The sequence below is a fragment of the Nocardioides psychrotolerans genome (assembly GCF_900113685.1).
In the GTDB taxonomy this organism is placed as follows: domain Bacteria; phylum Actinomycetota; class Actinomycetes; order Propionibacteriales; family Nocardioidaceae; genus Nocardioides; species Nocardioides psychrotolerans.
Map to the genome: position 1 here is coordinate 57,672 of NZ_FOQG01000007.1, position 54,884 is coordinate 112,555.

Annotated in this window: 59 protein-coding genes and 1 pseudogene (2 of these 60 cut by a window edge); 21 read left to right on the top strand and 39 right to left on the bottom strand. The window is 70.7% G+C overall.

Going from position 1 to position 54,884, the window contains the following annotated elements:
- Positions 1-230 carry the start of a fatty acid desaturase family protein gene (locus BM204_RS10185; RefSeq protein ID WP_091112778.1) on the bottom strand. The gene continues 964 nt to the left of window position 1, outside the view, so the window shows 230 of its 1,194 coding nt (coding positions 1-230); the start codon lies at positions 228-230; its stop codon lies off the left edge, out of view.
- Positions 231-239: 9 nt separating this feature from the next.
- Positions 240-1,313, bottom strand: a complete 1,074-nt coding sequence (locus BM204_RS10190; protein ID WP_091112781.1) for a ferredoxin reductase — start codon at positions 1,311-1,313, stop codon at positions 240-242.
- Between the two features lie 115 nt (positions 1,314-1,428).
- On the opposite strand from BM204_RS10190, the gene msrB reads away from it, so the two are divergent.
- Positions 1,429-1,833, top strand: coding sequence for a peptide-methionine (R)-S-oxide reductase MsrB (gene msrB, locus BM204_RS10195; RefSeq protein WP_091112784.1), 405 nt, complete (start codon positions 1,429-1,431; stop codon positions 1,831-1,833).
- Between the two features lie 18 nt (positions 1,834-1,851).
- On the opposite strand, the gene BM204_RS10200 is transcribed toward msrB, so the two are convergent.
- The 9 genes from BM204_RS10200 to BM204_RS10240 form a co-directional block, all read right to left on the bottom strand.
- Positions 1,852-2,499: a hypothetical protein gene (locus tag BM204_RS10200; protein ID WP_091112786.1), complete on the bottom strand. Its 648-nt coding sequence runs from the start codon at positions 2,497-2,499 to the stop codon at positions 1,852-1,854.
- A 68-nt stretch (positions 2,500-2,567) separates the two neighbouring features.
- The gene (gene hemQ / locus BM204_RS10205) at positions 2,568-3,287 is read right to left on the bottom strand and encodes a hydrogen peroxide-dependent heme synthase (protein WP_091112788.1); all 720 of its coding nucleotides are present in this window, start codon (positions 3,285-3,287) and stop codon (positions 2,568-2,570) included.
- The gene (gene hemG, locus BM204_RS10210) at positions 3,284-4,660 is read right to left on the bottom strand and encodes a protoporphyrinogen oxidase (RefSeq protein ID WP_091112790.1); all 1,377 of its coding nucleotides are present in this window, start codon (positions 4,658-4,660) and stop codon (positions 3,284-3,286) included. Before hemG ends, hemQ begins: the two co-directional genes overlap by 4 nt.
- 283 nt (positions 4,661-4,943) lie before the next feature.
- Positions 4,944-5,453, bottom strand: coding sequence for a flavin reductase family protein (locus BM204_RS10215; RefSeq protein ID WP_174812999.1), 510 nt, complete (start codon positions 5,451-5,453; stop codon positions 4,944-4,946).
- Positions 5,450-5,902, bottom strand: a complete 453-nt coding sequence (locus BM204_RS10220; protein WP_091112793.1) for an NAD(P)H-dependent oxidoreductase — start codon at positions 5,900-5,902, stop codon at positions 5,450-5,452. Before BM204_RS10220 ends, BM204_RS10215 begins: the two co-directional genes overlap by 4 nt.
- On the bottom strand, positions 5,899-7,050 hold the full coding sequence (locus tag BM204_RS10225) for an LLM class flavin-dependent oxidoreductase (RefSeq protein WP_091112794.1): 1,152 nt from the start codon (positions 7,048-7,050) through the stop codon (positions 5,899-5,901). The genes BM204_RS10220 and BM204_RS10225 overlap by 4 nt, the downstream gene beginning before the upstream one ends.
- A gap of 40 nt (positions 7,051-7,090) precedes the next feature.
- Positions 7,091-8,203, bottom strand: a complete 1,113-nt coding sequence (gene sfnG, locus BM204_RS10230; RefSeq protein WP_091112797.1) for a dimethylsulfone monooxygenase SfnG — start codon at positions 8,201-8,203, stop codon at positions 7,091-7,093.
- 124 nt (positions 8,204-8,327) lie between these two features.
- Positions 8,328-9,554, bottom strand: coding sequence for an acyl-CoA dehydrogenase family protein (locus BM204_RS10235; RefSeq protein ID WP_091112799.1), 1,227 nt, complete (start codon positions 9,552-9,554; stop codon positions 8,328-8,330).
- An 11-nt stretch (positions 9,555-9,565) separates the two neighbouring features.
- The gene (locus BM204_RS10240) at positions 9,566-10,576 is read right to left on the bottom strand and encodes an acyl-CoA dehydrogenase family protein (RefSeq protein ID WP_091112801.1); all 1,011 of its coding nucleotides are present in this window, start codon (positions 10,574-10,576) and stop codon (positions 9,566-9,568) included.
- A gap of 170 nt (positions 10,577-10,746) precedes the next feature.
- On the opposite strand from BM204_RS10240, the gene BM204_RS10245 reads away from it, so the two are divergent.
- On the top strand, positions 10,747-11,700 hold the full coding sequence (locus tag BM204_RS10245) for a DUF4349 domain-containing protein (protein ID WP_091112804.1): 954 nt from the start codon (positions 10,747-10,749) through the stop codon (positions 11,698-11,700).
- On the opposite strand, the gene hemE is transcribed toward BM204_RS10245, so the two are convergent.
- Positions 11,660-12,706 (bottom strand): uroporphyrinogen decarboxylase, encoded by a 1,047-nt coding sequence (gene hemE, locus BM204_RS10250; protein ID WP_091112806.1) that lies wholly within the window; start codon positions 12,704-12,706, stop codon positions 11,660-11,662. The two genes, BM204_RS10245 and hemE, sit on opposite strands and share 41 nt — an antisense overlap.
- Before the next feature lie 72 nt (positions 12,707-12,778).
- On the opposite strand from hemE, the gene BM204_RS10255 reads away from it, so the two are divergent.
- Both BM204_RS10255 and BM204_RS10260 read left to right on the top strand, forming a co-directional pair.
- Positions 12,779-13,405, top strand: a complete 627-nt coding sequence (locus tag BM204_RS10255; RefSeq protein WP_091112809.1) for a DUF3000 domain-containing protein — start codon at positions 12,779-12,781, stop codon at positions 13,403-13,405.
- Complete coding sequence (locus BM204_RS10260) at positions 13,405-14,817, top strand: ribonuclease D (protein WP_091112811.1); 1,413 nt, start codon at positions 13,405-13,407, stop codon at positions 14,815-14,817. Before BM204_RS10255 ends, BM204_RS10260 begins: the two co-directional genes overlap by 1 nt.
- Here the strand turns inward: BM204_RS10260 and BM204_RS10265 are convergent.
- On the bottom strand, positions 14,789-15,751 hold the full coding sequence (locus tag BM204_RS10265) for a helix-turn-helix transcriptional regulator (RefSeq protein ID WP_091112813.1): 963 nt from the start codon (positions 15,749-15,751) through the stop codon (positions 14,789-14,791). The two genes, BM204_RS10260 and BM204_RS10265, sit on opposite strands and share 29 nt — an antisense overlap.
- A gap of 85 nt (positions 15,752-15,836) precedes the next feature.
- On the opposite strand from BM204_RS10265, the gene BM204_RS10270 reads away from it, so the two are divergent.
- Positions 15,837-16,517, top strand: a complete 681-nt coding sequence (locus tag BM204_RS10270; protein WP_091112815.1) for an alpha/beta fold hydrolase — start codon at positions 15,837-15,839, stop codon at positions 16,515-16,517.
- Positions 16,518-16,521: 4 nt separating this feature from the next.
- Here BM204_RS10270 and BM204_RS10275 read toward each other — a convergent pair whose 3' ends face one another.
- The 4 genes from BM204_RS10275 to hrpA form a co-directional block, all read right to left on the bottom strand.
- Positions 16,522-17,946, bottom strand: coding sequence for an ABC transporter substrate-binding protein (locus BM204_RS10275; RefSeq protein WP_143099713.1), 1,425 nt, complete (start codon positions 17,944-17,946; stop codon positions 16,522-16,524).
- A 74-nt stretch (positions 17,947-18,020) separates the two neighbouring features.
- Positions 18,021-18,488 (bottom strand): type II toxin-antitoxin system PemK/MazF family toxin, encoded by a 468-nt coding sequence (locus tag BM204_RS10280; RefSeq protein ID WP_091112818.1) that lies wholly within the window; start codon positions 18,486-18,488, stop codon positions 18,021-18,023.
- 156 nt (positions 18,489-18,644) lie between these two features.
- On the bottom strand, positions 18,645-19,247 hold the full coding sequence (locus BM204_RS10285) for a hypothetical protein (protein WP_091112820.1): 603 nt from the start codon (positions 19,245-19,247) through the stop codon (positions 18,645-18,647).
- The gene (gene hrpA / locus BM204_RS10290; protein ID WP_091112821.1) at positions 19,244-23,104 is read right to left on the bottom strand and encodes an ATP-dependent RNA helicase HrpA; all 3,861 of its coding nucleotides are present in this window, start codon (positions 23,102-23,104) and stop codon (positions 19,244-19,246) included. Before hrpA ends, BM204_RS10285 begins: the two co-directional genes overlap by 4 nt.
- 61 nt (positions 23,105-23,165) lie before the next feature.
- Here hrpA and BM204_RS10295 point away from each other — a divergent pair, with 61 nt between their 5' ends.
- Positions 23,166-24,743 (top strand): FAD-dependent oxidoreductase, encoded by a 1,578-nt coding sequence (locus BM204_RS10295; protein WP_246166145.1) that lies wholly within the window; start codon positions 23,166-23,168, stop codon positions 24,741-24,743.
- Between the two features lie 168 nt (positions 24,744-24,911).
- Here the strand turns inward: BM204_RS10295 and BM204_RS10300 are convergent, their stop codons facing one another.
- Together BM204_RS10300 and BM204_RS10305 are read right to left on the bottom strand one after the other, a co-directional pair.
- On the bottom strand, positions 24,912-25,388 hold the full coding sequence (locus BM204_RS10300) for a DUF4234 domain-containing protein (protein WP_218031172.1): 477 nt from the start codon (positions 25,386-25,388) through the stop codon (positions 24,912-24,914).
- Positions 25,389-25,817: 429 nt separating this feature from the next.
- On the bottom strand, positions 25,818-26,513 hold the full coding sequence (locus BM204_RS10305) for a phosphatase PAP2 family protein (RefSeq protein ID WP_143099714.1): 696 nt from the start codon (positions 26,511-26,513) through the stop codon (positions 25,818-25,820).
- Positions 26,514-26,627: 114 nt separating this feature from the next.
- On the opposite strand from BM204_RS10305, the gene rocD reads away from it, so the two are divergent.
- The gene (rocD, locus tag BM204_RS10310; RefSeq protein WP_091113163.1) at positions 26,628-27,851 is read left to right on the top strand and encodes an ornithine--oxo-acid transaminase; all 1,224 of its coding nucleotides are present in this window, start codon (positions 26,628-26,630) and stop codon (positions 27,849-27,851) included.
- Positions 27,852-27,937: 86 nt separating this feature from the next.
- Here the strand turns inward: rocD and BM204_RS10315 are convergent, their stop codons facing one another.
- The gene (locus tag BM204_RS10315; protein WP_091112825.1) at positions 27,938-28,543 is read right to left on the bottom strand and encodes a TetR/AcrR family transcriptional regulator; all 606 of its coding nucleotides are present in this window, start codon (positions 28,541-28,543) and stop codon (positions 27,938-27,940) included.
- 40 nt (positions 28,544-28,583) lie between these two features.
- Here BM204_RS10315 and BM204_RS23435 point away from each other — a divergent pair, with 40 nt between their 5' ends.
- The 3 genes from BM204_RS23435 to BM204_RS10330 all read left to right on the top strand — a co-directional run bounded on the left by BM204_RS23435 (position 28,584) and on the right by BM204_RS10330 (position 31,570).
- Positions 28,584-30,146, top strand: coding sequence for a flavin-containing monooxygenase (locus BM204_RS23435; RefSeq protein ID WP_091112828.1), 1,563 nt, complete (start codon positions 28,584-28,586; stop codon positions 30,144-30,146).
- On the top strand, positions 30,143-30,979 hold the full coding sequence (locus tag BM204_RS10325; protein WP_091112830.1) for an SDR family NAD(P)-dependent oxidoreductase: 837 nt from the start codon (positions 30,143-30,145) through the stop codon (positions 30,977-30,979). The genes BM204_RS23435 and BM204_RS10325 overlap by 4 nt, the downstream gene beginning before the upstream one ends.
- A 69-nt stretch (positions 30,980-31,048) precedes the next feature.
- Entirely contained in the window at positions 31,049-31,570 is a 522-nt protein-coding gene (locus BM204_RS10330) for a ribonuclease FAU-1 family protein (RefSeq protein WP_143099715.1), read from the top strand.
- Here BM204_RS10330 and BM204_RS10335 read toward each other — a convergent pair.
- Positions 31,488-32,861: a threonine/serine exporter family protein gene (locus tag BM204_RS10335; protein ID WP_091112834.1), complete on the bottom strand. Its 1,374-nt coding sequence runs from the start codon at positions 32,859-32,861 to the stop codon at positions 31,488-31,490. The two genes, BM204_RS10330 and BM204_RS10335, sit on opposite strands and share 83 nt — an antisense overlap.
- A 42-nt stretch (positions 32,862-32,903) precedes the next feature.
- On the opposite strand from BM204_RS10335, the gene BM204_RS10340 reads away from it, so the two are divergent.
- The gene (locus BM204_RS10340) at positions 32,904-34,031 is read left to right on the top strand and encodes a glutamate--cysteine ligase (RefSeq protein WP_091113166.1); all 1,128 of its coding nucleotides are present in this window, start codon (positions 32,904-32,906) and stop codon (positions 34,029-34,031) included.
- Positions 34,032-34,109: 78 nt separating this feature from the next.
- Positions 34,110-34,262: a hypothetical protein gene (locus BM204_RS22635; protein ID WP_170259109.1), complete on the top strand. Its 153-nt coding sequence runs from the start codon at positions 34,110-34,112 to the stop codon at positions 34,260-34,262.
- A gap of 57 nt (positions 34,263-34,319) precedes the next feature.
- Here BM204_RS22635 and BM204_RS10350 read toward each other — a convergent pair whose 3' ends face one another.
- From BM204_RS10350 to BM204_RS10360, 3 genes are all read right to left on the bottom strand, one after another.
- A complete protein-coding gene (locus BM204_RS10350; protein WP_091112839.1) occupies positions 34,320-35,426 on the bottom strand; it encodes an FUSC family protein in 1,107 nt (368 codons plus the stop codon).
- Positions 35,427-35,448: 22 nt separating this feature from the next.
- Entirely contained in the window at positions 35,449-35,802 is a 354-nt protein-coding gene (locus tag BM204_RS10355) for a hypothetical protein (RefSeq protein WP_091112841.1), read from the bottom strand.
- Positions 35,803-35,943: 141 nt separating this feature from the next.
- Positions 35,944-36,585, bottom strand: coding sequence for an HNH endonuclease family protein (locus BM204_RS10360; protein ID WP_091112843.1), 642 nt, complete (start codon positions 36,583-36,585; stop codon positions 35,944-35,946).
- Between the two features lie 233 nt (positions 36,586-36,818).
- Between BM204_RS10360 and BM204_RS10365 the strand changes: the two genes are divergently transcribed.
- Complete coding sequence (locus BM204_RS10365; RefSeq protein ID WP_091112845.1) at positions 36,819-38,222, top strand: WS/DGAT/MGAT family O-acyltransferase; 1,404 nt, start codon at positions 36,819-36,821, stop codon at positions 38,220-38,222.
- A gap of 289 nt (positions 38,223-38,511) precedes the next feature.
- Positions 38,512-38,748 (top strand): hypothetical protein, encoded by a 237-nt coding sequence (locus BM204_RS10370; protein ID WP_143099716.1) that lies wholly within the window; start codon positions 38,512-38,514, stop codon positions 38,746-38,748.
- On the opposite strand, the gene trhA is transcribed toward BM204_RS10370, so the two are convergent.
- From trhA to BM204_RS10390, 5 genes are all read right to left on the bottom strand, one after another.
- The gene (gene trhA / locus BM204_RS10375; protein WP_246166143.1) at positions 38,740-39,453 is read right to left on the bottom strand and encodes a PAQR family membrane homeostasis protein TrhA; all 714 of its coding nucleotides are present in this window, start codon (positions 39,451-39,453) and stop codon (positions 38,740-38,742) included. The two genes, BM204_RS10370 and trhA, sit on opposite strands and share 9 nt — an antisense overlap.
- Positions 39,450-39,587, bottom strand: a complete 138-nt coding sequence (locus BM204_RS22640; protein WP_170259108.1) for a hypothetical protein — start codon at positions 39,585-39,587, stop codon at positions 39,450-39,452. The genes trhA and BM204_RS22640 overlap by 4 nt, the downstream gene beginning before the upstream one ends.
- A gap of 168 nt (positions 39,588-39,755) precedes the next feature.
- Positions 39,756-40,058 (bottom strand): putative quinol monooxygenase, encoded by a 303-nt coding sequence (locus tag BM204_RS10380; RefSeq protein WP_091112851.1) that lies wholly within the window; start codon positions 40,056-40,058, stop codon positions 39,756-39,758.
- Between the two features lie 76 nt (positions 40,059-40,134).
- Positions 40,135-40,299, bottom strand: a complete 165-nt coding sequence (locus BM204_RS10385) for a hypothetical protein (protein ID WP_218031171.1) — start codon at positions 40,297-40,299, stop codon at positions 40,135-40,137.
- A gap of 73 nt (positions 40,300-40,372) precedes the next feature.
- Entirely contained in the window at positions 40,373-40,606 is a 234-nt protein-coding gene (locus tag BM204_RS10390; protein WP_091112853.1) for a ribbon-helix-helix protein, CopG family, read from the bottom strand.
- A gap of 191 nt (positions 40,607-40,797) precedes the next feature.
- Here BM204_RS10390 and BM204_RS10395 point away from each other — a divergent pair, with 191 nt between their 5' ends.
- From BM204_RS10395 to BM204_RS10405, 3 genes are read left to right on the top strand one after another with little or no spacing between them, the layout of a single operon-like run.
- A complete protein-coding gene (locus BM204_RS10395) occupies positions 40,798-41,187 on the top strand; it encodes a recombinase family protein (RefSeq protein WP_246166140.1) in 390 nt (129 codons plus the stop codon).
- 29 nt (positions 41,188-41,216) lie between these two features.
- Positions 41,217-42,344 (top strand): tyrosine-type recombinase/integrase, encoded by a 1,128-nt coding sequence (locus BM204_RS10400; protein WP_218031170.1) that lies wholly within the window; start codon positions 41,217-41,219, stop codon positions 42,342-42,344.
- Positions 42,341-44,437: a tyrosine-type recombinase/integrase gene (locus tag BM204_RS10405; RefSeq protein WP_218031169.1), complete on the top strand. Its 2,097-nt coding sequence runs from the start codon at positions 42,341-42,343 to the stop codon at positions 44,435-44,437. The genes BM204_RS10400 and BM204_RS10405 overlap by 4 nt, the downstream gene beginning before the upstream one ends.
- A gap of 102 nt (positions 44,438-44,539) precedes the next feature.
- On the opposite strand, the gene BM204_RS22645 is transcribed toward BM204_RS10405, so the two are convergent.
- Positions 44,540-45,073, bottom strand: a complete 534-nt coding sequence (locus tag BM204_RS22645; protein WP_170259107.1) for an RNA polymerase sigma factor — start codon at positions 45,071-45,073, stop codon at positions 44,540-44,542.
- Position 45,074: 1 nt separating this feature from the next.
- Positions 45,075-45,902, bottom strand: a complete 828-nt coding sequence (locus BM204_RS22650) for a hypothetical protein (protein ID WP_170259106.1) — start codon at positions 45,900-45,902, stop codon at positions 45,075-45,077.
- Positions 45,903-46,210: 308 nt separating this feature from the next.
- Here BM204_RS22650 and BM204_RS10420 point away from each other — a divergent pair, with 308 nt between their 5' ends.
- Together BM204_RS10420 and BM204_RS10425 are read left to right on the top strand one after the other, a co-directional pair.
- Entirely contained in the window at positions 46,211-46,429 is a 219-nt protein-coding gene (locus BM204_RS10420) for a helix-turn-helix domain-containing protein (protein WP_091112859.1), read from the top strand.
- A gap of 321 nt (positions 46,430-46,750) precedes the next feature.
- Positions 46,751-47,530, top strand: coding sequence for an SDR family NAD(P)-dependent oxidoreductase (locus BM204_RS10425; protein WP_091112863.1), 780 nt, complete (start codon positions 46,751-46,753; stop codon positions 47,528-47,530).
- 92 nt (positions 47,531-47,622) lie between these two features.
- On the opposite strand, the gene BM204_RS10430 is transcribed toward BM204_RS10425, so the two are convergent.
- Positions 47,623-48,492, bottom strand: a complete 870-nt coding sequence (locus tag BM204_RS10430) for a GNAT family N-acetyltransferase (RefSeq protein WP_170259105.1) — start codon at positions 48,490-48,492, stop codon at positions 47,623-47,625.
- A 198-nt stretch (positions 48,493-48,690) separates the two neighbouring features.
- Here BM204_RS10430 and BM204_RS23530 point away from each other — a divergent pair, with 198 nt between their 5' ends.
- Entirely contained in the window at positions 48,691-49,323 is a 633-nt protein-coding gene (locus BM204_RS23530) for a maleylpyruvate isomerase N-terminal domain-containing protein (RefSeq protein WP_091112867.1), read from the top strand.
- A gap of 210 nt (positions 49,324-49,533) precedes the next feature.
- On the opposite strand, the gene BM204_RS10440 is transcribed toward BM204_RS23530, so the two are convergent.
- Together BM204_RS10440 and soxR are read right to left on the bottom strand one after the other, a co-directional pair.
- Positions 49,534-50,334: a VOC family protein gene (locus BM204_RS10440; protein WP_256215640.1), complete on the bottom strand. Its 801-nt coding sequence runs from the start codon at positions 50,332-50,334 to the stop codon at positions 49,534-49,536.
- Between the two features lie 171 nt (positions 50,335-50,505).
- Positions 50,506-50,883, bottom strand: a pseudogene (soxR, locus tag BM204_RS10445) (redox-sensitive transcriptional activator SoxR); the annotation flags it as partial.
- Between the two features lie 62 nt (positions 50,884-50,945).
- Between soxR and BM204_RS10450 the strand changes: the two are divergent.
- Positions 50,946-52,019 (top strand): questin oxidase family protein, encoded by a 1,074-nt coding sequence (locus BM204_RS10450; RefSeq protein ID WP_174812998.1) that lies wholly within the window; start codon positions 50,946-50,948, stop codon positions 52,017-52,019.
- 138 nt (positions 52,020-52,157) lie between these two features.
- Here the strand turns inward: BM204_RS10450 and BM204_RS10455 are convergent, their stop codons facing one another.
- From BM204_RS10455 to BM204_RS10475, 5 genes are all read right to left on the bottom strand, one after another.
- Positions 52,158-52,778 carry a maleylpyruvate isomerase family mycothiol-dependent enzyme gene (locus BM204_RS10455; RefSeq protein WP_091112868.1) on the bottom strand — a complete coding sequence of 207 codons (621 nt, stop codon included), beginning with the start codon at positions 52,776-52,778 and terminating at the stop codon, positions 52,158-52,160.
- Positions 52,775-53,200 (bottom strand): VOC family protein, encoded by a 426-nt coding sequence (locus BM204_RS10460; protein WP_091112871.1) that lies wholly within the window; start codon positions 53,198-53,200, stop codon positions 52,775-52,777. Before BM204_RS10460 ends, BM204_RS10455 begins: the two co-directional genes overlap by 4 nt.
- A gap of 36 nt (positions 53,201-53,236) precedes the next feature.
- A complete protein-coding gene (locus BM204_RS10465; protein WP_218031168.1) occupies positions 53,237-53,689 on the bottom strand; it encodes a helix-turn-helix domain-containing protein in 453 nt (150 codons plus the stop codon).
- A gap of 242 nt (positions 53,690-53,931) precedes the next feature.
- A complete protein-coding gene (locus BM204_RS10470; RefSeq protein ID WP_143099718.1) occupies positions 53,932-54,324 on the bottom strand; it encodes a VOC family protein in 393 nt (130 codons plus the stop codon).
- 184 nt (positions 54,325-54,508) lie between these two features.
- Positions 54,509-54,884, bottom strand: partial view of an ornithine cyclodeaminase family protein gene (locus BM204_RS10475; RefSeq protein ID WP_091112875.1) — the 3' end only. Its footprint extends 548 nt past the window's final position; only the last 376 of its 924 coding nucleotides appear in the window; its start codon lies off the right edge, out of view; the stop codon is at positions 54,509-54,511.

Sequence of the window (54,884 nt, forward strand, 5' to 3'; positions counted from 1 at the left end):
AGCATGGCGGTGCCAGCGGCCCAGGCCGGCTTCTTGTGGGAGGCGAAGAGCGCCACCCGGCCGGCGAAGGCGAGGCCACGCTGGATGCGGATCATCTTGTTGATGTACGCCGCGTCAGCGGCGCCGCGCGACTCCTCGATCTCGGTGCGGATCGCGTCGAGCTCGCGACCGAGCTGCTCCACCTCCTCCGTGCTGAGGTGGGTGTACTCCTTGACGTCTGCGATGGCCATGCGTGTCTCCTAGATGTCGAGCGTGCAGTCACCGACGGCGGCGGTGATGCACGTCTGGATCTGCTCGTTGGGCTGGTTGTAGTCGTCGCCGTTGCGCAGGTCGCGGACCGCTCCGGAGACGAGGGTGACGGTGCAGGTGTGGCAGATGCCCATGCGGCAGCCGTAGGGCATGCCGACGCCGGCCTGCTCGCCGGCCTCGAGGACGGTGGTGGCTCCGTCCACCTCCACGCTCTTGCTGGAGTTGCGGAAGGTGATCGTGCCGCCTTCTCCGCCCTCGCCACCGAGCTGGAGGTTGAAGCGTTCGAGGTGCAGACGCTCCTCGAGGCCGGCCTCGCTCCAGTGCGTGTCGATCGCGTCGAGCATCGGGCCGGGACCACAGGCCCAGGTCTCGCGCTCGCGCCAGTCGCCGGCGACCCGGTCGAGGTCACCCAGGTCGAGCATCCCGTCGAGGTCGGTGTGCAGCTGGTGGAAGCTCAACGACGGGTTCTTCTCGGACAGCGCCAGGAGCTCGTCGCGGAAGATCATCCGCTCGGGCGTCGTCGAGGAGTAGTGCATGACGACGTCGGGCATCGTGCCGCGGCGGTCGAGCGTGCGCAGCATCGACATGACCGGGGTGATGCCGCTGCCACCGACGAGGAAGAGCACCTTCGCGGGCGGCGGGTCGGGCAGCACGAAATCACCCTCGGGCAGCGCCAGCCGCACGATGGTGCCGGGCTCGAGACCGGACACGAGGTGTGCCGAGAGCAACCCCTCGGGCATCGCCCGCACCGTGATCGCGATGGTGCGGCCGCTGCGCTTGGGCGGTGAGCTGACCGAGTAGGAACGCCACTGGAACTTGCCGTCGACCTGCACCCCGATGCCGACGTACTGACCGGGGCGGTGGTCGTAGCGCCAGCCCCAGCCCGGACGGATGACCAGGGTCGCGGCATCGGCCGTCTCGGGGATGACCTTCTCGACGCGCCCCCGCAGCTCGCGGGTGCTCCACAGTGGGTTGATGAGCGACAGGTAGTCGTCGGGGTGCAGCGGGGTCGTGAGCTTGTTGCCCGCCCTGCGCACGCGTTCCCACGGGATGGTGCTCGCCATCGAGCCTCCTTCAAGCCACGGTCGGCCGGTCCGACTGAGTCAGTGAACAGGTGTGCACTGCGGTTCGTCAACAGACCGAAGGGGTGATTTCCGGACGGCTACTACCGTGGGGCCCATGGCCTACAACGTGGACAAGACCGACGAGCAGTGGCGCGAGGAGCTCACCCCCGAGGAGTACGCCGTGCTGCGCAAGGCCGGCACGGAGCGCGCCTTCGTCGGCACCTACACCGACACCGAGACGAAGGGCGTCTACTCGTGCAAGGCCTGCCAGGCCGAGCTCTTCGAGTCCGACACCAAGTTCCACTCCGGGTGCGGGTGGCCGAGCTTCTACCAGCCGATGACCGACACGATCGAGTACATCGAGGACGTGAGCCACGGGATGAAGCGCGTCGAGGTGCGCTGCGCGAAGTGCGGCTCGCACCTCGGCCACGTCTTCCCCGACGGCCACGGCACGCCGACCGGCGACCGCTACTGCATCAACTCGATCAGCCTGACCCTCGCACCGGCCGACGACGCCTGAGTCGTCGGGAGGACCGGGTCACTCGACGTCGACGAGGGCCGGGTTGACCAGGACGACGGACTCGCCGTACTCCTCGTCGGCCCAGGCCTGGATCGAGCCGTCGTCGTAGGTCACGTCGACCATCACGTGGCCGTCGCCGCCATAGGCACCCTGGGCGCCGGGCAGGTCGCCGACCTCGGTCGCGATCTCCTGGAGCTCGGCGTCGGTGTAGGCGGTCGCGGGTGACGGCAGCTCCGTGGGCTCCGGCATCATCGGGTCGTAGAGCGCCCCCGGGATCGCCTCGCTCACGGTGAAGGCGGCGCCGTCCCAGGTGCCGGTCACGGCGAAGGTGCCCCAGCGGATCTGGCCCTGCTGCTCGAACACGCCCTGCTGATCGGCCCAGTCCCAGTTGGGGATCGCGGGGCCGCCGCACTGCGGCGGGTAGGACTCGGCGATCGCGCCGAGGCAGAGCTCGACGGGGCCGGTCCCGGTGTCCATGACGGTCGGCAGGCTGGCGCTGCGCACCTCGCCGGGCGCCGCCGGCACCTCGGTGGGGCGCTCGAGCGACGAAGCGCCGGCGCCGCCGGCACCTGCCGGGTCCTGGACGACGTCGCCGCCCTGGTCGTCACCGCCGCACGAGACGAGCAGCGGAACGGCGAGGAACAGGGCGACGACGGCGGTCTTCATGCTCCTACGACGCGCCCGTCGCCGATCGCGTTCCCGGTCTCGACGCGAGGCGGTGTCGGTCCCATCGATCAGGGCAGCCGCTGGACCAGCTCGGCGACCGGCGTCAGCGCGCCGGTGTAGAACGGGACCTCCTCGCGCACGTGGCGGCGGGCTCCGGAGGCGCGGAGGTCGCGCATCAGGTCGACGATGCGGTGCAGCTCGTCGGCCTCGAAGGCCAGCATCCACTCGTAGTCGCCGAGCGCGAAGCTGGCGACCGTGTTGGCCCGGACGTCGGGGTAGGGACGGGCCTGCATGCCGTGCTCCTTGAGCATGGTGCGGCGCTCGTCGTCCGGCAGGAGGTACCACTCGTAGGACCGGACGAACGGGTAGACGCACACGTGCCGCTTGGGCGCCTCCTCGTCGAGGAACGCCGGCACGTGGCTCTTGTTGAACTCGGCCGGGCGGTGCAGCGCCAGCTGCGACCAGACCGGGTCGAGGCGACGACCGAAGGAGGTGCGACGGAAGCGGTGGTAGGCCTGCTGGAGCGACTCGGAGTCCTCGGCGTGCCACCAGACCATCAGGTCGGCGTCGGCGCGCAGACCCGCCACGTCGTAGACGCCACGGACCACGACGCCGCCCTCGCCGAGCTCGGTGAAGAGCTCCTCGACCTCAGCCCCCTCGGCGTCGCGGTCGGCCGATCCCGGTCCGTCACCCAGCACGTCGGCGAGTCGGAAGACCGACCACATCGTGTAGCGGATGGAGTCGTTGATCTCGCGCACCCGTGCGGCGTTGCTCTGCTGCTCGCTCATGTCTCCATTGTGCCGTCGGGCCCGAGCAGCTCGGCGGCGGCCCGGTGCGCGGAGGCGATGACGGCGGGGATGCCCACGCCGTCGTAGGCCGCGCCGCAGACCGCGAGGCCCGGGACCAGCGCGACGTCGGCCCGGATCCGTGCGACCCGGTCGAGGTGCCCGACGGCGTACTGCGGCAGCCCGCCACCCCACCGCTGGACGTGGGTGTCGACCGGGACGGCACGCAGGCCGGTCGCGGCCTCGAGGTCGACGAGCGACAGCGCGACGAGCTCCTCGTCGCTCGCCTGGAGCGCCACCGCCTCGCGGTGCCGGCCCAACGAGGTGCGCAGGTGGACGAGCCCCGCGGCGGCCCCGGCCTCGCGCACCCAGCCCCACTTGGCGAACGAGAACGTCGAGGCCTTGATCCGGCGGCCGTCGACGGGCGGGACCAGGAAACCGGACGACCCGGTGTCGATCGCCGCGACGCCGGCTGAGGAGAAGGCGAAGGTCACCACGGCCATCGACGCCGACTCGATGCCGGCCAGCTCGGCCGACGCGGTGGGTGCCAGGTCCGCGAGCAGCCGCGCGGTGGGCGCGGCAGGGGTGGCCAGCACGACAGCGTCGGCGCAGACGGTCTCGAGGTCGGGCGTTGGCCCCGTCAGGACCTCGAACCCGGTGGGCGTGCGGGTGAGGCCGCGCACCGTCACCCCGGTGCGTACGACGAGCCCAGCGGCCAGCGCGGCGGGCAGCAGGCCCATGCCGCCGGGGATCCCGGCGAAGACGGGGGTGTCGTAGGTCATCGGGATGGCTGCACCCTGCTCGAGCAGGGAGCCACGCTCGGCGTAGGCGACCAGCTGCGGCACTGACGCGCGGGCGGACAGCTCACGCGCGTGGCCGGCGTAGACGCCGCCGAGCAGCGGCTCGACGAGCCGGTCGACGACCTCGTCGCCGAAGCGGCGGGCGACCAGGTCCCCCACCGAGACATCGCCGTCGACGACCTCGGGCGGGAGCCCGGGCTCGCGTCGCGCGCGCTCGAGGCCCTCGGCGGAGAGGACGCCGGAGGCGGTGAGCTGCTCGAGGTCCAGCGGGACGCCCATGAGCGAGCGGGGCAGGGGGCGCAGGGCGCCCCGGGTCCAGATGCGGGAGGAGGCGACCGTCGGGTGCTCCAGCTCGAGCCCGACGGCCCGGGCGAGCGCCACCCCCTCGGGGCGCCGGTTGAGCATCGCCTCGGCGCCGACGTCGACCATCACGCCGCCGACCTCGTCGCGCAGGAGCTTGCCGCCGACGTGGTCGCTGCCCTCGAGGAGCACGACGTCGTGACCGGCCGTGACGAGGTCGCGGGCAGCGGTCAGCCCGGCGACCCCTCCCCCGACGACGACGACCCGCTTGACCACGTCTTCATCGTCTCACTGGGCGTGGGCGACGTGTCACAGTGCTGCGGATCAGGGCATCACGTATTCGGACGTACTCAACGCCACGTAGCCGCAGGCCGTCAGGCGTGGACGAGGTGGTGGAGAGGCACTTGCGTACGTCCGGCTACGCGAGCGGCACCGGGACGACGCCGCTCGCTGGCGCTCGGCGGGCTCGACCGACGAACAGGGCACACCCGGCCCTCGCGCCGCCGCGGCCGGGTGCACGGTCGCGGCGGCACGAGGTGTTCGTGGGCCCGAGGGGGGCTCAGGCGGAGGCGGCCATGCGGCCGAAGCCGCTGCGGTGGAAGACGAGCGGGCCGGAGGTGTCGGCCTGCGAGACGGCGTGCAGCTCGAGCAGCACGATCGTGTGGTCGCCGGCGGCGACCTCCTCATAGATCGAGCAGTCGAAGGTAGCCAGGCCGTCGTCCAGGCTCAGCGCTCCTGCGTCGGTGACGGTCACCTCGAGACCCTCGAAGCGCTCGTCGACGGGACCGGCGAGCTGACGGCAGACCTCGCCGTGGTGGTCGGCCAGGATCGTGACGCCGAGGTGTCCGGCGCGACGCAGGTCGGGCCACGTCTTCGAGGTGTTGGCGATGGAGAACGACACCAGCGGCGGGTCCAGGCTCACCGAGGTGAAGGAGCTTGCGGCCAGGCCGACCCGGCGTCCGTCGACCTGGGCGGCCACGGCGACGACACCGCTCGGGAAGATCCCGAAGGCCTCGCGCAGGGCCTGCGGGTCGAGGTCCTGGTTGGTCGAGAGCGTGGTCACGATCATGCGTGGACTCCTGTCGTGAGGCGGGCGGTGAGCAGGGCCGAGACCACGGGGCGGGCGGTGGCCAGCCAGGCGTCGTACGCCGTGGGGTCGGCGTGGGCGCTGTCGAGGACGTAGAGCCCCCGGACCGGCACGGTCGCGCCGATCTCGCTCAGGACGGTGCCGTGCTGCGGCGCGAAGCGGGCGAGGAAGAGCTTGAGCAGCCCGGAGTAGGTGGCCTTGTAGGTCGGGGTGGCGACCACGACCAGGTCAGCCGCAGCCACCTGGGACACCAGGTCGTCGACGTCCGGGTCGGCCCAGTCGAGCAGCCCGGGACCGGTCGTGGCGAGGTCGACGACGAGGTCGGGCTCGTGGCCGGACAGCTCGGTGGCGACATAGGCCGCTGCCTTGAGGGTGCGCGAGGCCGGCTGGGGGTTGCCGACGACGACGGCAACGCGCGACGCGCCGGTCACGACGCGGCCTCGGAGGAGCCGAACGGCACCGACGCGCGGCCCGTGACCGGGGCAGGGTGCTCCCACAGACCGCGGCGGGCCAGCTCGGGCAGGACGCCCTCGCCGAAGCGGTAGGACTCCTCGAGGTGCGGGTAGCCCGAGAGGACGAACTCCTCGATGCCGACCGCGACATATTGCTCGACCAGGTCGGCGATCTCGTCGTGACTGCCGACCAGTGCGGTGCCCGCACCGCCACGCACCAGGCCGACGCCGGCCCAGAGGTTGGGGTGGATCTCGAGTCCGTCCTTGGAGCCGGCGTTGAGCTCGAGCATCCGGCGCTGGCCCTCGGACTCGCTGCGCCTGAGGCCGGCCTGGACCTTGGCGATCTCGGACTCGTCGATGCCGGCGAGCAGGCGGTCGGCCTCGGCCCACGCCTCCTCGGCGGTGTCGCGGGCGATGGTGTGGAGGCGGATGCCGAAGCACACCTCTCGACCCTCATCAGCAGCCAGCTTGCGGATCCACTCCACCTTCTCCGCCACGGCCGTGGGCGGCTCGCCCCAGGTGAGGTAGACGTCGGCGTGCTTGGCCGCGACCCTCCCGGCCGCTGGCGAGGAGCCACCGAAGTAGATCTCGGGCAGCGGGTCGGGGATCTGCGCGAGCACGGCCTCGTCGAGGCGCAGGTGCTCGCCAGCAAAGGACACGCTCTCCCCCGTCCAGAGCCGACGCACGATCGTCAGGAACTCGTCGCAGCGGGCGTAGCGGGCCTCCTTGTCGAGGTAGTCGCCGTACATCCGCTGCTCGTGGCTCTCGCCGCCGGTGACGACGTTGAGCAGGAGCCGGCCCCCGGTGAGGTTCTGGAAGGTGCCGGCCATCTGCGCTGCCAGGAACGGCGAGGTGAGGCCGGGCCGGAAGGCGACGAGGAACTTCAGCCGGTCCGAGACGCTGCTGAGCATCGCCGTGGAGAGCCAGGCGTCCTCGCACCAGGCGCCGGTGGGCGTCAGGGCGGCCTCGAAGCCGAGCTGCTCCGCGCTGCGCGCGACCTGGCCGAGGTAGGGCACGGATGCGGCACGGCCGGACGCGCCGGCCTCCACGCCGTGACCGCCGCCGACGACCTGGCGGCCGTCGCCGCCGTTGGTGGGGAGGAACCAGTGGAACTTCAGGTGGGACATGACGTCCTTCCAGGTGGGTGTAGATGAGGTGGATGAGGCGTCAGCCGACGCGGGAGAGCTCTGCGGCCTCAAGCTCACGGACGATCGGGAGGACCTCGCGGCCGAAGTAGACGACGTCCTCCTGGGCGTGCAGGAAGCCGAGCAGCATCATGTCGACGCCGCGGCGCTTGAAGTCCAGGATCCGGTGGGCCACCTGCTCGGGCGTGCCGATCAGTCCGGTGCGGAAGCCGTCGTTGTACTGGACCAGGTCCTTGAACTCCGAGTCCTGCCACATGCCCTTCTTGTCTCCCGTCGACTGCCCGGCCTGCTTGACCGCGGAGCCGAAGCCCTCGACGGCCTCGACGTCGGCCTTCGCGATGATCTCGTCGAGCACGGCATGCGCCTCGGCCTCGGTGTCGCGGGCGATCATGAAGCCGTTGACGCCGAACTTCACGGAGCCGGCAGGGCGTCCGTGGACCTGGGCCGCGTCGGTGACGTCCTGGACCTGCTCGGCGATGCCCTTGGGCGTGTTGCCGTTGCAGAGGTACCAGTCGGTCACGCGGCCACCCAGGCCGCGCGCGTCGCTGGAGTTGCCCCCCATGAAGATCTCGGGGTGGGCCCGGCCGGGCACGTCGAGCGGCTTGGGCTTGAGGTCGAAGTCGTGGAGGCGGTAGAAGTCGCCGGAGAGCTCGGCGTGGTCGCTGGTCCAGATCTCGCGGACGTAGCCGATGAACTCCTCCGAGCGGCGGTAGCGCTCGCCGTGCTCGAGCCACGGCTCGCCGAGCCGGGTGAACTCGTCCTTGAACCAGCCGCTCACCACGTTGATCGCCGCACGCCCGCCGGAGATCTGGTCGGCGGTCGCGATGAACTTCGCGAGCACGCCGGGCTGCCACAGCCCGGGGTGCACCGCGGCGATGACCTTGAGTCGCTCGGTAGCGAGCAGCAGCGCGAGGCTGAAGCTGGTCGACTCGTGCTGGTGGGCCGCGCCGTAGGACGCCATGTAGCGCACCTGGGAGAGGGCGTAGTCGAAGCCGTTGCCCTCGGCCAGCCGGGCGAGCTCGACGTTGTAGTCGTAGCCCCAGTCGGTGCGTTGCTCGATCTTGCTGACCACCAGGCCACCGCTGACGTTGGGCACCCAGTAGGCGAACGTGATGGGTTCGTTCCGTGCTGTCATGGGATCCACTTCCGTCGCAGGTCATTCTTGCTTATGTATATTAGATTGATCGACATTGGGCTCAGATGCAGGGCGGGGCGGCCCACCAGGCGTCAGGTCCGGACGGCGGCGTGATCGGCCACGCCTAGCGCGTGGTCGTCCCGATGGCCCAGGCGTAGGGCGGCGGGGTGCCGTTGGTGAGGTGGTCACCGACCACCCGCGCCTTGAGGATGCGCGGGTTGTGGCTGGCGACCGTGCGGGCGTTGCGCCAGTGGCGGTCCAGGCCGGCAGTGCGCGAGGTCGCCGAGGCCCCCAGCGTGTCGAAGAGGTCGCTCGTCGCGCGCAGCACCAGGTCGGTGACGACGACCTGCGCGGTCGACGACTCCACCTCGACGACCTCGTTGAGCCGCCGCGTGACCGAGGCGTCCTCGTGGACCGAGTCGGCTACCGCCTGCAGCGCACCGGCCACGCGCAGGGTCGTCGCCTCAGCGGCGTAGACCGCGGCCGCGATCTCCCCGATCCGGGCCAGCACCTGCGGGTCGTCGCGCACCCGGGAGGCGTTGGCGTGGGAGTAGTTGCGCTCGCGGCGTCGTACGGCGTCGACGGTGTCGTCGAGCGCCGCCCGGGCGATGCCGGCCAGTGTCGCCAGCAGGTTGAGCTGGTAGAGCGCGGTCTGGTGGGGGAAGCGCTCCTCGAAGGGCAGCACGTGCGCGTCCGGAACGGCGACGTCCTCGAAGGTCGTCGTGCCACTACCCGTGCCCTTCTGGCCGAAGCCGTCCCAGTCGTCGACCACGGTGACGCCCTCGGCGCGCGTGTCGACGATGGCGATCGCGAAGCGGTCGGGCTGGTCGCCGAACTGGCCGTCGGCACGCACCCGCGCGTAGACGTCGGCCCACTCCGCGTAGATGCTGCCGGTCGTGTAGAACTTCGTGCCGCTGATGCGCCAGCCGCTCTCGGCGCGCTCCCCGGCGCGGGTGAGCACCGTGCGCTGGGTCTCGATCGCGGTGGAGCCAACCTCCGACCAGGCGTTGCCGGCGATCTCGCCGGCGACGAACCGGTCGAACCACGCCTGCTGATCACGCCCCACGGCGTGCTGCCAGAGCCGGTCCTCGGCCAGCGCGAAGTGGCCGCGGAAGGCCTGGGTGAGGTTGGCGTCCGCAGCCGCCACGTCGATCCACAGCTGCGTCAGCTCGGGCCAGGGCAGCCCGCGACCGCCGTACTGCTCGGGGACCCGGAGGGCGCCGAAGCCCTCCTGCTTGAGCCAGCGCACCGGTTCGAACGGCAGCTCGCCGTCGAGCTCGCGCTGCAGCGTGCCGGAGCGGATCTTCTCGAGCAGGGGGCTGTATTGCTCACGGAGGTCGTCGAGGGTCATGCCGCCGCTCCTCACGTGTACCAGGTCGGCTCGGGCAGCTCGCCGAGCAGCGCGTAGCGCCCCACCTCGGCGCGCTTGTGCGCGATCGGGTCGTGGAGGCTGTGGGTGCGGATGTTGCGCCAGGAGATGTCCAGCCCGACCGAGCTCGCCGTCGCGCGGGCGCCCGTGACGTCGAAGACGCGGGTGCCGATCTCCAGCCCGACGCCGATGGCGACCTGCTTGGCGGCCGCGATCACGACAGCGGCCTCGCCCCGCTCCTGCCCGGTCACGGTGTCGGCGTGCTCGTTGATGCCCTCGATCAGCTCGGCGCCGCGCTCGGCGAGCGCCTCTGCCGCCCAGAGCTTGGAGCGCAGGTCACCGTAGGCCTCGAGGACGTAGAACTCCTCGCTGCCGCGCTGCTTGAGGTCGGGCGTGTAGGGCCAGGCTCGGGTCTTGTCGCGGGTGTAGGTGGCCGCGGTCGCCAGCGCGCCCTCGGCGATGCCGAGGTAGAGGTTGGCGAAGATCAGCTGGATCAGCGGGACGTTGAGGGTGTTGTAGACACGCGGCACGAACACGCGGTCGAAGACGTGCTTCTCGGTCCCCTCGATGACGCCCTCCAGCACGGTGACGTCAGAGACCCGCCCGCCGGTCGAGAACGACTTGCGGCCGGTGAAGACGAGCTCCCCGCCTTCTTCGCGGATGCTGAGGTCGTCGTCGCGGGGGTTGACGGCGCCGCCGAAGAACCAGGTGCCCTCGGTCGCCTGCTGCTCGACGCTCTCGACCTGCTCCGACGTCCCGACGAGGCGCGCCGCCCAGGCCCACAGGTAGTGGTAGCCCAGCAGCTGCCCGATCGAGCCGTCGCCGGCCGAGACGGCACGCACGACACGGAGGGCCGTGGTCCAGTCCTGGCCGGCGTCCTTGAGCAGCTGCACCTCGGCGTACGGCGTCTGGTTGGCGCGGTCGCGCTCGACCCAGGCCTCGGGCGAGCGGGGATTGCTGCCCCAGGTGGTGAGCACCTCGGACGGGGTGGCGTAGACGGTCATGGGGTCTCCAGGGTTCTCAGGGACACGATGGGCTTAATCTCGCATATCTTGACTGACTTTATAGAGAATGGCACACCCCACAACCGATCACCAGGACCGGCCGCCACCGGCACCGTCCGGCGCGAGCCTCCCGGGCGGAACCCACCCACTGCGGGGCTCGTCGTACCCACATGTTCCGTCGCCTCCTCGCCTCCGCCGCCGTGCTCACCGTGCTCACCGTCGGCGCCGCCGGCTGCTCCTCGGGAGCGGACTCGACCTCGTCCTCCGATGTCGCAGCGTCGGCCCCGGACCCGGCGATCGAGGCACCTGCGATGCCGCCTGAGGAGGGGAGGGACCTCCTCGACAGCGGGTCGACGGCACTCGCCTTCAGCGAGTCGGCCGGCGGTGCCGCGGAGGCCACCGCCGCGGCCGCCGACTCGACGGTGCGGTCGCTGATCTCCACCGGCAACGTGCAGCTGCGCTCCGATGACGTCGGGGAGGCGCGCTTCGAGGTGCAGAAGGTCGTCGACGAGCTGCGCGGCGAGATCGCCCAGGAGGAGACCGCGACCGACGACGAGGGCGACGTGAAGCGCTCGCGGCTCGTGCTCCGCATCCCCTCGGCGCGGTTCGCCGACGCGATGACGGCGCTCGAGGAGACCGCCACGCTGATGACGTCGAGCTCCGCCGTCGACGACGTGACGACGAAGGTGATCGACACGCAGGTGCGGCTGCGGGTGCAGCGCGCCAGCATCCGGCGCATCGCGCTGCTGCTCGACCGGGCCCAGAGCATCCGCGACATCGTCAACATCGAGGGCCAGCTCTCCCGCCGCCAGGCCGCGCTCGGCTCGCTGGAGCGGACCGCCGCCTACCTCGCCGACCAGACGTCGATGGCCACGATCACCGTGTCCCTGGAGCAAACCAAGGACGAGCCCGCGAAGAAGAAGCCCGAGCCGGAGGAGACCGGCTTCCTCGCCGGCCTGGACGCCGGGTGGTCCGCCTTCACCGGCGCCGCTGTGGGGCTCGCGACCGCCGCGGGCGCGGTCCTGCCCTTCGCTGTGGTGCTGACCCTGCTCGGAGTGGCGACCTGGCCGCTGCGCCGCCGGATCAGAGCGGGTAGGACTGCACGTACTCCGTCAGCCGCTTGAGCTGGTCGGGGTCGGTCGACGGGATGACCCCGTGGCCGAGGTTGAAGATGTGGCCACGTGCCGCACGACCGGCCTCGATGACCTCGGCGGCGCGGGCGAGCATCAGCTCGGGCGGCGCGAAAACGAGGGTCGGGTCGAGGTTGCCCTGGACGCTGCGGTCTCCCACGAGGGGCACCGCGGAGGCCAGCGGCGTGCGCCAGTCGACGCCGACCACGTCGGCCCCGGCCTCGCCCATCAGCCCGAGCAGGTTGCTCGTGCCGACGCCGAAGTGGATGCGCGGGACGCCGAGCCCTCCGGCATGGGCGAGCACGCGGCTCGAGTGGGGCATGACGAGCGCCTCGTAGTCGGCCGGGGTCAGCGCGCCCGCCCACGAGTCGAAGAGCTGCACGGCCGAGGCGCCGGCGGCGACCTGGACCTCGAGGTAGGCGGCCGCGATCTGTGCGATCTTGCGCATCAGCGCGTCCCAGACGTCGGGAGCGCCGAACATCATCGCCTTGGTCTTGGCGTGCTCCTTGGAGGGCCCGCCCTCGACGAGGTACGACGCCACGGTGAACGGCGCCCCTGCGAAGCCGATCAGCGGGGTCGCTCCGAGCTCGGCGACGACGCCCCGGACGGCCTGGGTGATGAACGGGACGTGCTCGGGCGTCAGGTCGGGGATCGCCGCCACGTCCTCGAGCGTGCGCACCGGCGAGGCCACGACCGGCCCCACGCCCGCGACGATGTCGAGGTCGACGCCGACCGCCTTGAGCGGCAGGACGATGTCGGAGAAGAGGATCGCCGCGTCCACGCCGTAACGACGCACGGGCTGCAGCGTGATCTCCGTGACCAGGTCGGGGTCCATGCACGACTCGAGCATCCCCACGCCCTCGCGGATCCTGAGGTACTCCGGCAGCGAGCGTCCCGCCTGGCGCATGAACCAGACCGGCGTGTGCGGCACCGGCTCACCGCGCGCGGCCTTCAGGAGGGCACTGTCGGCGAGTCCGGGGTGGCTGGTGGGCGCGAGCATGGGACAAGCCTCCCAGGTCACCCCCGGCGTGTTCGCAGATGGGTTCGAGTCCCGCGGTCCTACTGTGATCCCATGGTCGTCCGTCAAGAGTCGCGCACCGGGTCCGGTGTGCAGACGAGCCCCCCGGAGTTCCGGGCGGCCGTGGCGACGATGCGCGCAGCCACGTTGCGCCCGGAGATCTTCTGCGAGGAGATGCCCGCTCCGCAGCGGATCGCCCCTCACGCCGCGGCCCTGTCGGCCGACGTCACCGTCGACGGGGTCGACGTGGGCACCGGGCGGATCATCCTGCTCCACGACCCGGCCGGCAACGACGCCTGGGACGGCACGTTCCGCTGCGTCGCCTACGCCCGCGCGGAGATCGAGCTCGACATGATCACCGACCCGTTGCTCGCCGACGTGGGCTGGTCCTGGTTGACCGAGGCGCTCAGCGCCCACGGTGCCGCCTACACCGCCGCCTCAGGCACCGTGACCCGGGTCGCGACCGAGAGCTTCGGCGGGATGGCCGACGAGGCCGGCACCGCCCAGCTGGAGATCCGCGCCTCCTGGACACCTCTCACCGACGAAGCCTCCCCCCTCGACGTCGGTCCGCACGTCGAGGCCTGGGGCGAGCTGCTCTGCACCGCCGTGGGCCTGCCGCCCGTGCCCGCCGGCGTGACGGTCATGCCCGGCCGTCGGGGCCAGCGGGGCGCGGGCCACTGATGAGCGACGAGCCCCAGCAACCCGACCAGCAACCCGACCCGACGTCCCACGAGAAGCCCGAGCCGGTCGAGCCCGTCGAGCCCGAGGTCCGCGCCGAGCTGCTCACCCTGCGTGACGGCCTCTCCGCCGTCATCGAGACCGAGGAGGCCCTGCGGGCCTACTGCGACGCGCTCGTCGCCGGCACCGGCCCCGTGGCGATCGACGCCGAGCGCGCCTCCGGCTACCGCTACTCCAACCGCGCCTACCTGATCCAGCTGCGTCGCGAGGGTGCCGGCACGTCGCTGATCGACCCGATCGCCTTCGAGTCGCTGGCGCCCCTCCAGGAGGCCCTCGAGGGCACCGAGTGGATCCTGCACGCCGCCACCCAGGACCTGCCGTGCCTCAACGAGATCGGCCTCTATCCCACCACGCTCTTCGACACCGAGCTCGCCGGCCGGCTGCTGGGCTATCCCCGGGTCGGCCTCGCCACGCTCGTCGAGACGCTGCTCGAGCGCCGGATGAAGAAGGAGCACTCCGCCGTCGACTGGTCGACGCGACCGCTCCCGCAGGCCTGGCTCGAATATGCAGCGCTCGACGTCGAGGTGCTCGTGGAGCTCCGCGACCTGCTCGCCGCCGAGCTGGTCGAGACCGGCAAGGACGACTGGGCGCGCCAGGAGTTCGACTACCTGAAGACCTTCGAGCTGCCCGCCCGCGTCGACGCGTGGCGTCGGGTGTCGGGACTCCACCGGGTGCGCGGGCGCAAGGCCCTGGGGGCCGTCCGGGCCCTGTGGGAGCTGCGCGACTCGCTCGCCGAGCAGCGCGACGTGACCCCCGGACGGATCCTGCCGGACTCGGCCATCGTGGCGGCGGCGCAGGCGATGCCGCTGGACCGAGAGGCGCTGCTGTCCACCAAGGGCTTCCACGGTCGGGGTGCCGAGCGCTACTCCAGCCGCTGGGTCGCTGCCCTCCGCGAGGTCGACGAGATGAGCGAGGACGAGCTCCCGACGCGGGCACCGCGTGGAGACGGCCCGCCCCTGCCGCGGGCCTGGGCCGAGAAGGACCCGGTCGCTGCCCGGCGCCTGACGCTCGCGCGCGAGGCGATGACCGCGCTCGCCGAGGAGCGCAACCTGCCCGTGGAGAACGTCCTCACCCCCGACTTCCTGCGCCGCACGCTGTGGTCACCGCCCTCGACCCGCCACGGCGACGAGCTGATCGACGCTGTCGTCTCCCAGCTCGCGAGCCACGGCGCGCGCGGGTGGCAGATCGCGCTGGCGGCTCCCGTGATCGTGACCGCGATCCTTCAGGCCGACGCGGACACGACGGCCGCCCTGGACGCTGCGGCCGCCGCGTCCGCCGAGACACCCCCCGAGACACCCCCCGAGACACCCCCCGACAGCGCCGGCCTCAGCGCGGATCCTCCAGCGCCGTCCTGAGCCGCTCGGCCAGCACTGCCACGGCCGCGCGCAGCTCCGGACCACCCTCGACGCGGTAGGGGAACGGCACCCGCGCCAGCCACTCCTGGGCATACATCTCCGGGTTGCTCGTCGTGCCCACGAGCACGCAGCCCTCGCCCAGGGACTCGAGGCGGCCCATCGTGGGGTGGACCCAGGGCGCGACCCGGGCCAGGGGAGCGTCGAGGACCACGCGGGTCTCGTGCTCCCACCCGCTCGACAGGGCCTCCTCCAGGGCCGCGACGGGGTCGAGCCCCGCGGGCGGCTCGAAGCGCTGCGTGGTCTCGCGGACCGCGCCGATCCGGTCGACGCGGTAGGTCCGGGCGGCGTCGGCGTGGTGGGAGTGGCACAGCAGGTACCACCGGCCAAGGCGCACCACGACCGCCCACGGGTCCACCTCGGAGTCCCAGGTCCGGCCGGAGCCGCTGCGGTAGGACACGACGACCCGGTGATGGGACGCGACCGCGGCGACCAGCGCGCTCGTGGTGGCCGGGTCGGGCCGGGTGGAGTGCTGCCGCGGGACCGCGGCTGCGTGCTCACGGAGCACCGCAGCCTGCCGGCCCACGCTGTCGGGCAGCGCCCGCACCACCTTGCCGAGCGCCCTGCCGACCAGGTCCTCGGCGTCGGTCGCGGCGGGCTGGCCGTCGAGCACCGCCATCACCAGCCCCAGCGCCTCCTCCTGGGTGAACATCACGGCCGGCAGCCTGGCACCGCGGCCGAGCCGGTAGCCGCCGTAGGGGCCGCGGGTGGCCTCCACCGGGATCCCGGCCTCGCGCAGGATCACGACGTAGCGTCGCGCGGCCCGCTCGGTGACCCCGAGTCGCTCCCCGAGATCGGCCGCGCTCACGCCGGGACGGTCCTGGAGGATCTCCAACGCGCGCAGCGCCCGCGCCGTGGGACTCGACTGGGAGGACATTTCTCGACCTTAGGCCACGAACCGGACGCAGATCGTCCGGAACCGGCCCTAGCGTGAGCGGCAGCCCCGAAGAAGGAGAACTGACATGGACATCGTGCTCGTCGCCGGCCTGTGGCTCGACGGATCTGCCTGGGACGCCGTCGTCCCGGAGCTCGAGGCGCTCGGCCACCGCGCCGTCCCGATCACCTTGCCGGGACAGGGCGACGGCGCCGCGGCGACGCTGGATGACCAGGTGGCAGCCGTGGTCGCCGCGATCGACGCCGCCACCGGGCCGGCGCTCGTCGTGGGTCACTCCGCGGCGTGCACCCTCGCCTGGCTGGCCGCCGACGCGCGACCCGACACGGTGGCCAAGGTCGCGCTGATCGGCGGCTTCCCCTCGACGGAGGGCACGGCGTACGCCGCGTTCTTCCCGGCGCAGGACGGCGTGATGGCGTTCCCGGGGTGGGGGCCCTTCGAGGGGCCGGACTCCGACGACCTCGACCAGACCACGAAGGACCGCATCGCGGCTGCGGCCATCCCCGTGCCCGAAGCGGTCGCCACCGGGCTCGTCCGCTACACCTCGCAGCGACGCTTCGACGTGCCGCTCGTGCTGGTGTGCCCGGAGTTCAGCCCCGAGCAGGCCCGCGAGTGGATCGCCGGCGGCGACACCCCGGAGCTGTCGACGGCGCGAAGTCTCGAGCTCGTCGACCTCGACTCCGGGCACTGGCCGATGTTCAGCCAGCCGAAGGCGCTGGCGGCCCTGCTGGACGAGGCCGCCGGCAGCTGAGCTGCTAGTCGGCGTCCTGCGAAGCAGACTCGCTGGCACTCTCACCGGGGCTGGCCAGCTCCGGGTCGAGCACCGCGCGCGACTGCTCGTCGATCTGGGTCGTGAGGGCCTCGAGGTCGGGCACGGTGACGCTCAGCATCAGCCGCAGGCTCCCGGCCACGGCGGCCTGGAGCGCGGTGTAGTCGTTGATCAGCGGCGGCACGACCATGTCGCGGATGCTGGCGCTGAAGACACCGGCGTGCTCGGGCTGGAGGGCCGGCTGGAGGAAGTCCTCGGACACGGCGACGGGCAGGCTCGCCGGGGCGAGGTAGCCGGCGCGCGCCACCCGGGCGACGGGCTCGGCGGACACCGCGTGCACCAGGAAGTCTGCCGCCTTGGCGATGTTGGGCGCCTCGCTGGAGACGCACAACCCGGTGATGTCGCCGATGGTCGCAGCGCTGTCGAGCGTGGGCATCGGCATCACGTCGAAGCTCAGGCCGTCGATCTCGCGCAGGTCGGGGGTGAGGGAGCGGAAGCCAGCGATCATGCCGAGCTTGCCCCGCTCGAACCACTCCATCGGCGAGGCCTCCTCGAGCTGCTCGTCGCTCAGTGTCACCGACGCGTCACGCAGGAGCTCGAGGGTGCGGCTCAGGGCCTCCTGGGAGCTGTCCTCGGAGAGCGCGAGCGAGGTGGGCTCGTTGTCGTCGTCGAAGAGGTCGCCGCCACCGGAGTAGACGAACGGCGCGAGGCCGCGCAGCGTCGGGTCGATGTAGACACCGGTGCTGCCACGGCGCGGTCGCGTGGCGAACTCGGCGGCCGCGGTGAACTGCTCGAAGGTCCACCCCTCGCGCACCTCGTCCTCGGGAGTCTCCTCGTCGTCCTCGGGTGCCGGGAGGTCGCGGGCGAGCATCCGGTCGAAGTCGATGAGGTCGGTGTTGTAGTAGATGACCATCGGCGAGATGCCGTAGGGCATGCACTGCAGCTCGTTGTCCGCGGAGAACGCGAGGAGGGCGTCGCGGGCATAGTCGTCGGTGTAGTTGACGCCGCGCTCGTCGAGCAGCTCGAGCAGCGGCTGGTTGAGCCCCTCCTCCTGCACCATCGCGAGGTCACCGCGCGAGACCAGGTAGAGGTCGGGGACCTCGCCGTCCCGCATCGAGGCGACGAACGCGTCGTGCGTCGGCCAGGACTGCAGCTCGATCTCGCTGGTCACGCTGTCGGTGTTGTAGTCGTCGACCATCGCGCGGTAGGCCGCGACCTCCGCGTCGGCACCCCAGACCCCGAAGGTCAGGTCGGTCGGCCTGGCCGGCGGCGACGTCTGGGTCGGCGGGGCGGGCGAGGGGTCCTGCTGGTCGGCGTCGCAACCAGCCACGCCGAGGCTCAGCGCCAGGACGCCGGCGAGCGCGACGGCAGCCGCACGAGGTCGTCGTACGTCGCGGAGTCCTCGCCTCAAGCCGTGTCCCTGCCTCATCCGTGGGTGCTGCCGTCTGGTCGCGCGGGCGTCACATTACCTGTGGGGCGTCAGCGTCAGGCTGTGGAGTGGAATCGGCGGGCCGCCGCGACGACGGCGTCGAACGCGGCGCGGTCCAGCGCAGCGCCCTCACGTCGTACGGCGTCGTGCTCGAGCACGATGAGGCGGTCCAGCCGGACCTCGCTCGGGCGGCCCTGCCGGTCCCAGCCCCCGGCGCCCACGTCCATCCAGTGGCGCCCGTGACGGGTCTCGTCGGCGGCGTCGCGGTCGTGGTCCTTGCTGGTCAGCATCAGGCCGAGCCACCGCTCGTGGCCGCCGGCCCGGCGACGCCCGATGATCAGCACCGGCCGGTCCTTGCCCTGGCGAGGGTCGTCCTCGTAGGGCACCCACGCCCACACGACCTCGCCCGGGTCGGCCTTGCCGTCACGCCTCGGCGCGTAGCCGATCTCGTCGGGCAGGCGACCGGAGCGACGACGGCGGACGCGGCCCAGGAGCTGGCGAGTCATCTGGCGGGGAGACCTCATGGCACGAGGTTAGGGCGCAACACCGCGCCGTCTCGGCAGGGGAGCTGGTGAGCACGCCGGACCGGGAGCACCTCTCGGCGCATGGCCGCTCGTAGCGGCTTATTGTGGGACCCGGGGCTACCGCAGTCCGGCGCACTCAAGCACCAGTCTAGGGGGTCAAGCCAGCCCGCGGGCGAGCTCGACGTGACCGGCGGCCTCGAGCTGCTCGGCCAGCGCGAGCATCCGCGTGACGTCCGTCTCGCCGCCCAGGACGGCGCGGCCGGTGGCGACGACGCGGGCGAAGGCGGCGGCCCGGAAGAGCACGTCGGCGAAGTCACCCGAGGCGATGCCGCGCAGGACCTGGTCGACCATGGCGCGCAGCTCGGCCGGGCCGGGCGGGTCGGCCACGCCGGCCACGACTCGCGCGACCTGGGCCCGGGCGCGGCCGGCCTCGAACTCGCGGGCCACCCCGACCGCGTCGGCATAGACCCACGAGCGGAGCAGGTAGAGCCGCCACAGGCAGCCGGCGAGGGAATCGGCCGGAGAGTGCGACCACACCTCGGCGATCGACTCGATGCCCTCGGTGTCGGCGAGGTGCATCAGCCGGTCAGCAACCGCCTTGTCGTCGCTCTCCCGCGCCCCGCGCACCAGCAGCGCCGCGGCCCGGTCCCCGGCCTCGGTCACGAGCGCAGGGTCGGCACCGCCGACGAACTCGTCGAAGAATCCGCTGCTGCGCTGCATCGGCCGGTGGTGGGGCCGGGGATGGGGCTGGTCGGTCATCCGGTCAGGCTACGGCGGATGCGTTGGTCGCTCACCGGGTAGGCCGTGCCGAGCTGCTGGGCCCAGAGCGAGACGCGATACTCCTCGAGCATCCACCGCACCTGGCGCAGCGCCTCACCCGGCGGCCGGTCCTCGGGCAGCGCAGCCAGCCGGTGCAGGTAGGCCGCCTGGAGCTCGGCGACCCGGTCCATCAGCTGGCGGTCCTTGTTGACCGCTGCGCCCCCGCCGTCGAGCCGGTCGCGACGTGCCTGGACGGCGGTGAGGTAGCGGTGCAGCTGGCGCAGCTGGGTCACGCCCGCGTCACCGACGAAGCCGCGCGTCACCAGGCGGTCGACCTGCCCCTTCATGTCGGCCAACGCCGGGAGCATCGCCATGTCGGCGCGCCCGCTGAGCCGTTTCTCGGTCGCCCGCCAGGTGTCGAGCACGCGGATGACCTCGGCGACGACCGCCGGCAGCTCTGCGGCCTGCGCGCGACCCGCCTCGCCCAGCAGCACGTCGTACGACGCCTGGTCGCGCGTCGGTGGCCGGGCGTCGACGCAGGCCTGCAGGACCGCGTGGCGGCAGTCCTCGAGCAGCTCGGAGACGTGGGGGTAGGGCGAGCCGGCGAGGCCGAGCTTCTCGAGGTTGGAGAGTCCGTCGAGGACCGGACGGTCGGCGCGGGGCAGGGTGAGCGCGAGCAACCGGGTGACCCCGAGACGGTGCCGTGCATCGCGCTCGTCCTGGGAGCCGAAGACCTTGAGCCCGATGCTGGCGCCCTCGTCGACGAGCCCGGGATAGCCCTGCACGTCATGGCCCGCGCGCACCTGGCGGAAGGACTCCTCGATGGTGCGGAAGACCCACGTCGTCTCGCCGGTGCGGGACAGGCCGCTGTCGGAGGCGACCTCGGCCATCGCCTTCGCGAACTGCGGTCGCAGCGGCGCCTTCAGCGCTTCGAGGTCCTTGCCGCGGGCGTGCTCGCTGCCGTCGTCGCCGACGACGCGGTAGGTCGGGCGCAGGTGCTCGGCGAGCTTGTCCCAGTCCCACGACTCCCGGGGCACGAACACCCCGGTCGTCGAGCGCAGGTGCCGCTCGAGCGCGTCGAGCAGCGGCTCCTCCCCCGCCGGCACGGCGGCGAGGAAGGCCCGCGCGGTGTTGGGGGCCGGCACGAAGCTGACCCTCAGGTTCTTGGGCAGGCTGCGGATCAGCTCGGTGACGAGCTCCTCGCGCAGGCCCGGCACGTTCCACGAGAAGTCGTCGGCGACGACCCGGTTGAGGGTCGCGACCGGCACGTCGATGGTGAGTCCGTCGTCGGCCGAGCCGGGCTCGAAGTGATAGCTGATCGGGAAGGTGAGGCCCTCGCCGGCCGACCCGTCGCCGGCGCTCCACGTCGAGGGGTAGTCGTCCTCGCGGATCTCCTCGGCCGTGTCGTGGCGCAGCATCGAGGGGTCGAAGGTGAGGAGCTCGGGGTCCAGCCGGCGAGCGTCCTTCCACCACCGGTCGAAGTGGGCGCCACTGACGACCTCGGCCCCGACGCGCGCGTCGTAGAAGTCGAAGAGGGTGTGCTCGTCGACGACGATGTCGCGGCGGCGCGCCCGGTGCTCGAGCTCCTCGGCCTCCTCGAGCAGCGCGCGGTTGCGCGCGAAGAACTTCTGCTGCGTCGACCACTCGCCGTAGACCAGCGCGTGGCGGATGAAGAGCTCGCGACTGAGCTCGCGGTCGACCTTGCCGAAGCTGATCAGGCGGTCGGCGATCAGCGGGACGCCGTACAAGGTGGCGCGCTCGTGGGCCATCACCGACGCGCGCTTCTTGGACCAGTGCGGCTCGGAGTAGGTGCGCTTGACCAGGTCGCCGCCGAGACGCTCGGCCCACTCGGGCTTGATCGCGGCGTTCTGCCGGGCCCAGAGCCGCGAGGTCTCCACGAGCTCGCCGGCCATCACGAAGGCCGGTGGCTGGCGGGCGAGGCCGCTGCCGGGGAAGATGGCGAACTTGGCGCCGCGGGAGCCGAGGTACTCCCGCATCGGGCGGCGACCCTTGCCCGGTCTGCCCGTGGACGGGGCGACCTCCTCGAGCAGGCCGAACTGGCTGAGCAGCCCGGAGAGCAGCGCCTGGTGAATGCCGTCGGCGTCCGGGGTGTCCGCGGGCACCCCGACGTCGATCTTCATCTCCTTGCAGACCTGGCGCAGCTGGGACTCGAAGTCCTGCCACTCCCGCACGCGGAGGTAGTTGAGGAACTCTCGTCTGCACATGCGACGGAAGGCGCTGCTGCCCATCTCCCCCTGCTGCTCCTTGACGTAGCGCCACAGGTTGAGCCAGGTGAGGAAGTCGGAGCCCTCGGCCTTGAAGCGGGCGTGCTGCTGGTCGGCCTGCGCGCGCATCTCGGCGGGTCGCTCACGGGGGTCCTGGAGCGAGAGCGCGGCGGAGATGACGATGACCTCGCGCACGCAGCCGAGGCGCTCCGCCTCGAGGATCATCCGGCCGAGCCGCGGGTCGATGGGCAGGCGGGCGAGGCGGCGGCCGAGCTGGGTGAGGCGTACGCCGCCGCGGGTCTCAGCAGCACCGGTCGTGCCCAGCGCGCCGAGCTCCTCCAGCAGCTGGACCCCGGCGGTGACGTTGCGCCGGTCGGGCGGCTCGACGAACGGGAAGCGACCGACCTCGCCGAGCCCGAGCGAGGCCATCTGGAGGATGACGGACGCGAGGTTGGTGCGCAGGATCTCGGGATCGGTAAACTCCGGACGGCCCTCGAAGTCCTCCTCGGAGTAGAGCCGGATCGCGATGCCGGCCTCGACGCGGCCGCACCGACCGGAGCGCTGGTTGGCCGACGCCTGGCTGATCGCCTCGATCGGCAGCCGCTGCACCTTGGTGCGCGCCGAGTAGCGCGAGATGCGCGCGACGCCCGAGTCGACGACGTAGCGGATGCCGGGCACGGTCAGCGAGGTCTCCGCGACGTTGGTGGCGAGCACGACGCGGCGGCCGGTGTGGGCGGCGAAGACGCGGTGCTGCTCGGCGGCGGAGAGCCGGGAGTAGAGGGGCACGACCTCGAGCGGCCCGTACCTATTTCTCGGGGTCAGGTTGAGGCCCGAGAGGACCTCGGCGGTGTCACGGATCTCGCGCTCGCCGGGCAGGAAGACCAGGATGTCGCCAGGGCCCTCGGCGCTGAGCTCCTTGACGGCCTCGACGATCGCCTCGGTCTGGTCGCGGACCACCACCTCGCCCTCGCTGTCGTGGGAGTCCTCCTCCGAGACCTCCATCAGCGGGCGGTAGCGGACCTCGACGGGATAGGTGCGGCCCGAGACCTCGATGATCGGCGCGGGGGTGCCGTCGGGCGCCGCGAAGTGCTCCGCGAATCGCTGAGGGTCGATGGTCGCGGAGGTGATGATCAGCTTGAGGTCGGGGCGCTGCGGGAGCAGGCGGCGCAGGTAGCCCAGGAGGAAGTCGATGTTGAGGCTGCGCTCGTGGGCCTCGTCGATGATGATCGTGTCGTACTTCATCAGCTGGCGGTCGCGCTGCAGCTCGGCGAGCAGGATGCCGTCGGTCATCAGCTTGACCCGGCTCGCGCGCGACGTCTTGTCGGTGAAGCGCACCTGGTAGCCGACGAGGTCGCCCAGCTCGGTCCCGAGCTCGGAGGCGATCCGCTCGGCCACCGAGCGCGCGGCGATCCGGCGCGGCTGGGTGTGGCCGATCAGCTTGCGCTCGCGCCCCTCCCCGAGCTGTCCGCGGCCGAGCTCCAGACAGATCTTGGGCAGCTGCGTGGTCTTGCCCGAGCCGGTCTCGCCGGCCACGATCACGACCTGGTGGTCACGGATCGCCGCGGCGATGTCCTCGCGGCGCATGCTGACGGGCAGCTCCGCGGGATACGTGATCTGGAGCTGGTCGGTCATGGCTGGGCCCATTCTGCCTTGCCGCTTGCCTAGAACAGGTTCTACTTGCGACGATCGCGCGGTGACGGACTCCGAGAGCCCCCTGGACACCCCCGAGCAGTACGACGTCATCGTGGTCGGGTCGGGTGGCGGCGCGATGACCGGGGCGTTCCTGGCCGCACGGTCCGGGTTGCGCACGGTCGTCGTGGAGAAGACCGCGTTGATCGGTGGGACGTCGGCCTACTCGGGCGGCGCGTGCTGGCTGCCGGGCAGCCAGGTGCAGCAGCGCGCGGGGCTGCCGGACTCGACCTCGGGGGCACGGGCCTACCTCGGGGCGATCCTGGAGTCGCCCGACACGGCCAAGGTGGAGGCCTTCCTCGCCCACTCCCCCGAGCTGGTCGCCGAGCTGGAGTCCGACGAGGGCATCGACTTCGAGTGGCTGCCCTTCGCGGAGTACTACGACGCTCCGGGTCGCGTGCCCCTGGGTCGCTCCATCCAGCCGATCAAGGTGCGCCGCGACGAGCTGCCCTCGGAGGTCGCTGAGCTGGTGCGCCCTCCCGTCGAGCTCGATCGGGCAGGGCAGGGCGGCCGACGCACGCTGACCGGGGGCCAGGCGCTCATCGCCCGCCTCGCCACGGCGTACGTCCGTGAGGGCGGTGAGATCCGCACCGGGCTGCCGGTGACGGGCTTCGTGGTCGAGGACGACCGCGTGGTCGGCGTCGCGGCGATGACGCCCGAGGGGCCGGTCACGCTGCGCGCGTCGCACGGGGTGCTGGTCGCCGCCGGCGGCTTCGAGGGCAACGCGGCGCTGCGCGCCGAGCACGGGGTGCCCGGCGCGGTCGCGTGGACGATGGCGCCGCGCGGGACCAACACGGGCGAGCCGATCGAGGCGGCGATGGCCCTCGGGGCGGCCGCGGACTTCAGCGCTGTCGGGTGGTTCTGCCCCGGCCTCGAGCACCCCGACGGCAGCGGGTCCTTCACCCTCGGCTTCCGCAGCGGCTTCTTCGTCGATGCCGCCGGGCAGCGCTTCGGCAACGAGTGCCTGCCCTACGACCGCTTCGGCCGTCTCATGGCAGCACACGCCGGCGCCGTGCCGTCGTGGTTCGTCTTCGACTCGCGCGAGGGTGGTCGACTGCCCGCGATCGCCATGCCCGAGGGTGATCCCGCCGACCACCTCGCGGCCGGCACGTGGGTGCAGGCCGACACTCTTGCTGCTCTCGCTGGGCTGATCGGGGTGCCCGTCGACGCGCTGGTCGCGACGGCTGAGCGCTTCAACGGCTTCTGCACGACCGGCAAGGACGAGGACTTCGGCCGGGGCGAGGACGAGTACGACACGTTCTTCGCCGGCGGCACCGGACCCAACGCGGCACTGACCGGCGTCCACCAGCCGCCCTTCTTCGCCGCCCGCTTCGTGCTCTCCGACCTCGGCACCAAGGGCGGTCTCGTCACCGACACCGCAGGTCGCGTGCTGCGGCCCGACGGCTCGGTCATCGCCGGGCTCTATGCGTCCAGCAACTCCTCGGCCTCCGTCTTCGGCCCGGTCTACCCCGGCCCCGGCGCACCCCTCGGCTCGGCGATGGTCTTCGCGTCGCTGGCCGTGCGGGACATGCTGGGGGCTGGCAGGGACGTGACGCGCTCGAGGTGCGGCGCCCTGTCCTGAGCCGGCGGCGACCCGCGCTCCACAGCGGCAGCGTCACGCTTCCGGGATGGTCAAACGATTGACCACCCCGGGAGAGGTGATCGAGCTGCGGCTCCATCGACCACGACGAGGAGGAGCGACAGCCCTCAGGCGGGCGCGACCCGGCGCCCTCGGCACGGGCCGATCCGATCAGCCCTGGACGCCCTGCGCGCGCCAGTAGTCGTTGATCGCACCGTTGGTCTTGACGAACCACACGATGGGGCCGACGAGGATGAAGATACCGGGGAAGTACCACAGGCCGGTGGCGCCGCTGACGGGCTTCTGCTGACCCTTGGCCTCATACATCCCGCCGGCCTCGGCGGAGGTGATGTAGGGCATCACGATGCCGACGAACAGCTGGAGCAGGGCGGCGACGAGGCCACCGAGGCCGCGGCCGGTGTGGCGCTTCATCTCCTCGTGGACCGAGTAGGTCCAGACGATGGCGTAGATCCCGAACGTCACGATGGCGAGCAGGATGCAGACGCCGGTGCCGCGGATCTTTCCGGTCGGGCCGGGGCCGAAGGCCTGGACGGGGGCGCCGTACGCCGGCATGGGTGCGCCGTACGCCGGTGTAGGGGCGCCGTAGGGCGGGGGGACGGTGGCGTCGGGGGTTGCGTTCTCGGTCATGAGGGTCCTTGAGGTTCTGCCCGAGCGGGAGGTCGGAGACGGCGACCGAAGATTAGCGGCTCGATTGCCACCGCGGGTCCGAACACCCGGACCGACACGGTCGCGCCTCAGGTGGTGTTGCCGTCGTCGCCCGGCCGTACGTCGTCATCGGTGTCAGGGAGCGTCGCGTCGTCGGGTCGGATGGCGGGCGGGATGCCACCCCGCGGACCGGGCACCTGACCCTGCTGGAAGCCGCCGGGACCGCCACCTGGGCCGGGGCCCAAGCCACCGCCGCGGCCACGTGTCCCTCAGCAGCGCTCCGGGCCGCACGCGGATCGACGTGCGTCTGGGTGCGCGGCCGGCGTGATCGTCGAGTGACGCAACGAGCAGGTCAGCAGCGCCCTCGAGCATGCTCTGGGTGTCACTCGACGAGACCTGGAGCCTCGACGGTCATCCCGAGCTGCTCGGCCGCGACGTGAGCCAGCCTCCCGCCCGGGCCAGGACGAGGAGCCAGACCGAGGCGTAGACCAGGCTCGTCGTCACGTCGGTCACGTGGTGCGCGCCCTGGTAGAGCCGGGACAGCGCCACGAGGAACGGGACCAGCGCCAGCAGGCCGACCACCGTGCGACGCACGGGTGCCGACCGCAGCCGCAGGGCCAGCACGACCGCGACGCAGCCGTAGGCGATGACCGCCGTGCCGACGTGGCCGGACGGGAAGCTGTGGTCCGGGACCAGGCCGGGGTCGAGGATCTCGACCGGCGGACGGTCGCGGGGGGCGAGGTGCGTGCCCAGCAGGTAGATGCCGAGGTGGCCGACGACCGCGGCCACCACCAGCACCGGCCCCCGCCACGAGCGGTCGCACACGCCGGCCGCCACCGCGACGGCGAGCGCGACGAGCACGCCCACCCAGGTGTCGGCCACGAACGTCACGACGTCGGCGACCCGGTCGAGGCCGGGGGTGCGCCGGTCGGCGAACCAGCGCGACACATCGTCGTCGAACGCGCCCACCGACCCCGCGAGCGGGTGCGTGAGGAGCCACCCGAGGCCCACCACGGCGGCCGCGACGACGACGTACGTCGTGGCGACACGAGCCAGTCGCGCTCGCACGGAGTGGGGGGTGTCGACCTTCTCCTCCTGCTGATTCACCCGAGGACCGTAACGGGCACCGACCTCGGTCGCCGCCAACTGGCTATCCACCAGATTGTCTGACAATCTGAACCGTCCCCCTACAGTGGGGAGCGACCAACGAGAGGAGTGACCATGACCGCGTCCCTCACCGAGAAGCAGCACGGTGTCCGCGAGCTCGCCCGCGCCGAAGAGCGCACCGCGCACAACTACCACCCCCTCCCGGTGGTGGTGGCCCACGCCGAGGGTGCCTGGATGACCGACGTCGACGGACGCCGCTTCCTGGACCTGCTCGCCGGCTACTCCGCACTGAACTTCGGCCACAGCCACCCCGCCCTGGTCGCCGCTGCCCACGCGCAGCTCGACAAGCTCACGCTGACCAGCCGTGCCTTCGTCCACGACCAGTTCGCCGACTTCTGCGCCGCGCTCGGCGACCTGTGCGGCAAGGACCTCGTGCTGCCGATGAACACCGGCGCCGAGGCCGTCGAGACCGCGATCAAGGTGGCCCGCAAGTGGGGCTACGAGGTCAAGGGCGTGCCCGCCGACCAGGCCACGATCATCGTCGCCTCGGGCAACTTCCACGGCCGCACGACCACCATCGTCGGCTTCTCCGACGACCCGGACGCGCGCGACGGCTTCGGGCCGTTCTCGCCCGGCTTCGTGACCGTTCCCTACGGCGACCTCGAGGCGCTCGAGGCCGCCATCGACGCGACGACGGTCGCCGTGCTGATCGAGCCGATCCAGGGCGAGGGCGGCGTCGTGATCCCGCCCGAGGGCTACCTGCGCGGCGTCCGCGAGGCCTGCACCCGCGAGAACGTGCTCTTCGCCGCCGACGAGATCCAGGCCGGCCTCGGTCGCACCGGACGCACCTTCGCGTGCGACCACGAGGGCGTCGTGCCCGACATCTACATCCTCGGCAAGGCGCTCGGCGGCGGCATCGTGCCCGTCTCCGCGATCGTCGCCGACCGCGACATCCTCGGCGTGCTCAAGCCGGGCCAGCACGGCTCGACCTTCGGCGGCAACCCGCTCGCCTGCGCGGTCGGCCACGAAGTCGTCGACATGCTCGCCACGGGCGACTTCCAGCGTCGCGCCGAGGAGCTCGGCGAGCTGCTGCGCACCCGCCTCGAGGCGATGGTGGGCCACGGCGTGCTCGCCGTCCGCGTGCGCGGGCTGTGGGCCGGCATCGACATCGACCCGTCGGTCGGCACCGGTCGCCAGGTCTGCGAGGCCCTCATGGCCCGCGGTGTCCTGGCCAAGGACACGCACGGCTCGACGATCCGGCTCGCGCCGCCGCTGGTGATCTCGGCCGAGGACCTCGAGTGGGGCCTCGACCAGCTCGCCGAGGTCGTCGGCACCTGAGCTCGGCACCTGATCTCGGCGACATGAGCTCGGCGATGTGAGCCGGCGGTCTGGGCGGGTGCGACTTCTCGCCCGCCCGGACCCGCTCAGCCAGGAATCACCCCGACCAGCGCCGGCAACGACGCGGCGATGATCTCGAGCAGCTCCTCGCGACTCACGCCAGAGGGGTCCGCGCGCCAGGTGATGACCAGCTCCTCGGTCATGGCGGCCCAACCGCGCACGACGAGGCGAGCGGCCGGCGTGTCGGTGATGATCGTGCCCTGGGCGTCCTCACGGAAGACACGGTCGGTGAGGGCCGAGCGGGCCTCGTCGTAAATTTCCCGGAGCGTGTCGTTGCCACCGGCGGCACCCTTGACGAGCGAGAGGTAGCCCTCGTAGTTGGTCACCACGTAGTCGACGTAGGCCGTCACCGAGGTCAGCAGCCGCTCGAGCGGCTCCCCCGAGGCCGGAGGGGCGGTCTGGGCGATGAGGTCGTCGGCAGCACGGCGTACGACGGCCTCGTGGAAGACGTGCTTGTTGCCGAAGTAGTGGTAGAGCAACCCGCGCGAGATGCCGGCTTCCTCGGCGAGCACGTCGATCGAGAGCTCGTCGAGGGAACGAGTGGCCAGGAGGCGCACACCGAGGTCGAGCAGCTGGGAGCGCCGCTCCTCGGGAGAGAGCCGGACACGTGTGGTTGCGGTCACGCACCCCATTCTATTGACACCGATTCAATAAGGGCAATACCGTCGTCGCATGACATCGACCACCTCCCCCACCACCGCGACCCGGGAGACCCGGGTGCAGGTCGAGCAGCTCGTCGTCGGGGCCGGCTTCGCCGGACTCTGCGCGGCGATCAAGCTCGACGAGGCCGGCGAGCGCGACTTCGTCGTGATCGAGAAGGGCGCCGACGTCGGCGGCACCTGGCGCGACAACACCTACCCCGGTGCGGCCTGCGACGTCCCGAGCCAGCTCTACTCCTACTCCTTCGCGCCCAACCCCGACTGGTCGATGTCGTTCTCACCGCAGTCGGAGATCCTGGCCTACATCCGACGCGTTGCCGCCGGCTCCGGCACGCTCGACCGCTTCCGCTTCGACACCTCCGTCGAGTCCGCCACCTGGGACAACGCCACTCAGCGCTGGGTCGTCGAGACGACCGGCCCCGCCGGCACCACGACGTACGACGCCCGCGTCGTCATCTCCGCGGCCGGCGGGCTCTCGGAGCCCAAGCTCCCCGACATCGAGGGCATCGAGACCTTCCAGGGCGAGCTGTTCCACTCGGCCCGCTGGGACCACGACACCAACCTGACCGGCAAGCGGGTCGCCGTCATCGGCACCGGCGCGTCCTCTATCCAGATCGTGCCGAAGGTGCAGGAGGTCGTGGCTCACCTCGATGTCTACCAGCGCACCGCGCCCTACGTCCTGCCGCGCAACGACCGGACCTACGGCAAGCTCGAACGGCTCGCGCTCAAGCACGTGCCGGGCCTGCAGTCCGCCTACCGCACCGCGATCTACTGGGGTCGCGAGACCTACGTGCCGGCGTTCACCCTGCAGCCCAAGATCGCCACCCCCGCCAAGCTGCTGGCCCTGGGCAACATCTCCAAGGCCATCGAGGACCCCGACCTGAAGGCCAAGGTCACCCCGACCTTCGAGATCGGCTGCAAGCGGATCCTGATCTCCAACACCTACTACCCGGCGCTGGCCTCCGACAACGTCGACGTGGTCACCGACCCGATCGCCAAGGTCACCGGCAACGCGATCGTCACGGCCGACGGGGTCGAGCGGGAGATCGATGTGCTCGTCGTCGCCACCGGCTTCCACACCACCGAGCTGCCGATCACCGAGCGCATCACCGGCCGCACCGGGCGCACGCTGGCCGACACCTGGGCCGAGACGGGCATGGCGGCCTACAAGGGCACGGCCGTGCCCGACTTCCCCAACCTGTTCTTCATCGTCGGGCCCAACACCGGCCTGGGCCACTCGAGCATGGTCTTCATGATCGAGTCGCAGGTGACCTACATCCGCGAGGCCATCAAGGCGATGCGTCGCAACGACTACACCGTGGTCGAGGTGACCCGCGCGGCCGAGCGGTCGTGGACCGGCGAGATCCAGCGCCGGATGAAACGCACCGTCTGGAGCACCGGCGGCTGCGCCAGCTGGTACATGGACGCCCACGGCAACAACACCACCCTGTGGCCCCGCACCACCTTCTCGTTCCGCGGCGAGACCGCCGACTTCGACGTCGCCGCCTACACCGTCCAGGCCGCGACCGCAGCCGACCCCACGCCGACCAACGGCCGTCAGGAGATCACCGCATGAAGACCCTCGAGGACAAGGTCGTCGTGATCACCGGCGCCGGCTCCGGCATCGGCCGGGCCCTGGCGCTCAACCTGGCCGCGCGTGGCGCGCTGCTCGCTCTCTCCGACGTCGACGAGGCCGGCCTGGCCGTGACCGTCGACCTGGTCAAGGGCGCCGGCGCCCGCGAGGTGCGCAGCGACAAGCTCGACGTCGCCGACCGCGCCGCCTTCACGGCGTACGCCGAGGCGGTGGCCGGCCAGTTCGGTCGCGTCAACGTCGTCATCAACAACGCCGGGGTCGCGCTCGCCGGCAACTTCGACGAGCTGACCTACGAGGACCTCGACTGGATCGTCGGGATCAACTTCTGGGGCGTCGTGCACGGCACCAAGGAGTTCCTCCCCCACATCATCGCCTCGGGCGACGGCCACGTCGTCAACATCTCCTCGCTCTTCGGGCTCGTCTCGATGCCCGGGCAGAGCGCCTACAACGCGACGAAGTACGCCGTGCGCGGCATGACCGAGGCGCTGCGCGAGGAGATGCTCATCGCGGGCCACCAGGTCGGCGTCACAGCCGTCCACCCCGGCGGCATCAAGACCGCGATCGCCCGCAACGCGCGAGTCTCGGCGAGCGAGGACAAGGCCGCCACGGCCAAGCTCTTCGACGAGAAGCTCGCCAAGATGACGCCCGAGAAGGCCGCCGAGGTCATCGTCAAGGGCATCCTCGGCAACAAGGCGCGCGTGCTCGTCGGCCTCGACGCCCACGCCGTGCACCACTTCGCCAAGCTCACCGGCTCGCGCTACCAGGACATCATCGCCTACGGCTCGAAGCGCGTCCTGCCCGCCAAGGTCGTCTGACCGGGGCAGCATGACCGGGTGACTCCCCCGGCCAGACCAGGCGATCCAGGCGATCGGGTGCGGGTGGTGATGACCAAGTGGGGTCACCGCCCGCACTGGCAGTTCGAGGGGGTCCTGCTCGGCTCCGACGAGCACGGTGACTGGCTGGGCTTCGCCGCCGGGAGCACGATGTCGCGCCCGGGGGCGTCGTACGTCGCCCCCGTCGACCAGGTCTGCCTCGTCCCCGCCGCCGGCGACGACGCGCTCCGGGGCTGGGTGGCGACGTTCCACGCGGCCCACGGCCCGCTCCACACCTACGTCGACATGACGACGCCGCCGACGTGGCACGTCGTCGACGGCGGGGTGGAGGTGCACGCCGTCGACCTCGACCTCGACGTGATCCGGGGCACCACCGGGCGGGTCTGGGTGGACGACGAGGACGAGTTCGCCCAGCACCGCATCGAGCACGCCTACCCCGAGGACGTGTGCGCCCTCGCGATCGCGACCGCCGAGCGCATCCACGCCGCGGTCACGGACCGGGTGGCGCCGTTCGACGGGTCCGCCCACGCCTGGTTCGACGAGCGCCGGTCCGGCGCGGTCGACCGGACCTGAGCGGACCGACCAGGCGCGGGCCGGCGAGTCGGCTCTCGAGACGACGGGCCTCCCGCTTGAGCGGCTGCGCGACGTACTCCCCGAGGATCACGCCCGAGGACAGCGCCGTCGCGATCGAGGCAGCCGTGACCATCGACAGCAGGCCCTGCGAGGTATCGGTCCCACCCTCGGCCATCAGCGCCAGGCCGCGGTAGATCGAGAGACCCGGCAACATCGGCACGACGGCGGAGACCACGACGACGAGCGGCGGCACCTTGAGCCGACCGGCGACGGTGAAGCTGACGAGACCGACGAAGAACGCCGCCAGCGCGGTCGGCCAGGCACGGCCGAAGCCCTGGATGGCGATCGACTGCGAGATCAGGATCGCGGCCGCCGCGACGACCGCGATCGGCAGGATGCTGCGGCGCGGCGCGTAGGAGGCGACGGCGAAGGAGCCGGCGCACAGGGCCGCGCCGAGGGCGATCGGGGTCAGCGTCTCCCAGGTGGTGACGCCCAGGCCGACGCGGCGCAGCTCGACGCCGGCGACGTCGGCGACGGTGAGCCCGCCGCTGACCCCGGCGATGATGCCGGCGGTGGCGAGCAACGCCTCCGTGAGGCGGGCGCCGGCGGTGACGTAGAAGCCGGAGAGGGCGTCCTGGAGTGCGCCCATGAAGCCGATGCCGGCGAGCATCATGACGATGTTGGCGGTGATGACCAGCGACGGGTCCTCGACCACACCGACCGCCGCGGCCGCAGCGGCCAGGAGCGTGGCGACGCCGCCGCCGGCGACCTGCTGGTAGAAGAACGGCATCCGACGCCGGGCCATCAGCAGCTGGAGCCGGTCGATGCAGATCGCGGCGAGGAACGCGATCGCGACGACGGTGAATCCGCCGCCGAGCAGGATGCCGACGCCCGAGCACATGGAGCCCCAGGCCAGGCTGGTCGCCCAGCGCGGGGTGCTGTGGCCGGAGGAGACGATGCGGCTCAGGGTGGCGCGGGCCTCGGCGAGGTCGACCCGGTCGGCGACGACCTCGCGCACGAGGTGGTCGACGAGGGTGAGGTCCTCGTAGTCGATCTCGCGCTGCTTGACGTGGCGTACCTGGAGCAGCGGCGGCTCCTCGGGGTCCGGCTGAAAGCTCATCGACAGCGCCGTGAAGGTCACGTCGATGTCGGGGTGGCGCACCCCGAAGTGCCAGGCCAGGGTCTGCATGGTGGAGGTGACGTCCGCGGCACCCGCCCCCGACGCGAGCAGCAGCTCGCCCACGCGGAGACAGAAGTCCAACGTCAGGTTCAACGCGCGGGACTCGAGCATGGGCGCAATGCTGGCAGGAGTGCCGTGTGCTTCGCTGTGCGGGTGCGCATCGACTTCCACGGGTCCGCCGAGCCGACCCTCGGAGTCGAGTGGGAGCTCGCCCTGGTCGACCGGCGCAGCCGTGACCTGCGCAACGACGTCTCCCACCTCTTCGCGCGGGCACGCCCCCGGCTGGAGCACCAGGGCCGGCTCCACCAGGAGCTGTTGAAGAACACCGTCGAGCTCGTCACCGGCATCTGCCGCACCGTCGACGAGGCCATGGGCGACCTGCGCCGGACCCTCGATCACGTGGTGCCCGCGGGCGACGACCTCGACATCGACCTCTACGGCGCCGGCACCCACCCCTTCGCCTCCTGGACCGGTCAGCAGCTCACCGAGGGCCACCGGTACCGGGAGCTGATCAACCGCACCCAGTGGTGGGGACGCCAGATGCTGATCTGGGGCGTGCACGTGCACGTCGGGCTGCCCGAGCGGGACCGCGTGCTCCCGGTGCTCTCCGCACTGCTCACCTACTACCCCCACCTCCAGGCGCTGTCGGCGTCCTCGCCGATCTGGGCCGGGGTCGACACCGGCTACGCCTCCAACCGCGCCCTGATGTTCCAGCAGCTGCCGACGGCCGGGCTGCCCTTCCAGTTCACGACGTGGGCGGAGTTCGAGTCGTTCGCCCAGGACCAGCTCACCACCGGCGTGATCGACGAGCTCTCCGAGATCCGGTGGGACCTGCGTCCGGCGCCCCACCTCGGGACCCTGGAGAACCGGGTGTGCGACGGGGTCTCCGACATGCGTGACCTGGCCGGGCTCGTCGCGCTGATGCACTGCCTGGTCGTGGACCTCGACACCAGGATCGCGGCCGGGGAGAGCCCGCCGGTGCTGCCGCCGTGGCACGTGCAGGAGAACAAGTGGCGCGCCGCGCGCTACGGGCTCGACGCGATCATCATCCTCGACGCGCAGTCGCAGGAGCGGCTCCTCACCGACGACCTGGCCGACCTGCTGGTGCGGCTCGAGCCGGTCGCGGCGCGCCTCGGCTGCCTCGAGGAGCTCGCGTCGGTCGCCGACCTGCCGCGGCGGGGTGCGTCGTACCAACGGCAGCGGGCGGTCGCCGAGCGCACCGGTGGCGACCTGGTCGCCGTCGTCGACTCCGTGGTCCGCGAGCTGAGGGCGAGCCTCTAGTGGCGAGCGCCGTGGATGTGGCGCTCGCCGCGCCCAACGAGGCCGCCGCCGATGCCGGGGCCGCGATCGCGCGGGCTGGTGGGAACGCGGTCGACGCCGCCGTGGCGGCCCGTCCTCGTCACGATGGTCAACGAGGTCGGCATCGTGCTGGCGGGCTTCGTCAGCGGCGGGCTGTCGCTCCAGGACGCGGTCGACCACCCGCGCGTGCACCTGCACCGGGTCGGTCAGTGACCGCCCTCCGGTTCGACCATCTCCAGCCGTACGCCGAGCAGCCGCACTGCCCGCTCCTCAGGCCCATCGAGGTGGCGGGGGCAGTGCTTCGGTCGACTCGACCTGGCTCATGCCGGTGAGCAGCAGCAGGTCGACGACGATCGAGCGCAGCTGGGCGAGGATCACCTCGGCGGTGAGGACCTCCGAGCGCTCCACCCGTCCCGTCGCGTCGCCGATCGCGAGGATGGCGTCGCGCGCGGCCACCGGCATCCGGTCGGCGGCCAGCTCGGCCGCCACCAGCTCGGCGGCGTCCGCGAGCTCGGCGGCGAGCACCGCATAGGCACGTGGGACCGGGCGCCGGTGGTAGGCCGTCACTGCGACCTGCCGGACCAGGACCCGGGTGCTGCGCAGCGCCCGGTCGAGCGGGTCGACCAGATCGACCATGCGTCGCAGGTTGTCCTTGTGCCGCACCCGGAACGGGGACGACGCCACCACCGACATGCCCTCGTCGGCGGCCGCCTGGAGCTCTCGGATCAGGTGGTCGGTGGAGCGGGCGTCGGCCAGCAGGTCGAGCCCGCGCTCGGCCTCCCCGTCGACCATCACCTCCCCCGCCGCACGCAGCAGCGCCGCCACCTTCTTCATCACCCGCGCGGCCTGCTCGCGGGGTCTGCGCAGCGGTGCCGCCGGCGTGACCGTGGCCGCGACGAGGGCGATCACCCCGCCGATGAGCGCGTCGGTCCACCGGGTCAGCGCCGCTCCCGGGTCGGGCAGCAGCGTGCTGACCACGATCGACTGCACGGCCGCCTGGGTGACGAAGAGCTGTCCGCCGTCGAGCAGGAAGGCCGTGGTCATGGCGAGCCCGACGATCAGCGTCAGCTGCCACCAGCCGGTGCCGACCTGGATGACCAGCAGGTCGGCGACGAAGACCCCGATCGCGACGCCGAGGGTCACCTCCGCCACCCGGCGCAGGCGCTGGCCGTAGGAGGTCCCGAGGCTGACCACTGCCGCGATCGGCGCGAAGAAGGGCGTGTCGTGGCCCAGCAGGTCGGCCGCGACGAACCACGCGGCCCCGGCCGCGAGCGCGCACTGCACGATGAGCCAGCGCTTGGCCGAGAGCCGCTGCAGGCGCTCACCCAGCGACGTGCGGCCCCGGCTCCACGCGCGGTCGAGCGGCGAGGCCTCCATGGGGAGATCGTGTCAGAGCGGCCTACTGCGCGTGCGCGTAGGCGAGCGCGCGCTTCAGCTCACCGAGGTCGCGGTACCAGACGCGGACCTCGGTGCGGCAGCGCAGCCGGTCGGCCCAGCGGTCATATTCTCCGCACTCGGCGGACGCCTCGGAGTCGGTCGGCGGGTAGAGCGCGGTGCCGTCGGAGTAGGAGATGCCGAAACCGTTTGCCTTGTCGCCCTCGACGGCGACGATGACCGGGCGCTCGGTCCGGGCCGGTGGCTCGTGGACCACCGCTCCGCCCGAGGCGAGCGCGGGCACCCAGGTCGCGGCGCCGACCAGGCCCGCGACGAGCGTGCAGCTGGTGATGGTCATGGAGATGAGGAGTGTCTTCATGGGTGTCCCCCGAGGGTCCGGCACCGGCGAGTTCCGGTGCGAGCAGGACGCTAGGAGCCAGGGCGGACAAGCAGACCGGGCTCGGGCAGACCCTGTGGAGGGACCTGCCGGAGCCCGGCCTGTGGACGATCAGTGGGTCGATCAGCGCGCCAGCGTCACCGTGATCGTCGAGTTCGTGCACGACGAGGCCAGCGACGACAGTGCGGACTTCTCACCGCTGTCGACCGTGAGTCGCCAGCGGTGCTTCACCGCGACCCACTCCGAGACGTAGCGGCACCGGTCGTAGGTCGGCAGCCACTCCTGCGGGTCCTGGTCACCCTTGGACTGGTTGACGTTGTCGGTCACCCCGACCAGCGAGCGGTAGTCGCCGAGGTCGTTGGCGTAGGCCTGGCGGGTCGTCGTGGTCCACGAGCGTGCCCCCGAGTCCCATGCCTCGGCCAGCGGGACCAGGTGGTCGATGTCGACGTCGGAGGGGTTCGTCCAGGAGACGCGGTCGTAGTAGGAGAACCAGCGCCCGCCCGAGAGCGAGCAGCCGCTGCCCACGGTGACCGGGTCGTCGGCCTCGCTGATCAGGACCTCGTTGCGGGTGCTGCACCCGTCGCCGTCGGCGTCGACCCAGTGCGGGAAGAGGTCGCGCGAGTAGCCCGTGCGGACCTCGCTCGAGGTGGGCAGATCGCTGATCGCGGTCGTCAGCGGGGCGGAGTAGTCCTGGGCCTGGGCGGCGGCGGGCACGGCCACCAGGCCCACGGAGAGGCCGAGCGTGAGCAGGGTGTGACGAAGCATGGGTTTCTCCCGAGAAGAAGACGAGGGCTACCGAGGTCCGGTGCACGTCGAGCCTCGGGCAGGCGCGGCGCCCACCGCAAGGGACTCGCCGCACGCGTCACGGATGCAAGGGAGAACCCTGAGCTGCTACCCATCGGCCCCTCATCGCCCCCTCGTCGGCCCCCTCATCGGCTGGGCGCCTTGTGGCAGTCGTCACCGCGAGCAAGGATGCCCACCTACGAAAGGTGCTCCCTGTGGTCTCTCCGATCGATCCCACCTCCTCTGCGTTCCTCCTCGCGGAGAACCGCAACATGCCGATGCACGTGGGTGGCCTCCAGCTCTTCAAGAAGCCGGAGGGGGCAGGGCGCGACTACGTGCGCCAGATGTACGAGGAGATGCGCGACGTCGAGGAGATGGCACCGCTCTTCCTCAAGCACCCGCACCGCTCGGTGAAGACCGGCGGCCAGCTCGTATGGCAGCCCGACCTCGAGTTCGACATCGAGCACCACGTGCGCCACAGCGCCCTGCCCAAGCCCGGACGGGTCCGCGAGCTGCTTGATCTGTGCTCGCGGCTGCACAGCACCCGCCTGGCCTGGGAGCGCCCGCTGTGGGAGGCGCACCTGATCGAGGGCCTGCGCGACGGCCGGGTCGCGATGTACACCAAGACCCACCACGCGCTCGTCGACGGCATCTCCGCGATGCGGCTGCTCGCCAGCGTCCTGTCGACCGACCCCGACAAGCGCGGCATGCCGGCCCCCTGGGGCGCCCAGCCCAACGCGCGCCGCTCCCGCGAGCTCGACAAGGCGGAGGCCAGCCTCGCCGGTGTGCCGATCAGCGCGCTGCGCAGCGCCATGGGCATCACCGCCGATGCCGCCGGCATGCCCGGGGCGCTGGTGAAGACGATCACCAAGGGCCTCAGGAACGAGACGTCGTCGCTGTCGCTGCACGCGCCGCGCACGATGTTCAACCAGTCGATCACCGGCTCACGCCGCTTCGCCGCCCAGGACTGGCCGATCGAGCGCCTGCGCGCGATCGGCAAGGCCACCGGGACCACGATCAACGACGTCGTGATGGCGATGTGCAGCGGTGCGATCCGGCAGTACCTCCTCGAGCTCGACGCCCTCCCCGACGCCCCGCTGGTCGCGATGGTCCCGGTCGGCCTCAACGCCAAGCAGTCGCAGGTCGCCTCCTCCGAGGGCGGCAACGCGGTCGGCGCCGTCATGGTGCAGCTCGCGACCGACCTGGACGACCCCGCCCGCCGGCTCTCCGCGATCCACCGCTCGATGAAGGACGGCAAGGAGGCGCTGTCGTCGATGACGCCGATGCAGATCCTCGCGATGAGCGCGATCGGCCAGGCACCGGCGATCCTCACGCCGCTGCTGCGCATGCAGGGCATCGTGCGACCGCCCTACAACCTGATCATCAGCAACGTCCCCGGCCCCCGCAGCACGCACTACTGGAACGGTGCCCAGCTGATGGGCACCTACCCGTTGTCGATCCCGATCAACGGGATGGCGCTCAACATCACCTGCACGTCGTACGACGGCAACATGGCCTTCGGGCTGACCGGCTGCCGCCGCACCGTGCCCCACCTGCAGCGGCTGCTGACCCACCTCGACACGGAGGTCACGGCGCTGGAGAAGGCCGCCGGGATCTGACTGGGGGTGTCCCTGTTGGCCGCGTCGCGACAGTAGGAACCGTGCCCGCCACCAACGTCTTCCGCCCGCTGCTGAAGCGGCTGCCTCGCGTGCGCTCGGGAACGAGCCCGCAGGCGTCCAGTCGCGCTCGCAGCCTGACCACCCGACCGTCGTGAACCGCGCGGATCGCGGCAGGGGCGGATGCTTGCCGACCCAGCGCGCCAGGTGCACCGTCTCCGGTTGGCCACCCCTCACCGGTCACCCCTTCCGGACGGGGCTTACGGGACGCTCATTGTGGACGAGCGAGGTGTTGACCGCGGCAATCGCACATGAGGTTCCTTTCCGGATCAGTGAGCTGATTGTCGTCCGAGCATCCGGCGCCGTCACCGGCGCGCTCAGCAAGCCATCGGGCACGCCGGCCGCGGGCGGCACCGGTGATCTGCCCCTCGAAGGGGGCGACGCCGAGGGCGATGACGAGTCGGAGGAGGCGCCCGCTGTCATCGGCAGCCCCGGTTTCCTGACGACTGCGAAGGAAAGGTCAGCGTAGGGCGTACGTCGCCAGCGAGACCGCCACGTAGTGCGCGATGAAGGCCAGGATCGTGAAGGCGTGGAAGACCTCGTGGAAGCCGAACCACACGGGACTGGGGTTCGGCCTCTTGAGTCCGTAGACGACGCCGCCGAGGGTGTAGAAGAGGCCGCCGACGACGAGCAGCACGACCACCGACACGGCTGTGGCGGTGCTCAGGCGGCCGGCGCCCTCGACGAAGTCCGGGATGAAGAACACCGCGAACCAGCCAAGTCCGATGTAGATCGGGGTGTAGAGCCAGCGTGGGGCGCCGGTCCAGAAGACCCGGAAGAGCACCCCGAGCAGGGCGCCGCTCCAGATGCCGACGAGAAGGTGCACTCGGGCATCTCCCTGCAGGAGCAGCATCGCGAAGGCGGTGTAGGTGCCGGCGATGAGGATGAAGATGTTGGAGTGGTCGAGCCGGCGCAACAGCGCCCAGACGGCCGGCTGCCAGGTGCCGCGGTGATAGATCGCGGACACGCCGAACAACAGGAGCGCCGAGCCGGAGAAGACCCCCGCGCCGACCTTGGTCCCGGTGCTCGGCGACAGCACGATCAGCACGACTCCCGCCGCGATCACGAACGGCACCGAGCCCGCGTGCAGCCCGCCGCGCAGCCGTGGCTTCAGCTCGGCCATCTTGTCGGCCATCACCACGAGGGCCGCCTCGTGATCGAGGAACTTCTTCACGACAGGACCCGCAGGGCCGCGGGCCGGGCCCCGCCCACGGCCGGGGTGGTCGCCGACATCGGCAGTGCGCCGAGCGGCTCTCCGTCACCACCCATCGGCACCGACGGGGTCTCGACCTTGGTTCCGCGCAACACCGTCACCTGCTCCAGTTCGATATGCCGCCGATGTAGAACTTGGGCAACGCCCTCATCATGGCGCGTCGTGCGGCTGCCTCGATCACCACCACGTCGGCAGGCCGTCGGTCACCGAGGGCGGAGCGTGCCACAGACCGATCCCCATCAGACGGCGCGCGTACCCTCGATTCAGTCCTTGAGTGGAGACCCGACAACGTGGAAGCGGAAGCCGCCGTAGGTGCCGGACAGGATGGGCCGCGCCGCAGCGATAACCGCTTGAACCTCTGGCAGGGCGAGCGACGATTGATGCGCGTCCGCGCTCTCCCACAACTCCACAACGAAAACCGTGTCGGGCTCGTCGTCACTGACACCAACTTCGTACGCCAGGCAACCGGCCTGCTGGAGAGCGGTGTTGCGCGCAGTGAGGTGCGCGAGCAGTTCATCGCGCTTGCCCGGGACGGCACCTAACGTGCCCACATTCGCAAAGGTCATGCTCGGACTCTAGTTCGCGGCACTCCCACTCAACGCGCCGCTAGAAGATCGGCTCACGGAGACGTAAGCCGCTGGTTCAGGGCAGAAGTTCCCAGTACTGTTTGCGAGCTGGCATGGCGTGGATGACCATCTCGTCGCCGCTCTCGAAGATCAGCACGACCGTCTCGAGCAGACGTGCGTGGGTGTCGAATCCGAGTCGCAGCTCGCGGCGCAGCCAGTCGGTTTCGTCGAGCGGCTCCACCCAGAGCGCCCAGTCGGCCGCTTGAGCCGCGTCCTCCGGAGTACGCCGTGCTTGAGTGCGCTGTCGTGGACCTTCACGCCGCGAAGCCGGCCAACGCCCTGCGGATCGCTTCGGATCGCGAGATGTGCTCACGCTCGGCGACCGCGTCGACTGCAGCAAGCTCTTCGGCGGTGAGGCGTACAGCTACGACCTGCATCGGCTCGGCGCCACGGCCGGGTCGCCCGCGTCCGCGGCGCTTCATCTCCTCGACCGCGTAGCCCGTTTCGGCCTCGTCAGCCCACGTCTGGATCTGTTCCTCGCTTGCCATGGCGAAAACCGTATAACGAAAATGTGATCGGCGGAAGTGGCCACTCAAGTCATGGCACTTGCGGACCGGCAGGGAAGGGCAGTCTCTGGTGGGGTCGGGCTCGGCCCGACGCCCGAGCCGACCACATCCCGTGGCGACCGGACCCACGTTTGGAGGTGCGCCATGAGCGCGTTGCTTGTCGGGTACGCCCGATGCTCCACCAATCAGCAAGATCTGACCGCCCAACGCGACGGGCTTCCCGGTCTCCCTGTGTCGAGGCCGATCGGATCTACGTCGACCACGGTCTGACCGGCACCAATCGCGAACGCCCCGGACTCCGCGAAGCATTGGCCGCCTGTCGGGCTGGGGACACCATGGTGGTCACCAAGCTCGACCGCCTGGCCAGGTCACTGCCTGATGCTCGGGCAATCGCCGACGAACTCACTTCCCGGCAGATCAGCCTCAGTCTCGGCGGGTCGGTCTATGACCCCACCGACGCGGTCGGGAAGCTGCTGTTCAACGTCCCCGCCATGGTGGCTGAGTTCTCTGTTATCTCGACACGCCGGAGTGGCGACGTTCCCAGGGTGGGGACTGCGGCCTGATGGGCTGAGTACCGGCGAGGGAGGCCGGTGTGCGGGTGGTCAAGGAGCGCGAGGGCGGCATCGTTCGTCGGGTGATGCTGGTCGACGACGCCGGTGACGAGGTGGCGCTGGTCAACCGGTTCCTCTCCCACCTGTTCGACGCGGGGTACAGCCCAAACACGGTGTGCGCCTACGGCTACGACCTGCGACACCTGGCGCTGTTCCTGAACGATCGGTGCCTGGGCTGGAAGGACTTCCGTCCGGCGACCGCGCTGGAGTTCCTCGGCTACCTACGACGGGTGCCGTCGCGACGGCCGGCGCAGCGACTCGGGCTGACGGTGGCGACCGAACAGGGCCGGCTGCTGTCGCCGGCGACGGTGCAACGTGCGCTTGCCGCGACGTCGAGCTTTTTCGACTGGGCGATCGCGGCCGAGAAGTACACCACCGGGGAGAACCCGATGCAGCGGCGGATCGACCACGCACTGGGCCGCGTGCCGGAGCGTCACCAGCCCTTCGTGGGCGCCGCGAGCCGTCAGCAGCCGATCCGCCGCACGGTGCGGGTCCGGCTACCGCTGCGGTTGCCGAGGCCGATGAGCCCCGAAGACATCGACGCGCTGCTGGCCAGCCTGACGACGATGCGCGACCTGGCGATCTTCTTGCTGATGCTCGACGGCGGACTGCGCCCGGGCGAGGTGTTGTGCCTGCAGCTCGACGACATCTCCTACGGTCGCCGTCGCGTCACGATCCGCAAGCGCGATGACCACCCTCGTGGCGCCAGAGCGAAGGCACGCCACGAGCGCGTCGTGGACCTGCATGAGTCGCGCACGCTCGACGCGGTCAACCGGTACGTGCTGCATGAACGCCCACTCGATGCGGAGAGCCCGTTCGTGTTCCTGGTCGGCGGCACAGGCGCGCGCCGGTGCGAGCCGCTGAGCTACCAGGCCGTGGCGCGCGGCTTCGCCCGCCGCCTGGACCGACTCGGTATCCGGTCCCCGGACAAGACACCGCACGCGCTGCGCCACACCCACGCGACCGCGATGTGGGAAGGCGGAATGCGGGAGCTGGCCTTGCAGAAGCGGCTCGGGCACGCCTCGCCGGAGTCGGTCCGCATCTACACCCGGGTCTCGGACGAGCAGGTCCTCGCCGACTATGACCAAGCGCTTCGGGACCGGTCGTGACCACGCCCGGTCCCGCGCGGCACCTGACCGCGGCACCAGAACCGGTGGTGGTGCCGCGGGTGCACGCCGACCGGGCCACCTACCAGGGATGGGTCGATCAGCACTGCACCAGTTACGCGTCGCGCTGGGATCGGATGAAGAACTACGACCGGTTCGTCGAACAGTGGCCGGTGCTGGCCGACTGGTTCGATGCGCCGCTGCGACAACGCCTGCTGGACAAGGAGAACTGCGTTCGCGGGCAGCATCCGCACGGCGGCGCGAGCGTGATCATGCCCTACCTGACCTACCTGTCGCTGGTGCACGGCGTCGGCCTGGACTACCCGGTGCTCCTCGCCCGGACGTTCACCAGCCCGTTCAAGCTCCAGGCCCGCCACGGCGGCCTCGGCGTGGACGCCGGCCTGTTCGACCGGCACGTCGCCCGACTCACCGAGCTCGGCTACGCCACGGCGCGCACGCAGCTGGTCTGGCCGCTGGGCCGGATGCTGCTGCACCGCGGCGACCCGGACCTGACCGCGCTCGGTGTGGACGACCTTGACAAGCTCCGCGCCGCGATCGACGCGTTCACCGCCCGGCTGCGTCTGGACCCGGTGCGGGAGTTCTACTCCCGTGCGCCAGTCGAGCGACCTCCGGCCGTGGTCGCCGACGGGTACCTGCGTTCGGCGATCGCTCGCTTGCACGCGGTGCACGTGCTGCTCTTCGACCTCAGCCAGGTCGACCGCCCGCCGACCGGACGCGTCACTGCGGGCAGCTGGGTGGACCGGCTCGCCCCGCCGGACGCGCCGCCGAAGATTCGCGCCGTCGTCGAGCGCTACCTGCGCCTACACATGGACGCGAACCTGGATCGGCCACAGACCGTGCGCCACGCCCGGGACGCGCTGCGCCGCCTGGTGACCTGGATGGGCGGGGCGTATCCGGAGATGGACAGCCTGGCCGACCTGCACCGCGAGCACGCCGAAGAGTTCTTGCGCTGGCTCGGCACGCAGACCAACCAACAGACCGGCGCCCCGTTGAGCATCAGCTACCGGCGCAGCGTGGTCACGCTGATCACCCGGTTCGTGACCGAGACCGCCGCCTGGGGCTGGGACGACGTCCCGGCACGGGTGCTGTTCACCCGCGGCGACATCCCGAAGATCCCCAAGCCGCTGCCGCGGTTCATCCCCGACCACGAGCTCGGCAAACTGATGACCGCCGTAGAGCAGCTGCCCAACTCCTATCAGCGGGCGGCGCTGATCGTGGCCCGGTGGAGCGGCGCCCGTCGCGACGAGATCCGCCGACTGGCCGTGGACTGCCTCGACACCTATCCCGACGGGCACCCGCGGCTGCGGATCCCGGTCGGCAAGGGCTACGCCGAACGCAGCATCCCGCTGCACCCACAGGCCGCCGAGGCGCTGCAGCCGCTGATCGACCCGGCCCGCTGCACGGGCGGTCGTCGCCGCTGGGATTCCAGCGCCGCCCGGGAGGTTCAGCACATCTTCGTGGTGCGCGGCAAGCTGCTGTCCAAGTCGCTGCTGTTCGACATGGCCCTTGCCGAAGCCTGCACCGCCGCCGGCCTGGTCGACTCGGCCGGCAAAGCAACGATCACCGCGCACCGATTCCGGCACACCATCGGCACCCAGCTCGCCGAAGGCGGAGCCCGCATCCAGACGATCATGGCCGTGCTCGGCCACCGGACCCCGAACATGTCGATCATCTACGCGACCCTGTCCGACCCGACCGTCAAACAGCAGTACCAAGACGCCCTCGACCGCCACCTCGGACCCGACGTCACACTCGCCGGCCCGGCCGCCGACGCCCTCCGTGAGCACCGCCTCGACCCCGAAGCCGTTTCCTGGGTGCAGACCAACTTCCTCAAGACCGAACTCGAACTCGGCCACTGCCTGCGCACCCCGGCAGAAGGTCCCTGCGAATGCGACCTCGTGCTGACCTGCTCGAAGTTCCTCACCACCAGCGACTACACACCCCGCCTCCGTGCACGCCTTGACGTGGAGCAGCAGCTCATCGACGATGCCACCGCCCGCAATTGGCCACGCGAGATCGAGCGGCACGAAGCCACCAAACGACGCCTAGAGCAGCTCCTCCACGACCTGACCTGACGCTTGCTGCCTGTGTCGGTAAGCCCGCAATTGCATTGCACCGAGCCCGTGTGTACGGGACATCGTGCTGACGAGCGCCTGGTGCCAGCGCCAGGGTCCGCGCTAGCTCGTTGTTAAAAACGATTGGTCGGGCTCCTGGACGAGGGCTCGGACCTCGGGGTCCGATGCGAGAGCCTGGCGCGCACGGTGTAGGCGCACCCGCGCCGTTCCGGGTCGTATACCGAGGGCGACCGCGAGCTCTGCCGGGGTGAGGCTCTCCCAAGCGGCGAGCCGCAGGATCTCCCTGTCGGTCGGCGCGAGGCGCTCGAGCGCCTCGCCCATGACGCGTGCGGTTCGGTCGCTTGACGTCAACTGGGATGCGGGCTCGGGACGTGCCGCGAGTTCGCTGACCAGTTCACCTTCGCGTCGGTGCTGGCGGCCGTCTGCCTTGAGGAGGTTGCGGGCAACACCGAACAGCCAGGCCCGTCGCAGCATGGGGGCCGGCAGGTCTGAGCGGCGGCGCCACGCCACGGCGTACACCTCGGCGACGAGGTCCTCGCCATCCCGGGAGGTGCGGCGTCGCGCGTAGGCCAGGACGTCGCGGACAGTGGCGTCGTAGAGCTCCTCGAAGTCAGTTGTCGTGATGGCGCGCCCCATGTCAGTGCTCCGCGAATAGTGCGTAAGCCCTCGGGATGTCAGGTACGAGCTCTGGCCGGCAATAGCCATTGTTCTCGGCCAACAGGGCTGCCACGGCGTCCAGGTTGCGTCCTTGAACGGCCCTCCCCAGAGCGCCCACGTAGTAGAACTGGCTCTCGTCGCGATAGCGCTCGGTGCGCGTGACACCCTTCTCGTCAGTGACGTCCTGGGTCTCCATCCGGCTGTAGGGATCAGGGTCAATGGCGACGACAGCAGGCCATGTCGGTGCCTGCTGGACCATGCCGATGGCCTCGGCGCGATCGGCCGCTTTGTCGTCTCGGGTCGCAGCGGCCCACTCGTTCGACCACGCGCACAGTGCCGCATCGGCCACCCACGCCCGGAGGGCGCCCACGGACAGACGCTCGGAGCCAGGCACCGCGAATCGCGCGTCGTGGACCTGGGCCTGGACCGCGAACTCGCGCGACTCGAGGCTGGGGAACGGGATGTCTGCGGTCTCCTGCGCCACGATCTGCCCGTAGTCAGGAGCTGCGGGGTCGAGGCGCTCGCCTGGCCCACCCAGACGGAGATCCTCGGCGTCCACGGGCCCTTGGCCGGTGTAGGCCGAATACAACTCAGCAGCCGCGATACCTGACGTACCGAGAACCACGGCGCCGACGAGGGCGCCGACCACGATGCGGGCCTTTCGGCGACGCGGCTGGCTATCGCCCTCCATCGCGCCGGCCACACGGTTCCAGACGCGTGCAAGATCGACGTCTGATGACTCAGGCACCTGTGGGGCGGCGTCCAGCATCAGCCGATCGTGCTCTTCGGTCCACGGTGTCGCGCGCATGAATCCTCCAGCAGGTCGAGGCCAGGTTCACCTCTACATGTCCGAGCGTTACATCGTCGCCCAGTCCGAGTTGCGGCGACCGAGCTCTCGACCTCCATCAAGAGTCGCAACGAAGGTAAGCCCAAGCCATTAGCCCACAAGAGTGCCCAGGCACTGACGCGTTCCGCGCACGCCTGGACCGGTGAACTCTGACCACGACCCGCCACACTCCACAATCGAAAACGGCGCCGTCCTGTCATGCGGCTTGACGGGCCAGGACTGTCCACATAATCGAGTCCGACCTGATCCGGCTCCGCACGGTGGAGGGGATGAAGGTCGCCAAGGCGAAGGGACGGTTGCGCGGGAAGCAGCCCAAGCTCAGCCGCAAGCAGGAGGCACACCTGGTGTCCCTGGTGCACAGCGGCGAGTACAGCACCCTCGAGGTGGCCGAGTTGTTCGGTGTAGGTCGCTCAACGGTCTACCGAGCCATCGAACGCCAGCGGATCGCGGCCAAGGCTGGTGTCGCGGCGACACCACCGAGGCGCTGACCGCCCCTGGCACCGGTTGTCCCGCATCGGACACCTCACCGGGACGCCGGCGCCTTCGGGTGTTGACTGAGCCATCCAGTGCCGATAGCGGTTCGGCTTCCGGTCCTCGCGCCGCCCCGGCCCTCCGTCGCAGCCACGACGCGCCCCGAAGCTCGTCGCGACATTGGTGGTCTGAACAGGACCCGGGGCGTGGGCCTTGAACTGATGGGTCAGGTCAAGAGTGCCTCGAGGCCGCTTCGAACTAAATGTGAACAGCTACCTAGACCTGGATGGTGCCGTCCGTCGAGCTATCGCTGTGGGCGCGGCGTTTATGGTGCTGGCATGACCCCGCAGGCCTACCTCTCGGAACTGTTCTCGCTGGACGGCCGGGTCGCGGTGGTGACCGGGGGAAGTTCCGGCATCGGCCGGGCCATCGCCAGGGCGCTCGCGTGCGCAGGGGCGAGTGTCTTGGTCGTGGCGCGCAGGGAGTCCGAGTTGGCCGCTACGGTGGGCGAGCTGGCAGCCCACGGCTGCCAGGCGGCTTGGGTGAGTGCCGACCTGAGTACCCGCGAGGGTTTGCGCGCGGCGGCCGATGAGGCAGCCGAGGCGTTCGGGGAGCCCGACATTCTCGTCAACTGCGCCGGGGTCAATCTGCGGCCGACGATGGGCGAGCTGGACGAGGATGTGTGGGACACCACCATGGCGGTGAACCTGGAGGCGCCCTACCTGCTGGGACAGCGGTTCGGGCCCGGCATGGCCGAACGGGGCTTCGGGCGGATCATTCACATCACCTCCCAGCAGGCGCATCGGGCGTTCGTCCAGAGCGGCGCCTACGGCGTCTCCAAGGGGGCGTTGGAGTCGCTGGCCCGTTCACAGGCCGAGGCATGGTCGCCGTATGGCGTCACCTGCAACACGCTCGTGCCGGGGTTCGTGATGACGCCGCTCAACGCGCGGTTGTCGTCTGACCCTGAGAAGATAGCGGCGCTGGCTGCGCGCACGATGGTGGGCCGTAACGGTCTGGCCGAGGATTTCGCGGGCGCAGCGGTGTTCCTGGCGAGCCGCGCCTCGGCCTACGTCACGGGGCAGTCGATCTTCGTCGATGGCGGGTTCTCCGTTCACTGAGCCCAACACCGAAGAGTGCAATGCCGGTCGCCGCTCAAGGATGCTGACCGGTGGCAGTGTGCGCGACCTCGGCGTCCGCGCGCCTTTATGACTCACCCGGCCGACTGTCGGTACCAGGTGGCGGTGGACGTGGGCCGGAAGCCGACACCCTGATACGCGCCGGCGGCTGCTTGGCTCCCGTAGGAGATCTTCACCCGCTCGGCACCTCTCGCGACTAGGCGATCGATCCCAGCGGTCAGCATTGCGGTCGCCAGACCGCGACGTTGGAACTCGTCCTCCACCCTGACGGGCTCAACGAGTCCTACTTTGGTCGTTGGGTCGAACCAGTACAACGAGTAGCCGGCGACCCGCCCGTCAGCGGACTCGACCACGAGGTCGAGGGCCGGGTCGTAGAGCGAGCACTGCTCGAGGCGTTCCTTCACCACGTTTCCGCTTCGGTGCCGCATGTGATGCGGGACGTCGAGGCGCTGCGTGCGGTCCACGAGAGTGAATCCGTTTGCGGGCACCGAGACGGCCGGCCGATCGGCGGCGTCCATCCAACCGGTGCTGTCGCGGTCGGCAGGTGTGAGGCCGGATCGCTGAGCAACCTCTACGAAGACGTCGTCGTCGCTGACGGGAACGTCGAAACCCGCCGACGCGTGTTCCGCAGCATGCTCCAGCGCTCGACCCCACACGTCGTCAGGCTCGTGGCCCGACGCACCTGGGACAACGACCGGGTCGCACTGCCACGAGTTGTCGGCCGAGCTCGTCAGGAGGACACCGGCGATAGGCCCGTCGTCGTCGAGCCAGAAGAGCTGATCGATCTCGTCGGACTGCTGCGGTTTGCGCCACCACCACTGCACGTCGGCGGCCTCCCACATGCCGGCCAGAGGGTCGGCCAGACGAGCACGTTGAAGCAGGGACGTCGCTAGCGTGACGGCATCCGGCCCTGTCACTCTGACTTCCTTCACCGAGACGGCCATGTCCGATACCTCATCACGCGGCGGTCGTTGTTCACCAACGGTCTTGGTGCGCGCACCGGCCACACAAAGGAGCGAGTGCGACAAACAGAGTGGCCGCCGAGGGATCCATGTGTGGGGCACGCACGCGCTCAGCCGTATGCCCGCGCGCTCTCCCGCCATGGTCACGGCCTTTGCGTCGTGCCGTGATACTCAAGTCCTGTGGCGATCGACTTGGAATCGGACCCTGACAGGGCGGCCGACCTGTGCCGAGCCGCCTACCAGCGACTTGTCGAGACGACGGCGGGCCTGACGGACCACCAGAGCGCGAGTCCCAGTCGCCTCCCCACGTGGAGCGTGGGACATGTCCTCACCCACCTCGCGCGGAACGCGGATGGGCACTCACGCCGACTTCACGGGGCGCTGCTCGGCAAGGACGTGCCGAAGTACGAAGGGGGCGGTGAGCAACGATCGCAGGAGATCAATGAAGGTGCGGGTCGCCCTGCCGCCGAGGTCCTCGCCGACCTCGAAGCAAGTCAAAGGCGACTTGAGGACCTCTTCTCGGAGTCCTCCGCAGCGGGCTGGCCGAATACTCTTATGCTCGGTCACACGAGATACGGGCCCCGAGGATGTCCGGCCCACCGCCTGCGCGAGATCGAGATGCACCACGTAGACCTTGGGCTTGGCTACGAGCCAGCGAACTGGTCGGAACGCTACGTCGCTTGGGACCTCGACGTACTGCTGAGCACTGTGTCCGAGCGACTTGGAGATCCCCTTCATCGCCGGGACCTGATGGCCTGGCTCGCGGGCCGCGCCCCGCTGCCATCCGAATTGACACTCGACCCTTGGGGATAGTGCAGTGCGTGGCACGAGGTGCCGTCCTCGTATCCATACGCGATCGCGCTCTATCAGATCCGGGCGTCCCACGAACCGAACCGGCTGCGGGACGCTTGTCGGCGAGTGGGATAGAGGCGTCCCGTCACCGCGCGGATCGCCGTAGCGGGATCCCGTTCCGGTCACCGCCTCATAGGCCAGAAGAGCAGCCCAGAAGTCGCTGCCTTGAGGTCAGCCTGCCTGGAGGCTGAATTCGTTGCCGTCCGGGTCGGCCAGCTCGACACCGTCAGCCAGGTCGCCAAGTCGGATGGCACCGAGCGAGATGAGCCACTCCACCTCGGTGCGGGGGTCATCGGTGACAAGGTCGAAGCGCTGCCGGTTCGGTCCGTGCTTGGGTTCGACCGGCGGGCCGCCCCACGAGACCTTGGTGCCGCCGAGCGGCGAGTGGATGGCGGTCTCCTCGTTCTCGTCCCACACCAGCGGCCAAGCCAGTGCGTCGCGCCAGAACAGGCCGACGTCCCTGGTTCCGTCACAAGTGACCTCGCCGAGGTAGCCGGTGTCCGCCAGGAAGTTGTTGCCCGGTGCGATCACACAGAGCTCGTTGCCACCCGGGTCGGCGAGCACGACGAAGGGGTCATCGGGCGCTTGGCCCACCTCGATGTGGCGGCCGCCTAGACGGAGCACCGTCTCGACGGTCCGCTGCTGGTCCTCCAGGCTGTTGCTGGTCAGGTGTAGATGTAGTCGTCGCGGCCCGACCTGCTCGGTGTCGGAGGCGACGAACCTGAGCCCGACCTGCCTCTCGTCGCCCGGCACCAGCGCGCCGCCGGACTCTACGAGGACATCCCGATCGAGCAGCCCGGCCCAGAACGCCGCGATTGCGGGCGCATCGGCGACGTCGAAGGTCACCGCTTGCAGTCGCGAAGTCACCTCTGCACCATAGGACGGTCGCCGAGCCGGGCGACCGGTTTCCATGGCATGGGTGACGCCGACGTGCAATAGCCAGAAGGCATCGGGGCGACTCATCCCGGTCATGGATCCTGTTGCGGGTCCTCGTGCAGGAAGGGGGAACGGCTCCCGCATCTGCTGGTCCGGTGGGGCGGTCGCCGCGGGCGTGGGTGCGAGTGGGCTCTGAGAGTTGGTCCTGCGCAGCCATCGGGACCCGGGTCCCTCGGCGGCGGCTGCGTCGTCGGTGTTGAACAGCGCGCATCGGGTCAGGGAGAGGCACCCGCAGCCCAGGCACTCGTCCAGAGAGTCCTGCAGGGCTTGGAGCTCACGGACCCGGGCCGCGACCAGCTCGCGCCAGGGACCGGCCAGGCGGGTCCAGTCCTGGTGGGACGGCGCGCGGTCGGCCGGCAGCTGTGCGAGGAGGTCGTGAACCTGCAGCAGGGACAGCCCAACCCGCTGGCCCGCGGCCACGAGGGCCAGCCGGCGCAGGACGTGGCGGGGGAAGCGGCGCTGGTTGCCCGTCGTGCGGGTCGCGCTGACCAGACCCAGCCGTTCGTAGTATCTCAGCGTCGCCGGGGTGAGGCCGGCGCGGTCGGCGACCTGACTCACGCTCAGCCCCTCGTCGTCTGCAGCCATGACACCATCATCGCCCCTTAGCCCCTTGACCTGAAGTGCGCTTCATGTTGTGTACTTCGGTGATGAGCGATTCCACGAGCCCCTCGACCCGTGACGCCGACGTGCTCGACGAGACCTACACGCGGATGCACGCCACCGGACCTGAGTTCGAGGGATGGCTGTCCAACCACGGCCCGATGGCCGCTGACGCCTTGATCCGGCTCGGCTGTGGCGAGGATGTCGAGGCGTGGCTCGATGGCTACGCCCGTCGCCTGGACGAGGCGCCAGCTCCTCGGTGGGACATCGAGGAGGCCGACTGGCGGGAGGTGATCGGTGACCCCTCTCGGCTCGGGGACTGGTGCGCGCTCTTCGACCGCCAGCTCCGCGAGGAGCCATGGCGCGACGTCCTGGCCCGGTGGTGGCCCCGGCTGCTGGACGGAGCAGTCGCCTCCGCCGCCCACGGCCTGATCAGGACCGGGCACGCCGTGCGCGCTCTGCTCGAGCTGCCCACCCCACCCCGCCGCGCCGAGCTCGCCCAGGCACTGGGTTACTGGGCGGCCCGCCACCAACCACTGCCCGACCATCCGAGCCCGCACGGAGACGCTGACTTCGCGACCGCCCTGGACGCCGTCCCCGTCATCAGCAGCAGCGGTGGCATCCGCACCCGACTCAGCGACCTCGCGAGGACGCCGTCATGGCCCGACACCGTGGCGCGGCTACGCGGTGCACCCCAGCCCGGACAGGTGCCGGCCGCCCTGGACGACCTCGTCGACGAGGCCGTCACTCGATACCAGCGCTGGGCCCATGGCAATCCGATCATGCTCGTGCACGCCGCGACGGCGCCGCGCGCCGCCCGCCTGGTGCTCCCCGCCCTGCCCGAACGCCTGTGGGCGCCGACGTACGACGCGGCCTGGGCCGTCACCGCCGCCATCAGCGCCATCTACCGACCGTCCACCCCGCCGCCCCCGGCCGGTAGCAGCGAGCGGCAGACGGTCACACCCCAGGATGTCACCGCTCGCGCCATCGCCACCGGCGACGAGCACGCCATCAAATTCATCGAGGTAGCACTGGAGTCCCACCACCGCGGCAACAACCACGCACTGACCGCTGGCGCACGCGCCAGCTACCTCATCGCTCCCGTCGACTACGACGAATGACACGACGCCGCGACGAATCCCGCTGGCCGATCCCCTGCGGGACGACGGCGGCTGGTTCCCACAATTTTCCGGACGTCGCCGTGGCGGGTTCCCCTTGCAGGGAGGTCCGGCGAGGTCCGTTGGACGACGGAGCGTCGATCAGAATCGGGAGCGGAACCTGTCGGCACCGCTGCCCTCCAGGCGGACCGCGGAAGCACTGCGGTTCATCAGCGCGTTGGCCAACACCGCAGCCGGGCCAGTGACGGTAGGACCACCCAGCCCCGTCGACCAGTCGATGTCGGTCGCCATCAGGTGCAGTCCCTCGGTCCTGGCCGGGTCGACCGCACGCTTGCCGTGCGTGAGGTCGTCAAGCACTCGACGGCCGCCTTCGCGGGTGGCTTCGGCAGGAAGGTCCAGCGGCTCGCGGATGTCCTGTGCATGCAAGAACAGGTGGCTCAGGGGCGCGGTCTCTCCTGCGCCGGGCACGTTGAACCCGCTCGCCGTGGTGGCGGCGATCGCCTCAACCAGCTGGGGGCCGGTGCGTATGTCGGCGCGAGCCCACCGATCGGCGAACCGGTCGAACCTAAACCGCGCCCGAAGCAGTCCGACCACAAAGCCTCGGAAGCTCAACCCGTAGGGCATCAGCAGGTGCGCAGCCACGTCCCTCACCGACCAGCCGTCACACAGGCTGGGGCTCGCCCATTCCGCGTCCGTCAGGCCACGGAGCTGGCCAACCAACAAGTCGCGCTCGGCGGCGTACACGGACTCGATATCCGTCATGCAGACTCCACCGGCAGGGCCTGGGTGAGCCGGAAGGAGTTGCCCGACGGGTCGCGGAAGCCGGCATCGACCCCGTACGGCCGCTCCTCGGGCTCCTCGGTGAACTCCACGCCACGGGCAGTGAGCTCCTCGTAGGACTTCTGGCAGTCGCCGGTGGTCAGGAAAAGCGTCTGCGCGAATCCCTTGGCCATCAGCGCGCGGATCTCCTCACGGACCGCCTCGTCGATCATCGGCGGCCCCGGGATCGCCATCAACACGACCTCGGTCTCCTGGCCGGGCAATCCCACGGTGAGCCAACGGAAGTCGCCCATCTCCGGCACGGTGACGTCCTGGCGCAGCTCCATGCCGAGCTTCTCGGTGTAAAACGCGAGCGCTTCGTTCTGGTCGTGAACCCACACCTGCGCGCCGCTTAACTTGATCATCGGGTCTCCTCTGCTTCCGGTCTGGTGACAGCAACGCTAGAGACCACACGCCGAGTTCGTCTTCTCGATTCGTGCGCCCTTCTGCTCGGGCACGTGCCCGGGCCGGCCGTAGAACCGCACCACGCAGCTCGGCAGCACCGTTCGCGCGCTTGCGGGCGGGAAGTCGGCGCGGTAGGCGGTCGGCGTACTGCCGAACATCCGCTTGAAGCTGGTGGTGAACGAGCCCACGCTGGTCAGCCCCACCTCGACGCAGATGTCCGCGACGCGGTGGTCGGTGTTCCGCAGCAGCGCGGCGGCCCGCTCGAGGCGCCGGGTGAGCAGGTAAACGTGCGGCGAAAGGCCGAAGGCGGCTCGAAACGCCCGGCTGAAGTGCGACCGGCTCAGCCCGGCGGCGTCCGCCATCGCCGCCACGTCGATAGACTGGCCGTAGTGGCGGTCGGCGAGGTCCTTGGCGCGCAACAGGTGGCGCTCGATTGGGTGATGGCCCACGGATCCGAGTATGCCGGTCAACCCTGACTCGGCCCGCGGCCGGGCTGCGACGGCGCATGAGCCCACGGACGGAGCGCGACCTTTGACATTGTGGCGGTCGCCCAAGGCCCTCATCCTGGACCGCATACCATCGCCGACCCCGATAAGGGATCCGTACAGGAACACGCTGTCCGCGGCAAAGAGCGGGCGGTCCGCCGCAGGTCCCGGCCGCCGTGTGACTGAGCATGCGCGGGCCAGATGGGTCAGGCGGCCACTACCTTGGCCACCAGCTCGACGAGGTTCCGGTCGGGATCGCGGAGTAGCGCGCTGCGGTTGTCATTCGCTACGTCGTGCGGCGACTGGAGGACGGGAGTTCCCGCGGAGTTCAGCTTGTCGAAGGCCGCGTCGACGTCGTCCGTCCAGATGACCAGCACCATGGCTGGTTGCCCGGGTGTGGCATCGACTCCGTGCACGTTCTTGGCGGCTTCGACCGTACCCAGCCCGATGGCAAACCCATCGAGTCTGAGTTCTACATGCTCGGGGACCCCGTCCTTGGGTGTCCGGAACGTTTCTTCGAACCCGAGCAGATCTCGGTAGAACTTGAGACCGGCTTCGATGTCGTTTGTGTAGAGGTTGACGAACCCTGAAGCAAACATGTCCTGCAATCTAGCGGCCAGAGTCACGCCCGGTCACGGAGTCGCTTCCGTCGCGGGGGCGCTGCTGTGCTGCCGCGCCTAGAGCGCCGCGTTGCGGTCGGAGTGATCCGCCCCGGACGTTTGCCCACAGGCTGCGCTCCGACAAGCGTCCCGCAAGCCGAAGGGCGTTCCGGTCGTCGATCCCTCAGCGGGGCGTACTGGTCAGCGGCCCGTCTTCGTCGCGCTTCTGAGTGAGCAGACGTTGCGCGAGAAGAACTTCAGAGCCGGCCAATCCGACGGAGCAGTGCACGGTGATGTCGTCGCTGTGTCGACGCCCGTTCGATGTACCGAGCAGAACGTCAGCTAGCGAGACCAGCGGTGTTGATCCGGTGAAGAACGGTTCGGGATACGCGGCAGCTTGTGCCGGCGAATCGCATGTGACGAGTGCGGCCGCGGCGACGAGGCCGGAGGGCATCTCGTGGCGGTCGGCGAACTTGGGGCCGACGGTAGTGACGTGGGCGCCGACTGCGATGTCGGTGACGTCGATGACAGGAGTGGTGGATCTGGTGGCGAGAATGACG

What these genes read in the sequence shown, in the direction of transcription:
- BM204_RS10360 (WP_091112843.1), bottom strand. Translation starts at nt 36,585, where the DNA reads ATGCTTCGTCACACCCTGCTCACGCTCGGCCTCTCCGTGGGCCTGGTG.
- BM204_RS10200 (WP_091112786.1), bottom strand. Translation starts at nt 2,499, where the DNA reads ATGAAGACCGCCGTCGTCGCCCTGTTCCTCGCCGTTCCGCTGCTCGTC.
- BM204_RS10355 (WP_091112841.1), bottom strand. Translation starts at nt 35,802, where the DNA reads ATGAAGACACTCCTCATCTCCATGACCATCACCAGCTGCACGCTCGTC.
- BM204_RS22645 (WP_170259107.1), bottom strand. Translation starts at nt 45,073, where the DNA reads ATGGGGCGCGCCATCACGACAACTGACTTCGAGGAGCTCTACGACGCC.
- BM204_RS10350 (WP_091112839.1), bottom strand. Translation starts at nt 35,426, where the DNA reads ATGGAGGCCTCGCCGCTCGACCGCGCGTGGAGCCGGGGCCGCACGTCG.
- BM204_RS10225 (WP_091112794.1), bottom strand. Translation starts at nt 7,050, where the DNA reads ATGTCCCACCTGAAGTTCCACTGGTTCCTCCCCACCAACGGCGGCGAC.
- BM204_RS10330 (WP_143099715.1), top strand. Translation starts at nt 31,049, where the DNA reads ATGACCAAGTGGGGTCACCGCCCGCACTGGCAGTTCGAGGGGGTCCTG.
- BM204_RS10240 (WP_091112801.1), bottom strand. Translation starts at nt 10,576, where the DNA reads ATGACCGTCTACGCCACCCCGTCCGAGGTGCTCACCACCTGGGGCAGC.
- BM204_RS10395 (WP_246166140.1), top strand. Translation starts at nt 40,798, where the DNA reads ATGCTCCACCAATCAGCAAGATCTGACCGCCCAACGCGACGGGCTTCC.
- hemE (WP_091112806.1), bottom strand. Translation starts at nt 12,706, where the DNA reads ATGCTCGCGCCCACCAGCCACCCCGGACTCGCCGACAGTGCCCTCCTG.
- msrB (WP_091112784.1), top strand. Translation starts at nt 1,429, where the DNA reads ATGGCCTACAACGTGGACAAGACCGACGAGCAGTGGCGCGAGGAGCTC.
- BM204_RS10460 (WP_091112871.1), bottom strand. Translation starts at nt 53,200, where the DNA reads ATGATCAAGTTAAGCGGCGCGCAGGTGTGGGTTCACGACCAGAACGAA.
- BM204_RS10300 (WP_218031172.1), bottom strand. Translation starts at nt 25,388, where the DNA reads ATGACCGAGAACGCAACCCCCGACGCCACCGTCCCCCCGCCCTACGGC.
- sfnG (WP_091112797.1), bottom strand. Translation starts at nt 8,203, where the DNA reads ATGACAGCACGGAACGAACCCATCACGTTCGCCTACTGGGTGCCCAAC.
- BM204_RS10285 (WP_091112820.1), bottom strand. Translation starts at nt 19,247, where the DNA reads ATGACCGACCAGCCCCATCCCCGGCCCCACCACCGGCCGATGCAGCGC.
- BM204_RS10450 (WP_174812998.1), top strand. Translation starts at nt 50,946, where the DNA reads ATGAGCGATTCCACGAGCCCCTCGACCCGTGACGCCGACGTGCTCGAC.
- BM204_RS10420 (WP_091112859.1), top strand. Translation starts at nt 46,211, where the DNA reads ATGAAGGTCGCCAAGGCGAAGGGACGGTTGCGCGGGAAGCAGCCCAAG.
- BM204_RS10270 (WP_091112815.1), top strand. Translation starts at nt 15,837, where the DNA reads ATGGACATCGTGCTCGTCGCCGGCCTGTGGCTCGACGGATCTGCCTGG.
- hemQ (WP_091112788.1), bottom strand. Translation starts at nt 3,287, where the DNA reads ATGAGCGAGCAGCAGAGCAACGCCGCACGGGTGCGCGAGATCAACGAC.
- BM204_RS10470 (WP_143099718.1), bottom strand. Translation starts at nt 54,324, where the DNA reads ATGTTTGCTTCAGGGTTCGTCAACCTCTACACAAACGACATCGAAGCC.
- BM204_RS10245 (WP_091112804.1), top strand. Translation starts at nt 10,747, where the DNA reads ATGTTCCGTCGCCTCCTCGCCTCCGCCGCCGTGCTCACCGTGCTCACC.
- BM204_RS22650 (WP_170259106.1), bottom strand. Translation starts at nt 45,902, where the DNA reads ATGCGCGCGACACCGTGGACCGAAGAGCACGATCGGCTGATGCTGGAC.
- BM204_RS10315 (WP_091112825.1), bottom strand. Translation starts at nt 28,543, where the DNA reads ATGGGGTGCGTGACCGCAACCACACGTGTCCGGCTCTCTCCCGAGGAG.
- BM204_RS10440 (WP_256215640.1), bottom strand. Translation starts at nt 50,334, where the DNA reads ATGACCGGGATGAGTCGCCCCGATGCCTTCTGGCTATTGCACGTCGGC.
- BM204_RS10335 (WP_091112834.1), bottom strand. Translation starts at nt 32,861, where the DNA reads ATGCTCGAGTCCCGCGCGTTGAACCTGACGTTGGACTTCTGTCTCCGC.
- rocD (WP_091113163.1), top strand. Translation starts at nt 26,628, where the DNA reads ATGACCGCGTCCCTCACCGAGAAGCAGCACGGTGTCCGCGAGCTCGCC.
- hrpA (WP_091112821.1), bottom strand. Translation starts at nt 23,104, where the DNA reads ATGACCGACCAGCTCCAGATCACGTATCCCGCGGAGCTGCCCGTCAGC.
- BM204_RS10325 (WP_091112830.1), top strand. Translation starts at nt 30,143, where the DNA reads ATGAAGACCCTCGAGGACAAGGTCGTCGTGATCACCGGCGCCGGCTCC.
- BM204_RS10265 (WP_091112813.1), bottom strand. Translation starts at nt 15,751, where the DNA reads ATGTCCTCCCAGTCGAGTCCCACGGCGCGGGCGCTGCGCGCGTTGGAG.
- BM204_RS10455 (WP_091112868.1), bottom strand. Translation starts at nt 52,778, where the DNA reads ATGACGGATATCGAGTCCGTGTACGCCGCCGAGCGCGACTTGTTGGTT.
- BM204_RS23435 (WP_091112828.1), top strand. Translation starts at nt 28,584, where the DNA reads ATGACATCGACCACCTCCCCCACCACCGCGACCCGGGAGACCCGGGTG.
- BM204_RS10235 (WP_091112799.1), bottom strand. Translation starts at nt 9,554, where the DNA reads ATGACCCTCGACGACCTCCGTGAGCAATACAGCCCCCTGCTCGAGAAG.
- BM204_RS10190 (WP_091112781.1), bottom strand. Translation starts at nt 1,313, where the DNA reads ATGGCGAGCACCATCCCGTGGGAACGCGTGCGCAGGGCGGGCAACAAG.
- BM204_RS10425 (WP_091112863.1), top strand. Translation starts at nt 46,751, where the DNA reads ATGACCCCGCAGGCCTACCTCTCGGAACTGTTCTCGCTGGACGGCCGG.
- BM204_RS10390 (WP_091112853.1), bottom strand. Translation starts at nt 40,606, where the DNA reads ATGGCAAGCGAGGAACAGATCCAGACGTGGGCTGACGAGGCCGAAACG.
- BM204_RS10255 (WP_091112809.1), top strand. Translation starts at nt 12,779, where the DNA reads ATGGTCGTCCGTCAAGAGTCGCGCACCGGGTCCGGTGTGCAGACGAGC.
- BM204_RS10430 (WP_170259105.1), bottom strand. Translation starts at nt 48,492, where the DNA reads ATGGCCGTCTCGGTGAAGGAAGTCAGAGTGACAGGGCCGGATGCCGTC.
- BM204_RS10260 (WP_091112811.1), top strand. Translation starts at nt 13,405, where the DNA reads ATGAGCGACGAGCCCCAGCAACCCGACCAGCAACCCGACCCGACGTCC.
- BM204_RS10215 (WP_174812999.1), bottom strand. Translation starts at nt 5,453, where the DNA reads ATGATCGTGACCACGCTCTCGACCAACCAGGACCTCGACCCGCAGGCC.
- BM204_RS10280 (WP_091112818.1), bottom strand. Translation starts at nt 18,488, where the DNA reads ATGAGGTCTCCCCGCCAGATGACTCGCCAGCTCCTGGGCCGCGTCCGC.
- BM204_RS10380 (WP_091112851.1), bottom strand. Translation starts at nt 40,058, where the DNA reads ATGACCTTTGCGAATGTGGGCACGTTAGGTGCCGTCCCGGGCAAGCGC.